Origin of the sequence: Halomonas sp., assembly GCF_034520545.1 — a bacterium.
Taxonomy (GTDB): Bacteria; Pseudomonadota; Gammaproteobacteria; order Pseudomonadales; family Halomonadaceae; genus Halomonas.
The window spans coordinates 511,681-568,229 of sequence record NZ_JAXHNN010000009.1; the positions used below are offsets into that span (position 1 = coordinate 511,681).

Genomic DNA, 56,549 nt, shown 5'->3' on the forward strand with positions numbered 1-56,549 from the left:
GGAAATACATCTCCAGGCGCAGGGTCAGTCCCCAGCGGGGGTCGCGGTCGGCGTCCCGGGGAAAGTGTAGCGAGGGGGCGACGTCCAGAAAGGTGAACCCCTTGTGGATATCGCGGCGGAAACGCAGCTGTAAATAGCTGTCCTCGATGGTGGTGTGGGAGAGGCTTTCACCGAGCACCACGGCAGAGTAGCGCAGTACACTGCGGTTGTTGATGCGCTGGTTGAGTTCGGCGGCTTGGCTGAACTCCAGGGTATCCTCCGTCTCGCGCCACTGCACGTTGGTGAGAAAGCGCAGGTGACGTTTCTCGTCCACGGGCCGGCCCAGATCCCAGCGGGTACGCGCCGAGTAGCCGTCTCCATTGAACCAGGAAAAACGATTGTCGCTGTGCAGCTGCCAGGGGCCGTCCTCCAGGGTCCAGAGCCGCTGACTGGTTACACGTGCGTAAGGTTCCGGCGGCAGGCGCAACTTGATACCGGCTCCCACCTGGGTGTTCCAGTGACGGCTCTTGTCCTTGTCACCGAGCCTGCTCAAGCCCACCAGCAGGTCGCTGAAGCTGCTGGCACCGTCATCGGTGAGCGCCGACTCCCGTTCTGACAGGGTGCCGCGGGTCTCGTCGGGCTCGCTTTCGATGATCAGTCGCAGGCGCTCCTCGGTGGTGGGCAGGTCGAGGCGGAAACGAGCGCTCAGATCATGATCGAACGGCCTGCCTTCGCGCCAGTCCCATTCCTGGCTGAGGCGGAGATAGGAATCGGTGTCCACGGACAGCGCATCGGTGGTACCGAAAAAGCCGTCGATGCGGCGGGAGGTACTCTCCACCCAGCGTGAAAGGCCGGTATGGAAGGGCCCGATCCGTTCCTCGGCCCATTCCGGCAGGTCACTGTCCTCGTCGATGTCCGGGGTGTCGGCATGGACTGCGAGACCGAGGGTGACCAGCGAAATGGCTACCAGTAGCCGCAATCCCTTCATATCCGTCTCCCTCACCCTCGCCTTCTTTCGGGGAAGTCTACCGGCTTTGCTATCCTTCACACCATCGTCATGCGCCATTCTTGTATGGACATCCCGCTAGGTGCATTCGGCAGGGCCACGTTGATCGATATCAATGCAGGTCGCCAGATAGCTGCCATTCTGGAGGAAGTGAGAAAGTTTCATTTGATATGCTGGCTCGTCTGTACGCTGTCGAGGTAGCCTCGTCGGGAGAACCTATATGAGCTGGAATGTCTTTATCATCGGTCACGACGCGCTGAGCGAGCAGATGCTACCGCATCTGCGCCATGTCGAGGACTATGCCTTCCACGAGCTGCTGTCGTTTGACGAGGTCGTGCATGCCGATGAGTACCCATTTGCTCGCCTCACCGCGACCGCCCTGGCACAGCTCGAGCGCTTCCCCGGCTCGGTGGATGCCATCGTCGGTTACTGGGATTTTCCCACCAGCGGGCTACTCCCTGTCCTTCGTCGGGAAAGGGGCCTGCCCGGCCCGTCACTGGAAGCCTTTCTAAAGTGTGAACACAAGTACTGGAGCCGTCTTGAGCAGGCGCGAGCCGTCCCGGAGTGCGTGCCGGCCTTTCAGGCCATTGACCCCTTCGATGACCAGGCCGTCGATTCCATAGAGATCAACTACCCATTCTGGATCAAGCCGATAAAGGCCCACTCCTCGCATCTCGGTTTTCTTGTCGAGAGTGCCGATCAGCTGCGCGAAGTGCTACCGGTTATCCGTGAAGGAATCGGACGTTTCGGCCGGCCCTTCGATGAGGTCATGGCGCTGGCCGAGCTCCCCGAGGAGGTGGCCGCAGTTACCGGGCATCACTGCATTGCCGAGGAGATCATCTCCGCCGGTCGCCAATGTACCCTTGAGGGGTACGTCCAGAACGGCGAGGTCCACAAGGTAGGGATCATCGACAGCCTGCGGGATGACACCCATTCCTCCGTGCTGCTGCGTTATGAGTATCCCTCTTCGCTACCCGACGAGGTAAAAGAGCAGCTAGTGTCGATTGCCCGCCGTTTCCTTACCCGGATTGGCTACGACGATGGACCGTTCAACATCGAGTATTTCCTGGACGAGGAGAGCGATCGTATCTGGCTGCTCGAGATCAATGCCCGGATCTCGCGCTCCCATGCGGCGATATTCCAGCTGGTTGACGGGGCGCCGCACATGCAGGTGATGGTGGATACCGCCCTGGGCATCCCGCCTCGCATGCCGCACCGCGAAGGCGACTACGCCATCGCTGCCAAGCAGATGCTGCGCGTCTTCGAGGATGGCTGGGTGCGCCGTGTGCCCTCCAAGGAGGAGATCCGCAAGGTCGAGGAGAGGTTTCCGGGCACGCTGGTGCATCTCAACGTGCAAGAGGGTATGCGCCTGTCGGACCTTCAGCATCAGGACTCCTTCTCCTTCGAGCTAGGCGTGCTATTTACCGGGGCCGAGACACGCGAGGCGCTGTCCGAGCAGATCGAGGAGTGCCGACGGATGCTGCCCTTCGAGATCGATCCCCTTTCATCGCAGGACTCTCGCTGAGTTATTGCTGTACCCAAGGAGGCATGTGTCATGCGCGAGGTGACCGACTTTCCCAACGCGGTCGAGTGCCGGGATCCCGTCTGGATTCCCATGGACGACGGTATCGAGCTGTGTGCCCGCCTCTGGTTGCCGGAAGGCGCCGAAAAGGCCCCGGTGCCGGCTATCCTTGAATATATTCCCTACCGCCTACGCGACGGCTCCGCGCGGCGTGATGCCATGCACCACCATTACTTTGCCGGGCATGGCTACGCCTCGCTGCGGGTGGACATTCGCGGCAGCGGGGACTCCGGTGGCGTGCTCACCGACGAATACCTAGAACAGGAGCTTCTCGATGGCGAGGAGATCCTGCGCTGGATTGCCGACCAGCCCTGGTCGGACGGCAATGTCGGCATGATCGGCATTTCCTGGGGTGGCTTCAACGGGCTTCAGCTGGCAGCGCGGCGCCCGCCACAGCTCAAGGCCGTGGTCAGCGTCTGTTCCACCGACGACCGTTATGCGGACGATGTGCATTACATGGGCGGTTGCCTTCTGGGCGACAACCTCTCCTGGGCCTCGACCATGTTCGCCTATAATTCGCTGCCACCGGACCCATCGATAGTCGGGGATCGCTGGCGCGAGATGTGGCTCCAGCGGCTCGAAGGAAGTGGCCTGTGGCTGAAGACCTGGCTCGAGCATCCCCATCGAGACTCCTATTGGCAGCACGGCTCCATCTGCGAGGACTTCTCGCGGGTAGAGGTGCCGATACTCGCCGCCAGCGGTTGGGCGGACGGCTACTCGAATGCGGTCAAGCGCCTGGTGGCCGAGCTCCCCGAACAGTGCAAGGGCTTGATCGGTCCCTGGAGCCACAAGTATCCCCACCTGGGCGAGCCGGGACCGGCCATCGGTTTCCTGCAGGAGTGCCTGCGCTTCTGGGGTCGCTGGTTGAAGGGAGAGCAGACGGGGGTGGAAGAGGACCCCGCCATCCGTGTTTGGTTACAGGACAGCATTCCCCCCACCACCAGTTACACCCATCGCCCAGGGCGCTGGGTGACCGAACCCTCCTGGCCCTCGCCCAACATTCACCATTGGCGCCTGCCGCTGGCTCCCGGTCGACTTATGCTGGACGCCGAGCGCTGTGCCGATGACGAGGAGACGCAGAGCATCCAGTCGCCCCTGACCTGTGGCCTCTTTGCCGGCAAGTGGTGCTCCTACGCTGCGGGGCCCGACCTGGCCCATGATCAGCGGGAGGAAGATGGCGGTGCCCTGGTCTACGAATCTCCTCGGCTCGACGAGGATGTCGCCCTCATGGGCGCCCCGGAGCTCGATCTGGAGGTCGTTTCCGATCGGCCCGTGGCGATGGTGGCGGTCCGCCTTTCCGACGTGGCGCCCGATGATAAGGCCACCCGCGTTACCTATGGCCTGCTCAACCTGACCCATCGCGAGAGTCATGAGGCGCCGTTGCCTCTGGAGCCCGGCCGCCGCTACCGGGTCAGGGTGAAGATGAACGACGTGGCCCAACTCTTCCCGAAGGGGCATCGGTTGCGTCTTTCCCTCTCCACTTCCTACTGGCCCCTGGCCTGGCCACCCCCCGAGCACGTGCGCTTGACCATCCATCCGCAAGGCAGTGCCCTGCGGCTGCCGATTCGCGCACCGCGCGAGGAGGACGCGCGGGTGAGGCCTTTCGATGAGCCGGAAGCCGCACCGAGCATTCCCGCGACACAGCTTCAGACGGGCCATCACAACTGGTACGTGCACCGCGATCTCGCTGCCGATGCCTCGGTCCTGGAAGTGGTCAATGACAATGGCATCCATCGCCTGGAAGACAGCGATCTCGAAGTGGGGAGCCGGGCAGTGGAGACCTATCGCTCGCGTGACGACGACTTCGAATCCATCGAGGGGGAAACGCTCTGGGAGCGATCCCTGACGCGAGGCGACTGGAACGTCAGCACCGTGACTCGAACGGTATTGAGTTCGAATGCCGAGGAGTTCCTGGTTCACGCCACCCTGGATGCCTACGAGGGAAATCACCGGGTCTTCTGTCGCTGCTGGAACGCCACCATCAAGCGCAAGCTGGTATAGCCGTCAGCGAGAGCGGCCCGGATTCGAGGTGCCTCGCCCAAAGGAGCGGGGTAGTCACCTTGCCAGGAACCAGCCCTTCATGACGTCGGTGATGCGTCGCATATCGGTCTCCTCGGTGACATAAGCCGGCATGGTGTAGAGCCAGCGGCCGATGGGGCGAAGCCAGACGCCCTGGTCGCGAGCCCAGTCGCCTATGCCGGCGAGGTCCGCTGTTTCGTGGGCCTCGATCACCGCGGTGGCGCCCAACACTCGCACGTCGGCCACCGCCGGGTGCGCTGCCAGCTCGGCGTCTTCAAGCAGCGTCTCGCGCAGCACCCGGTTCAGCCCGGCGATCTTGCCCAGGTAATCCTCTTCCTCGAAGATGGCGAGGCTCTCCAGCGCCACGCGGCAGGCCAGCGGGTTGCCCATGAAGGTGGGGCCATGCATGAAGGCGTGCATCTCGCTATCGCCGATGAAGGCGTCATGCACCCGATCCGTGGCAAGGGTCGCCGCATGGCCCAGATAGCCCCCGGTGAGTCCCTTGGAGAGCACCATGATGTCCGGTGTGACCCCGGCAAGGTCGGCGGCGAACATCGTTCCCGTGCGGCCGAAGCCGGTGGCCACCTCGTCGAACACCAGCAGCACGCCGAACTCCTCGCAGAGTTCACGGGCGCCCTTGAGGTAGTGCGGCGAGGTCATGTTGAGTCCGCCAGCCGCCTGCAGCAGTGGCTCCATCAGCAGCGCCGCGATCTCGTGATGGTGGTGCTCCAGCACCCCGCGCAGGGCGGTGAGATCGTGCTCGACCTCGGCCGGCGTGGCAGTGAAGGGTGCGGTGGGGGCCGGGGCGAAGTGGTGTCGGGGCAGGTAGCCGGCGAACAGCGAGTGCATGCCCTCCTCGGGGTCGCATACCGCCATGCAACCGGCGGTGTCGCCGTGGTAGGCCTTCATCAGTGAGAGCAGGCGGTGCTTGCCCGGTTTGCCGTGCAGATGGTGGTATTGCACGGCCATCTTCATGGCGACCTCCATGCCCACCGAGCCGCTGTCGGAGTAGAAGACGTGGTTGAGCCCCTCGGGTGTGATGCGCACCAGTTCCCTGGCCAGGCGGTCGGCGGGTTCGTGGGTGAGTCCGCCGAGCATCACGTGGCAAAGCTCGTCCGCCTGCTGCTGTATGGCCTGGACGAGGCGAGGATGCCGGTAGCCATGGATCATGCACCACCAGGAGCAGGTGGCGTCGAGCAGCGTCTCGCCGCCCTCCAGGGTGAAGGTCGGACCCTCGCCGCCGATCACCTTGGGGGCCGGGCGCTGGGTCTTGAGGTGGGCATAGGGGTGCCAGACAGGGGAGGGGGAGTAGGGCATCAGAGGGCTCCGTTGCAGCATGGAAGCGGCATGACAGGCACGCGAAGTTGCCGCGCATCTCGGAAAGATGACGGACGGGAGCGCGTCGAGAAAGGGCAGAGATGATGGTGCGGATGGGGAGACTCGAACTCCCAAGCCCGAAGGCACCAGGACCTAAACCTGGCGTGTCTACCAATTCCACCACATCCGCACGGGTAGGCAGGCGAGCATATTCTACGGACGCCCCCGCGCAAGTCAATCGCCATCGGGCAGCTCCAGATGATCGGCCGCGTATTCGGCCATGGTGCGCGCCTCACAGGTTCCCAGCCGCGGGATAATGCCCAGACAGGGCGTGGGCAGCTTGGCCTCGAGGGTGGCCAGGTTGTCGCGGTAAAGGGCGTCGTCACTGGCGAATACAGGGTCTACCAGGCTACCGGCCCAACCGGCCAGGGTCAGGCCGTCTGCCCGTATCGCCTCGGCGGTGAGTCGGGCGTGGCTGATGCAACCCAGACGCAGGCCCACCACCAGGATCACCGGCAGTCCGAGCCTGATGGCCAGGGCCGAGAGGTCTTCGGACTCGTTCAGGGGCACTCGCCAGCCGCCAGCGCTCTCGACCAGGGTCAGGTTGCGCCCTCGCTCGAGCAGGGACCGAGTCCGTTCGACCAGGTCGTCGAGGGTCAGCGTCATACCGGCCTGGCGGGCGGCCAGGTGCGGGGCGATGGCCGGAACGAAGGCGAAGGGATTGATCGTGTCGTAGTCCGCTGTGGGATGGCACTGGGCCTGCAGGGCCAGCGCATCGGCATTGCGCAGGCCCTCGGGGGTCGGCTCACAGCCGGAGGCCACGGGCTTGAGGCCCAGGGTGGTCAGCCCTCGTCGGCGCGCCAGGGCCAGCAGGCCGCTGGTGACCAGGGTCTTGCCGGCATCGGTGTCGGTACCGGTGACAAAAAAGGCGCTCATCTCAGGCGTGCAGCTCCAGGGTCAGCAGGCGATAGGTCACGGGCAGGCCCTCCGGCTCGCGCAGGGCCTCGTAACGCTGCGCCGCCCGGGCCAGGTCGGCGCGGGTGAGTTTGCCTCCGGGCCTTGCGGTCTGGGCGCCGACGCCCTTGATGGAGGCCATCACCGCGGTGAGGTCGGGGTAGTGGAAGCGCGCGGTCTGCTCTCGGCAGTCGAGGCGATGAAAGCCCGCCGCCAGAGCCGCTTGCCAGTGGCGGGTGGCGTCGCGGAAGCTCAGCAGGCCGTCAGGTTGGCCGGGGCGCGACCAGGCTTGGCCGACCTCGGCCAGGGTGCCGGGCCCCAGAGTATTGACCAGCGCTCGGCCGCCCGGGCGCAAGACGCGGCGAAGCTCGGCCATCACGGCGTCGAGGTCCGGGCACCACTGAATCGCCAGGTTGGAGATCACCAGGTCCTGGCTGACGTCTTCCAGCGGCAGGGCGGCGGCATCGCCGCACAGCCAGTTAGCCGCGTTGCCGTGTGTGCGGCGGGCTACCTCGAGCATGCCCGGGGCAAGGTCCAGGCCGATGACCGTGCAGCCGCTACCGAAGCGATCGGCCAGGTGCGCGGCCATCTCGCCTGGCCCGCAGCCCAGATCCAGCACTCGCTCGGCACGCTCGGGAAGGCGGGACAGCAGCGGCTCGGCCATGATCCGCTGGGCAACGGCGCGCTCGGTATATCTCGGGGCGGCGCGGGAGAAGGCGCGGGCAACACGGGCCTGCCAGTCATCTCTCCGGGTCGTGCTTCGGGAGTCGGGAGTGGCGAACGACAAGGTGGTCATGGTGCGGGCTCCACGGCGCTGGCGATGCCGGCGAGGCAGGCGGCCAGCCTGGCTGGCTGGCTGAGCATCGGGCAGTGGCCGGCCTCGTTCAGACGATAGTCGGCGCTTTCGCGCAGCGATGGCGAGAGTAGCGGGTCCTGTTTCCCCGCGACGCGACATACCTGGCAGGGCGAGCGGCTCAGGCGGTCAGCGTTATCGAGATCGGCGAGCTGGGCAAGCCCCGCGGCCAGTGTGTTTCGATCGGCGCCGCCGTTATCGACGAGCAGCTCACGCAGCTGCCGGTGGGCCGCACGCGGGTCGGGTTCGCCACGCAGTTGCCAGCGCAGGAAGTGGCGATGGGTCATGTCAGGGGCACGCGCGAAGGCCTGGCGGAAGGCGGCCAGTTCTGCCGTGGAGATGCCCTCTTCATGACAGAAGCTCTCACCCATGCCGAGCAGCACCAGGGCTCGGGGAGCGGGCAGGTGGTCGAGCAGGGCGGCGGCGAGTAGCCCGCCCAGGGACCAGCCCACCCAGACGGTGCCCGGTGTCAGATCGTCGCCCATGGCGCTGGCCAGCTGGGCCAGGCTGCAGGGGTCCTCCAGCGGTGGGCGGACCCCGTACCCGGGCCAGTCCGAAGCGTTGACCGCAAGCCCTTCGGGCCAGTGCCTGGCCAGTGGCTGCCAGAGGCGGGTATCGCAGCCCCAGCCAGAGAGCAACACCAGGGTCGTCATGGGCTGGCCTCTCTGCCCATCTCCTTATCCGTCTCCCTAACCGTCAGAGCGTCCCGGGCCTGGCAGTCGGCCAGCGCCTCGAGCAGGGCGTCGAGGTCGGCATCAGTGTGGGCGGCACTCAGGGTGATGCGCAGGCGTGCCTGGCCAGGGGGCACCGTGGGTTCGCGAATCGCACCGACTGCCAGGCCACGCTCGGCCAGCCAGGCGGCCCAGGCCATCACTCGCGGGCTGTTACCCAGCACCAGCGGTTGTATCGGGGTGCTTGAGGCGGCCAGCGGCAGCCCCAGGGTGGTAGCCTCGCCACGGAAGCAACGGATCAGGGCGCGCAGGCGGTCACGACGCTCGGGTTCGGCCTTGAGCAGTTCCAGGGCCTTCAGGGTGGCCGCGGCCACCCCCGGCGGCTGGGCGGTGGTATACACATAGGGACGGGCGAACTGGATCAGGTGCTCGATGAGCGTCTCGCTTCCTGCGACGAAGGCACCGGCTGAGCCCAGCGCCTTGCCGAGCGTGCCGACCAGCACGGGGACCCGCTCGATGCCGTGGGCGCGGCCTACGCGACCGTCGCCCTGTTCACCCAGCACGCCCAGGCCGTGGGCGTCATCGACCATCAACCAGGCCCCGTGGCGGGCGCTTGTCGCGGCCAGCCCCTCGATATCCGCTACATCGCCATCCATGCTGAATACCCCGTCGCTGACCACCAGCCGGCGCCCGTCATCCGGCGCGCGTGCCAGCAGCCGCTCGAGGTCTCTGAGGTCGCCGTGGTGGAAGCGCCGTGAGCGGGCGCCGGCAAGCCTGGCGCCATCGATCAGCGAGGCGTGGTTCAGACGGTCCTGGAACACCCGGGTGTCGGCGTCGCAGAGCGCCTGCAGGGTGCCGAGGTTGGCCATGTAGCCGGTGGAGAAGAGCAGGGACGCCGGTCGGCCGGTGAGCGCGGCCAGGCTTTGTTCCAGAGCTTCGTGCACCTCGAGGTGGCCGCTGACCAGGTGAGAGGCTCGGGCACCGGCGCCGTAGCGTCTGGCACCCTCGGCCTGGGCCTCGGCCAGGCGTGGGTCCCTGGCCAGGCCTAGGTAGTCGTTGCCGGCGAAATCGCGGATTCCGTCGCCGATGCGACGGGCGCTGCGATGGCGCCAGCGCCCACTGTGGCGCTGCATCGCGGCCCGCTCGGCGAGGTATGTGCTCCAGGCATCCTGCATGGCGGGTCAGGCCCTGGTGGCGTCCAGGATGGCATCCTGGGTCGCGTCATAGCCGAGTTCGCTGGCCCGCTTGTCGAACTCCGCCGCCGCCTGGCGTGCCGCCCTGGCTTCAAGAGCGGTTTCCAGGTCGACCTGCTGGCGTGCATCGTCGGCGCAGCGTTGCCGTGCGCTCTTTTCCACAACTTCCGGATGAAGCCCCAGCTTGGCGAACAGCGCCTTGTCCTGTTCTACCTGGGGATTGCCCGTGGTCAGCAGCTGGTCACCGTAGAAGATCGAGTTGGCTCCGGCCAGGAAGGCCAGCGCCTGAGTGGATTCGTCCATCTGCTCACGACCGGCGGAGAGGCGCACGTGGCTTTCCGGCATCAGGATGCGAGCCACGGCGATGGCGCGGATGAACTCGATGGGGTCGAGGTCCTCCACGTCCTCGAGCGGTGTGCCAGGTACCTTGACCAGCATGTTGATCGGCACCGACTCCGGTTGCGGCTCGAGGCGCGCCAGCTGCTGGAGCAGGGCGGCGCGGTCGCGCGGCGCCTCGCCCATGCCGAGTATTCCCCCGGCGCAGACCTTCATGCCGGCCTGACGCACGTTGCCCAGCGTTTCCAGGCGATCGGCGAAGGTGCGGGTGGTGATGATCTCGCTGTAGTATTCGGGCGAAGTGTCCAGGTTGTGGTTGTAGTAGTCGAGCCCGGCCTCGGCCAAACGGCCGGCCTGGTTGCCGTCGACCATGCCCAGGGTCATGCAGGTCTCGAGCCCCAGCGCCTTGACCTGCCGGACCATCTCCAGCACCACGTCGAGATCTCGCTCGCGTGGGCTCTTCCAGGCCGCGCCCATGCAGAAGCGGCTGGCACCGGCCTCGCGCGCGGCCCGGGCCTGCTCGACTACCTTTTCGACCTCCAGCAGCTTCTCTTTGCCCAGGCCGGTGTTGTAGTGCCCCGACTGGGGGCAGTACTTGCAGTCCTCGGGGCAAGCGCCGGTCTTGATCGAGAGCAGGGTCGAGACCTGCACGGCGTTGGGATCGAAGTGGGCGCGGTGGACCTGCTGAGCGTGAAACAGCAGCTCATTGAAGGGCAGGGCGAAAAGCGCCTCGATCTCCTCGACCGTCCAGTCGTGGCGGACCTTGCCTCGCGGGGCTAGGGTCAAGGAAGCGGCGTGGGATTCGTGGGGCGCAGGGGGCATGATGGGCTCGCTTATGGTCAACTTAACGTTCAAATCAAGGTTGACGAATAGCCTAAAGCCTGCGGTTGCCATGTCAACCGTATTGAGATCACAAGTTGACGGATGGCTGGGGCGTGCCTTGCCCGGTCGCTGCGTTTTCTGCCTGGCTCCCTTGTCGGGTGATCACCCCTGGTGCGAGGCCTGTTTCACGGAACTGCCCTGGAACCTGCCGGCCTGCCCCGTCTGCGCGGAACCCCAGCCGGGCGCTGCGGCGGGGCGTCGTTGTGGTCACTGCCTGCGCCGTCCACCTCGGTTCGAGCGGGCCCGGGTACCGCTGCGCTATGATGCCGAGGTGGCCGGCCTGGTGCAGCGCTTCAAGTTCGATGCTTCGCCGAGAGCCGGCCGGGTGTTACTGGAATTGCTGATGGCGGGACTGTCTTCGGCAGATCGACGCTGGCCCCAGGCGCTGGTGCCGGTACCTCTACATCCACGGCGGGCCCGTGAGCGGGGCTTCGATCAGTCTCGCTGGCTGGCTGTTCGCCTGAAAGGACAGCTGTGCTGCCCCCTGATATCGGCGCAACGCACTCGCGACACCCGTACCCAGCGGGGTCTGGACCGTGGCGAGCGGCGCAGCAACCTGCGCAGCGCCTTTCGCGTTCCGGAAGGCCTGCCACGGCGGGTGGTGCTGGTGGATGATGTCATGACCACCGGGGCGACGCTGGATGCACTGGCCAAGGCCTGCCGCCAGGCCGGCGCCGAGGAGGTGCAGGCCTGGGCGGTGGCTCGTACGCCGGCGGGCAGACACTGATAAGCGCTTCCCTGTTAGCATGGTGGTCTCGATGACCGGGAGCCCCCATGGAAACCACCCTACATCCCTTCGCTCAGCTTTCACCTGCCCGGGTGGTGGCGGCGGTGGAGTCGCTCGGCTTCTGGCTGCCCGGTGAGCCCTTTACGCTGAACAGCTACGAGAACCGGGTCTTTCTGGTGCACGACGAAGAGCGCCGACGGTGGGTGGTGAAGTTCTATCGCCCCGAGCGCTGGACGGACGGCCAGATCCGTGAGGAGCATGATTTCCTGGCTGAGCTCGCCGCGGCCGAGGTGGCCGTGGCGGCCCCCTGGCGGGACGAGGCGGGTGAGAGCCTGCATCGGGCCGAGGGCTTTCGCTTCACGCTCTTCCCCCACCTGCCCGGGCAGGCGCCGGAGCTGGAGAATCCGGCTCACCTGTTCGCCCTGGGCGAGTTGATTGGCGCGGTGCATGCGGTGGGCCAGAGAGGGCGCTTCGCACATCGTCGTTCGCTGGACCTGGATGGCATGGTGCTCGAGGCGCGTGACAAGGTTCTGGCGAGCCGCTGGCTGGACCGTCATCAGCGCCAGGCCTACGAGCGCATCACCGCGACCCTGCATCGCCAGTTGGCCACCCATGCCTGGACAGCGGAGCAGGCGATTCGCGTGCAGGGCGACTGCCATATCGGCAATATTCTCGGCCGTGACGAGCAATTTGCGCTGGTCGACTTCGATGATTGCCTGATGGCCCCGGCGATTCAGGACCTGTGGATGCTGTTCACCGCCCAGGAAGAAGGGGAGCGCCAGATGCAGCTCTCCGAGGTGGCCGAGGGTTATGAACAGCACCGCGACTTCGATCGTCGCGAGCTCACGCTGGTGGAGCCGCTACGCACCCTGCGTTTGCTTCGCCATAGCGCCTGGTTGGTGGATCGCTGGGAGGACCCCGCCTTTCCTCTGGCATTCCCCTGGTTGGCCGATGCCGGTTACTGGGACGGACACCTGCGCATGCTTGAACAACAGCGCCAGGTATTGGAAGCCAAGCCACGCTGGCTGGCCTGATACGCGCCCAAGGCTTGGATCGGGTGGTGACGTTCAGTCGTCGTCGGGGTCCGGTGTATCCGCGGGAGTCGGGTTGGCGACTCCTTCGCCCTCGGCCTGGCGGCGCTGCTCATTGATTCTGGCGGCAGGGTTGTCCTGTTGCTCGATGACAAGCTCGCTGGCCAGGCGCAGCTGAAAGGTCTGCTCCGGGGTCAGGCGGCAGATGCCGTTCTGGCAGGCGGCTATACCGAAGTCGCCGTCACTGTCGTAGGCGGCAGCGGATATCTCGCCACTGTAGATCTCGCTCTCGCTGCCGTCGGTTTCGATGCAGGTCAACGACTGGGTGGTCAGGCGGATGCGCTCACCGTCGATGCGGGCATCACCGATCAGCACACAGTATTCCGGCAGGGTATGGGAGGCATTCCCAACGGCCACCGGATGGATCAACAGATCGTCGTGTTCCGGTGTCTGCGCGGATAGTGTCACATCGTCGATGACCTGGACGTCGATGGTGGCATCGGTTGGCAGTTCGAGGGTATCGCTTATGGCCAGGGTCGGCATTGCCAGAACGGCGGCCATCAGTAGAGAGGCATAGTTCTTGATCATGTCGGGCTCTCGAGGGTGACTTGGGCACAGCATGAAACAGTTATTACTCTATCACAGGGTGGGCGGTCCGGCAGCCGGGCCGTGGCGGAGAAGATGCGACACCTTGTCACTATCGGGCGGCGCCTGTTGTCTGTGTTGCGGGGTGTCATGCGTTAGACTAACGATTCCCGAGACTATTTTATTGTACAAGATTAAAACTTTGTATATCTTTTGTGCATGATGTGATGGCCAGGCCATCAATGATGTAGTGGACACCGACATTGGCACGGGGCCAGATCATGACCGAAGAACTCTCCAACCACTATCGCCGGATCATTTACGAGTTGGGGGAGGATCCCGACCGGGAGGGTCTTCGCGACACCCCGAAGCGGGCCGCCAAGGCGATGCAATTTCTCAACCGCGGCTATACTCAGTCGCTGGAAGAGATCGTCAATGGTGCGGTATTCGAGTCCGAGACCGACGAGATGGTGCTGGTCAAGGACATCGAGCTCTACTCCATGTGCGAGCACCACCTGCTGCCCTTCATCGGCAAGTGCCATATCGCCTACCTTCCCAGCGGTAAGGTGCTCGGGCTTTCCAAGTTTGCACGTATCGTTGACATGTACGCCCGACGCATGCAGATCCAAGAGAACCTGACTCGTCAGATTGCCGAGGCGGTGCTGCAGGTAACCGAGGCTCGTGGGGTAGCGGTGGTGATCGAGGCGCGCCACCTGTGCATGATGATGCGCGGGGTGGAAAAGCAGAACTCCAGCATGACCTCATCGGTGATGCTCGGCGCCTTCCGCGAGAAGCAGAGCACGCGCCAGGAATTCCTCACCCTGGTCAACAGCCGCTGAATCCCACGCAAGGAGGCCCGCCATGTCGATGCATATCCTGGACGATCAGCACCTCGACCATGATCTCGCCACTATCCGCATCAAGAACCTGCGGCTGCGAACGCACATCGGCATCAAGGAGGACGAGATAAAGAATCGCCAGGACGTGGTGATCAATGCCGTGATTCGCTATCGCGCCGAGAAGGCGGTCGAGTTCAACCATATCGAGCAGGCGCTGAACTACCGCACCATCACCAAGGCAGTGATCGCCCTGGTGGAGGATCATCGCTTCCTGCTGCTCGAGCGCATTACCCGCGAGGTTTTGGACCTGATCATGAGTCATGAGCAGGTGCTGACCGCCCAGGTGGAGATCGACAAGCCCCATGCCCTGCGCTTCGCCGATTCCGTCTCCATTACGCTTTCCGACACCCGTGAGCCGCGTCGGCCCCGTTGAGCCTTGATCCCGGTTCGCAATATTGAACCCGGTCGGCGATAAAGGACCTCGGTGCTTGGTGCACCGGGGTCTTTCGCTTAGCATGGGGGTAAACCGACAAGAGGCCGCCCGTGCGGCAGGAGATGATCATGCAAGCCCTCAAGGAAACGCAGCTCTACTGTCCCTTCGCCTACATTGACGGCAGTTGGGTCGCCGCCGACAGCGGCGAACAGATCAACGTCCACAATCCGGCCACAGGGGAGCCCATGGGGGATGTGCCGCGCCTGGGGCGGGCCGAGACCGAGCGGGCCATCGCTGCGGCCGACGCTGCCCTGCCGGCATGGCGTGGGATGACCGCTCAGGAGCGCGCCGATATCCTGATGAAGTGGCACGACCTGATGCTCGAGAATCAGGACGACCTGGCCATGATCATGACCTTCGAGCAGGGCAAGCCGCTCAAGGAGTCAGCCGGCGAGATCGCTTATGCGGCGAGTTTCCTGCGCTGGTTTGCCGAGGAGGCGCGGCGTGTCTACGGTGAGACCGTTCCCGCTGCCAAGCCCAATCAGCGCATCGTGGTGACCAAGCAACCCATCGGTGTGGTGGGCGCCATCACCCCCTGGAACTTCCCCGCGGCGATGATTACCCGCAAGGCGGGCGCGGCCCTGGCGGCCGGCTGCACCATCGTCGTCAAGCCGGCCAGCCAGACCCCGTTCTCCGCCACTGCCCTGGCCAAGCTGGCCGAGCGGGCCGGGGTGCCACGCGGGGTGTTCAATGTGGTGCCGGGCCGCGCCTCCGAGATCGCCGCGGCGATGACCGAGTCGCCGCTGGTGCGCAAGATCACCTTCACCGGCTCCACCGAGGTGGGTCGTCAGCTGATGGCTCAGGCCTCACAGCATATCCAGAAGATCTCCCTGGAACTGGGCGGTAACGCCCCCTTCATCGTCTTCGAGGATGCCGACCTGGACGCCGCGGTGGAAGGGGCCATGGCCGCTAAGTTCCGCAATGCCGGCCAGACCTGTGTCTGCACCAATCGCTTCCTGGTCCAGTCCAGCGTGGTCAACGCCTTCTGCGAGAAACTGGCGGTCGCCATGAACAGCGAGCTGAAGGTGGGCGACGGCACCCAGGATGGGGTCAACATCGGCCCGCTGATCGACGACAAGGCAGTGGCCAAGGTCAGCGAGCATGTCCATGACGCCGTGGACCAGGGCGCCGAGCTGCTGCTGGGAGGGCATCCGCATCCGCTGGGTGGCAACTTCTTCTCGCCGACCCTGATCAGCTTCGCCAACTCTCAGATGAAGGTGGCCCATGAGGAGACCTTCGGTCCTCTGGCGGCTGTCTTCCCCTTCGATGATGAGGAAGACGCCGTCAGCATGGCCAACGACACCGAGTATGGCCTGGCGTCTTACTTCTATTCCCGGGACCTGGGGCGTGTCTGGCGCGTCGCCGACGCCCTGGAATACGGCATGGTGGGCATCAACACCGGGCTGATCTCCAACGCCGCTGCGCCCTTCGGCGGGGTCAAGGCGTCGGGCCTGGGCCGTGAGGGCGGCCACCAGGGCCTGGAGGAATTCCTGGAGACCAAGTACCTCTGTATCGATCTGGGCTGAGAGCTACAAGGCTCAAGGAGCAAGCGGCTTGTAGACGGGTCTTGATACCGCACACGAAAAACCCCACTCGGCCGAGAGGCCGGATGGGGTTTTTTATTCATGCCGGAGCCGGATGCGAGCTGGCGGGTACAGAGCGAAGGAGACAGCATTGGGCTCCTTGCTCCTTGCTCCTTGCTCCTTGCTCCTTGCTCCTTGCAGCTCGCCGCAGGCGTCAGTGGCGGAAGTGCCGCATGCCGGTGAACACCATGGCGATGCCGGCCTCGTTGGCGGCATCGATCACTTCCTGGTCGCGCATCGAGCCGCCGGGCTGGATCACCGCGGCGATCCCGGCGGCGGCGGCGGCATCGATGCCGTCACGGAACGGGAAGAAGGCATCACTGGCCATCACCGAGCCGGGGACCGAGAGACCTTCATCGGCGGCCTTGATGCCGGCGATCTTCGCCGAATAGACGCGGCTCATCTGGCCGGCACCAACGCCGATGGTCTGGCCGGCCTTGGCGTAGACGATGGCGTTAGACTTGACGTGCTTGGCCACCTTCCAGGCGAAGGCCAGGTCGCGCATTTCCTGTTCGCTGGGTACACGTTCGCTGACCACGGTCAGCTCGTCGCGGCCGACCATGCCCAGGTCGCGGTCCTGCACCAGCAGGCCGCCGGTGACGCGCTTGAAGTCGTGGGCGTGCTGGCGCTCGCCGGGCCACTTCGCGCCGACGTCGAGCAGCCGCACGTTCTTCTTCTCGGCGACGATGGCAAGCGCCTCCTCCTCGATTCCCGGGGCGATGATCACCTCGACGAACTGGCGGTCGATGATGGCGCGGGCGGTCTCGGCGGTCAGCGGCTCGTTGAAGGCGATGATGCCGCCGAATGCGCTGGTCGGGTCGGTGGCGAAGGCTTTCTCGTAGGCCTCCCTGGGGCTGGCGCCCACCGCCACGCCGCAGGGGTTGGCGTGCTTGACGATCACGCAGGCGGTGTCGGTGAAGGCCTTGACGCACTCGAAGGCGGCATCGGTATCGGCGACGTTATTGAAGGAGAGTGCCTTGCCCTGCAACTGGGTGGCGGTGGCCACGCCGGCCTCGTTGGCGTCGGCTTCCACGTAGAAGGCGGCACTCTGGTGAGGGTTTTCTCCATAGCGCATGACCTGCTTCTTCTCGAACTGCAGGTTGTAGGTGCGCGGGAAGCCATCCTCGCCGCCGGGGACTCGCTGGCCCAGGTAGTCGGCGATGGCGGCGTCATAGCCGGCGGTGTGCTCGAAGGCCTTTACCGCCAGGTCGAAGCGGGTGGCATTACTCACTGCACCGTCTCCGGCGGCGATCTCACCGAGTACCCGGGCGTAGTCGCCGGCGTCCACCACGATAGTGGTATGGGCATGGTTCTTGGCGCAGGCACGCACCATGGTCGGGCCACCGATGTCGATATTCTCGATGGCGTCCTCGAGGGTGCAGTCGGGTCGCGCCACAGTGGCCGAGAAGGGGTAGAGGTTGACCACCACCATGTCGATGGGCGCGATGCCGTGTTCCGCCATCACCGCATCGTCCTGGCCGCGGCGGCCCAGGATGCCGCCGTGGATCTTCGGGTGCAGTGTCTTGACCCGGCCGTCCATGATCTCGGGGAATCCGGTGTGCTCGGAGACCTCGGTCACGGCGATGTCGTTCTCCCGGAGCAGGCGGAAGGTGCCGCCGGTGGAGAGCAATGCGACGCCCTGCTCGACGAGGCCGCGGGCGAAGTCGACGATGCCGGTCTTGTCGGAAACGCTGATCAAGGCGCGGCGAACCGCGGCGGAGGGGGCTTGGGCCATGGGAATCACTCTTGTGTCGGTGGTGGTGAATGATGCGGCGGGAATGCGAAGGGGAGCGGTCAGATCAGGCCGTGGTGCTTGAGCTTCTTGCGCAGAGTACCGCGGTTGAGACCCAGCATCTCGGCGGCGCGGGTCTGATTGCCCTGGGTATGGTCGAGAACCGAGGCAAGCAGCGGAGCCTCGACCTCGGCCATGACCATGGCGTAGAGGTCGGTGACGCTGCTGCCATCGAGGTGATCGAAGTAGCGAGACAGCGAGGCTTCCACGGCCTCGCGCAGGGGCCGGTCCTCCTGCGGGCCCGGCCGGAGGACCAAGCCTTCGCCCAGTAGGGTGAGATCACGAGAGGCCCGGGCATCCAGCTCGGGCAGCGCGGCATTCGGGTCAAGGGGTTGGCTGCTGGTCATGCGGCACAGATTCCATCCGGTGCCACGGCCCGGGCAATGCGACCTGGTGTCGCGGCGGGGTCGTGACGAAAGAGTTCATCGATGAAACGACGCTGGGTATGGCGACTCTCCAGGCCGTTGAAGGAGGCCCGCAGGGCGCGTCGCCCGGCGTCGTCGAAACGTTCGTCTCCGGCCAGGTACCAGCCGAGATGCTTGCGGGCGATACGCACACCCTGATGCTCGCCGTAGAAGTCATGCAAGGCAGCAAGGTGGTCGTGAAGGGCGACGGCACGTTCTTCATCTCCCGGCGGGGCAAGCCGCTGGCCATGGCGCAGGTAGTGATCGATCTCGCGGAAAATCCAGGGGTTGCCCTGAGCCGCGCGGCCGACCATTACCGCATCTGCCCCAGTATAGTCGAGTATCCGGCGTGCCTTGGCGGGAGAGTCGATGTCGCCGTTGGCAAACACCGGGATGCCTACGCTGGCCTTGATGGCGGCGATGGTGTCGTACTCCGCCTCGCCAGCGAAGCGCTGCTGGCGATGGCGACCATGCACGGCCAGGGCCTGGATGCCGAGCTCCTCGGCGATGCGCGCTACCCGCACACCATTGTTGCTGTCGGCGCACCAGCCGGTGCGGATCTTCAGGGTCACCGGCACGTCTACCGCCGCGACCACTGCCTCGAGGATTTCCGCCACCAGGGTCTCGTCACGCAGCAGGGCGGAGCCGGCGGCCTTGTTGCAGACCTTCTTGGCCGGGCATCCCATGTTGATGTCGATGATCTCGGCGCCCATCGCGGCATTGAGGCGCGCGGCTTCGGCGAGCATCTCGGCGTCGCCGCCGGCAATCTGCACGCTGCGCGGGCCCGGCTCGCCACGATGGTCCATGCGCAGACGGGACTTGCGGGTATGCCACAGGCCGGGGTCCGAGGTTACCATCTCGCCCACCACCAGGCCGGCGCCGAAGCGTCGACACAGTGTCCGGAACGGGCGGTCGGTGATTCCCGCCATGGGCGCCAGTACCACTCGGTTGGGCAGTTGGTGATGGCCAATGCGGGGCAGGGGGCGAGAGTCGATCATGGTCGGGGCCGCTGGCGTCAGGGGCTGCATATCATACGCCCCCGACCGGCAGGGGTGAACCGCTACTCAAGGCGAATGCCTGTCAGGGGCGGCGCCCGACGGATCGCTGCCCGGAAAGTCGAACCCAGCTTTCGCGGATTTCCGGCTCGTCCATGACCAGCCCCCGTTCACGGTAGGCATCCAGTACCTCCTCGGCCTGGCTCTCGAGGATGCCCGAGAGGGCTAGGCGGCCCCCCGGTGCCACGCGGCCGGCGATCTCGTCGGCCAGCTCCAGCAGGGGGCCGGCGAGGATGTTGGCGACCACCAGCGGGAATTCGCCTGCCTCGAGCTGCTCGGGATAGCAGAGTCTGAAGTCGGCCTCGGCCACGCCGTTGCGTTCGGCGTTGTCGCGGCTGGCCTGTAGCGCCTGGGGGTCGATATCGGTGCCGGTGGCCTGCCGTGCACCGAGCTTGAGGGCAGCGATGGCCAGGATGCCCGAGCCGCAGCCCACGTCGAGCACGTCCAGTTCCTGCAGTTCGTTGGCTACCGCCAGGCCGTCGAGCCAGGCCAGGCAGAGTGCCGTGGTGGGGTGGGTGCCGGTGCCGAAGGCCAGCCCCGGGTCCAGGTGCAGGTTGACGGCGTCCGGCTCCGGTGGAGCGTGCCAACTGGGCACGATCCACAGCCGTTCGCCCATCCTCAGGGGATGGAAGTCGTCCATCCACTCGCGCTCCCAGTCGCGATCGGCGAGCAACTCGACCTCGATCTCGGGGCAGGGCTCCTCGGGGAACTCGGCGGCCCAGGCCTGGCGTACCCGGTCGAGCATCGCCTCGATGCCCTCCAGGTCGTCGTAGAGGCCGGTAAGCACCGTTGCGTCCCACAGGGGGGTGGTGCCGCGCTCCGGCTCGAAGACCGGATCATCGAAGGCATCCTGGAGGGTGATGGCGGTGGCGCCCTCGGCGAGCAGCAGCTCCTCGAGGGGCTCGGCGTGCTCGGGAGCGATGCGCGCCTTGAGTTGCATCCAGGGCATGGGATGTTCCGTGGTCGCTCGGGATCAAGCGCGTGGCCAGTTCAGTGGCGAGGGGCGCCGGGGACAGGCCGAAGAGGGGCGCCTATGCCAGGGATGGCATCGGTAGCGCCCACGGAAGGGTTCACAGCGCCTCCTCGAAGGCCTGTCGCGTATCAGCCCCGAGCCTATCGCGATATAGTCGAATAGCCCCAGCTTCTTCTCCAGATAATGGATATTGACGCCACCCTGCTGGAAGTAGCCGTCGCGCACCAGATCCTTGTGCAGGTCGATGTTGGTCTTGATGCCTTCCACCAGCAGCTCGTCCAGGGCGTTGCGCATGCGGATCAGCGCCGTCTCCCGGTCCACGCCCCAGGTGATCAGCTTGCCGATCAGGGAGTCGTAGTGGGGCGGCACGGTATAGCCCGTGTACACGTGGGAATCCATGCGCACGCCGAGCCCGCCGGGCGGGTGATAGAGGGTCACCTTGCCCGGGGAGGGCATGAAGGTCCGGGCATCCTCGGCATTGATGCGGCACTCGAAGGCGTGGCCGGCGATCTTGACGTCCTCCTGGCGAACCGAAAGCGGCTCGCCGGCGGCGATGCGCAGCTGCTCGCGGACGATGTCCACGCCGGTGACCATCTCGGTGACCGGGTGCTCCACCTGGACGCGGGTGTTCATCTCGATGAAGAAGAACTCGCCGTCCTCGTAGAGGAACTCGAAGGTGCCGGCGCCACGATAGCCGATCTCGACGCACGCCTCGGCGCAGCGCATCGCCGACCTGCGGCGCGTGCTGCCTCGGTCGATTCCCGGGGCGGGGGCCTCCTCGATCACCTTCTGGTGGCGGCGCTGCATGGAACAGTCGCGATCGCCCAGGTGGATGGCGTTGCCGTGGCCATCCGCCAGCACCTGTACCTCGACGTGGCGCGGGTTCTCGAGGAACTTCTCCATGTAGACGGTGCCATCGCCGAAGGACGAATAGGCTTCGGTGCGGGTGACGTTGACCGCCGACAGCAGGTGGGCTTCGGTATGCACCACACGCATGCCGCGTCCACCGCCGCCGCCGGCAGCCTTGATGATCACCGGGTAGCCGATGCGTCGAGCCACGGCGAGGGTGTCCCCCTCATCGTCACCCAAAGGGCCGTCGGAGCCGGGCACCGTCGGTACACCGGCCTTCTTCATCGACTCGATGGCACTGACCTTGTCGCCCATCAGGCGGATGGTCTCGGCGCGGGGGCCGATGAAGGTGAAGCCGGAACGTTCGACCTGCTCGGCGAAGTCGGCGTTCTCGGAGAGAAAGCCGTAGCCGGGGTGGATGGCGCTGGAGTCGGTGACTTCCGCGGCGCTGATCAGCGACGGTATGTTCAGATAGGAGTTCGCCGAGGAGGCCGGACCGATGCATACGGCCTCGTCAGCCAGGCGTACGTGCATCAGCTCGCGGTCGGCCGTGGAGTGGACCGCCACCGTCTTGATGCCTAGCTCCTTGCAGGCGCGCAGGATGCGCAGGGCAATCTCGCCGCGATTGGCGATGAGGACCTTGTCCAGCATAAGGAATCCGCCAGTTGGTGAATGATGAAGACAGGTGGGCGTCAGGCGATGACGAGCAGCGGCTGGTCGAACTCGACGGGTTCGCCATCGTCGACGAGAAAGGCCTCGATCACGCCGTCTTGTCGGCCTCGATCTGGTTCATCATCTTCATTGCTTCGACGATGCAGATGGTCTCACCTTTCTTGACGCTCGATCCGATTTCGACGAAAGACTTGGAGCCTGGCGCCGGAGAGCGGTAGAAAGTGCCGACCATCGGTGAGTTGACGGTTTGACCCTTGAAGGCCGGCGCGGCATCCGCGGCGGTCTCATCTGACGGAGACGGCGCCTGGGAGGGCGGCGCTGCCGGTGCCGCTTGGGGCTGATGCATCGGAGGCTGCCAGTTCGTGCCGTCGGGGTGGCGGCTGATACGCACCGACTCTTCCCCTTCCTGGATCTCGATCTCGCTGATATTGGACTCTTCGAGCAGCTCGATCAGCTTCTTGACCTTGCGGATATCCATGACGTTGTCTCGACCAGTGGGGTTGGGGACGATCCGGGGTGCTGTCAACCCCGGCCAACTCGCGATAGATCGCAGCAAGATGGCGTGTCTTGAAGTATCTATCGCCCATTAAAGAGCAATTAGGCAGGAGTTTGCCGAAAATCGCCAAGAATGTCCAGCCATGCAGGAACACTGTTCGAGGCATGTTGTCGGTGCCGCCGAGTCAGCCTTGCCGGCTTTCCAGCCAGCCCAGCACACCCTCCAGGTGGCTTGCCAACTGGGGGGCATTCACCTCGCCTTGCACGCGGGCGTCGCGAAGTTCCTCGCTGCCATCGAAGAACAGCAGGCTGGGCGGGCCGAACAGCTGGAAGTGGTCCAGCACCTCGCGGCTGGTGGCGCCGCTATCGGTAACGTCGACATTGATGCGCCGGAAGTTGGCCAATTGGCCCGCCACTTCGGGGGCCGGATAGACCTCGCGCTCCATTACCTTGCAGGAGATGCACCAGTCGGCAGTAAAGTTGACGAAGGCGGGTGCGTCGCTCTTGGCCAGCGATGCCTGCAGGGCGTCGAGGTCATCCACGGTGGTGATCTCCTGGCTGACGCTGTCCGTCCCCCCGGGCGAGGTGCCGGCCAATGGATTGGTGGGAGCCAGAGGGCGCAGCGGGTCGTCCCCGCCGCGAGAAGCGCCGATTACTAGGGCGATACCCCAGACCAGTAGCATCAGGCCTGCCGCCTGACGCACTCGCGGCCAGCCCTGGGCCTGATTGACGTTCAGTGCTCCTAGAGCCAGCGCGCTGCCGATGGCCAAGCCGGCCCAGAGCAGCAGTGAGATGCTGTCCGGCAGCAGTCGCTCCACCAGCCAGATGGCGACCCCCAGCAGCAGGATCCCGAAGGCTGCCTTGACGCCGTTCATCCAGGCACCCGAGCGAGGCAGCAGGGTGGTGCCGAAGGTACCCACCAGCAGCAGCGGCACGCCCATGCCCAGGGCCAGGGCGAACAGTGCCGCCCCGCCCATCAGCGCATCGCCGGTGGTGGAGATGAACACCAGGGCGCCGGCCAGCGGCGCCGAGACACAGGGCGAGACCACCAGCACCGACAGCGCTCCGGCCAGGGCCAGGCCGACGGGGCCGCTGCGCTGGGCGCGGGCCTGCCAGCCGTCGATGCGGCCGGCCAGGGTGGGCGAGAGACGCAGGTTGAAGGCGCCGAACATGGCCAGGGCGAAGAGGGTGAATAGCGCAGCGAAGGTGATCAATACCGGGGCGGACTGCAGGCGGGCCTGAAGGTTGAGGCCGGCACCGAACAATCCCATCAGTATCCCCACGGCGGCATAGGTGAGTGCCATTCCGCCCACGTAGCTGGCCGAGAGAACGAAGGCCCGGGGTCGGGTCGGGTGCTGGCCGACGATGATCGAGGAGAGGATAGGCACCATGGGCAGCACGCAGGGCGTGAAGGTCAGCCCCAGTCCGGCGAGAAAGAAGAGCCCGAGCACCAGTGGCAGGCTGGCGTTGGCCATCAGCGTGCGGAAGCGGCCATCCTCGCTCTGAGGAGGGCCGCCCATGGCATCGCCGCTGGTCGCGGCAATATCGCCTCCGGAGGCTTCGTTGGCGCCAGACGCTGTGTTACCTGACTGGGTCCAGCCGGCGAAGTCGGCTGGGGCTTCGCCCTCGCGGGCGGTCAGCTCGACCCGCTCCGGTGGATAGCAGAGGCCGGCGTCGGCGCAGCCTTGGAAGATCAGTGTGACGTCTAGCGGACCATCGTAGCCCGGCTCGAGAGGTACCTCGAAGACGACGCTGTCATAGAAGACATTGACGTCGCCCAGAAACTCGTCGCTCTTGGCAAGCCCCGGGGGGAGTTCGGGCTCACCCAACTCCAGGCCGTCGACGGCGGTCTCGACCGCGAACTGGTGTCGGTACAGGTAGTAGCCTTCGGCGTTCTCGATGCCTACGTAGAGGATCTCGCCATCGTGCCAGGCACTGGGCTGGAAGGCCTCCAGCACCGGCAGAAACGCCTCGTCGTCATTCTGGGAGAACCATTGACCCTGGGCCCCCAGCGGCAGCAGCAGCGTTATCAGCAGAGCGAGTCGCAGGACGATAGGCACGGCACTTCCTTTAATTGCGGTGAAATGGCGGTGAACAATGGCGCGGTTTCGACCCCTTTTCTCGAGGCCGGGTTCCCGTCCATCGGCGTCGAGGCCAAGGTCCTGCTAGGATATCGCAGTAGCAGGGGGCTGTAGATGGCACCCCGTCCGGGAGGCTGCGCCGTATTGTCGCGTTGCCGGTAGCTTTTCATCACCTCTTTTCATCACCAAGGAAACCTGATCATGGCGTTGACGCAAAAGGGTGCCGCCAGGCGCCGCAGCCGGACCGAGGTACTCGAGCGTCCGGAGTATGGCTGGATCTGGAAGCCGCTGCTGGCATTGCTGGCGATCTACCTGGTGGTTTGCCTGGGGCTGGGAATCTGGTGGAGCCAAGCGCCGAGAAGCTTCGACGTGGAGCAGGCCGTCGCCGAGCAGCGTGGTGCCGAGTCGGGCAGCACGGCGGCCCGTGGAGCCGTGACCACTGCCGCCCTCATGACCCTGATCGAGACCCTGCTCGAAAAGCCGGGCGGTTATCTGCGCAACGATGTCGCCCCACCCGGACTCTGGCTCGATAACATGCCTGCCTGGGAGCTGGGCGTGCTCATGCAGGCCCGTCGGCTCTCGCGGTCGCTGCCGGCCATGGAGCAGTCGTCGGTACCGGCGCTGGAGGGCGTGCAGGAGCGCCTGATGGCTGACAGCCGCGACTGGCTCTATCCCGGCACCGAGAGGCGGCTGGAGCAGGCCCTGGAGGAGCTGGGAGGCTACCTCGATTCGCTCGGCGAGGGCGGTGATGCCGCCTTCGGTGATCAAGGGCAGGGCCTCGCCGCCTGGCTCGAGGCGATTACCGGCTCGCTGGACGAGTTGGGCCTGCGGCTCTCGGCGAGCATCGGCAGCCGCGATGAGCTGCGCGACTTGGACATCGACACCGAGGCCCTCCCGGAGCGAACGCCCTGGTATCGTGTCGACAACGTCTTCTTCGAGGCTCGCGGCCAGGCCTGGGCCCTGATGCACCTACTTAAGGCGGTACGGCGTGATCAGGCCGATGTGCTGGCCTCGGCCGGCGTTACTCAGCGCTGGGAGCTTTTAGTGGCCGAACTCGAGCGCAGCCAGCGTCGGCTGTGGAGCCCGCTGGTGCTCAACGGTTCGGGCTTCGGGATCTTCGCCAACCATTCGCTGGTGCTGGCCAACCACGTGGTGCGAGCCCGTGACCTGGTGCGGGACATCACCGAACGCCTCGCCGAGGTTACGCCTACCCCTGCCCCCACGGCCAGCGAGCCTCCGGTGGTGGAGGTGGAGCGCAGCGAGGATGCCGTCGAAAAAACCGTCACCGATGAAGGTGCTGTCGATGAAGGTGCTGCCGATGAAGGTGTTGCCGATGAAGGTGCTGTCGATGAAGGTGCTGCCGGTGAAAGCGCTGCCGATGTAGCCGAGGCTGACATGCCTGTTTCCAGCGGTGAGGAAGCCGTCGAAGCGCCTGCCAACGACGACGGCGAACAGGCGCCCTCTGTATCGAGCAGCGAAGGCGTTACTGAAGAGCAGCCCGTTCAAGAAGGCGCGATCGATTCCGAGGAGGGCGAGATGTCTTCCCCGAGCGGCGACGATATGGCCGCCGAGCCGTCAGCCGAGGAGCCGTCAACGTCAGTTGATGATGAAAATGACGACGAGGCATCCAGCGCGGCTGACGCGGAAGAGCAGCCGAACAATTGAAGGCCTGAGGGTACTCAGAAACGACAACGAGCCGCCTACCAGGCGGCTCGTTGTCGTAGCGGGTGGTGCTGGCGATGATCGCCTTCGAGAATCAGGCCTTGTCGTGGGCCGCCACGGCCTTCTCGATGGCCTTGCGAGCGGCCTCGACGCCTTCCCAGGACTCTACCTTGACCCATTTGCCTTTCTCGAGATCCTTGTAGTTCTCGAAGAAGTGAGCGATCTGCTGGCGCAGCAGCTCGGGCAGGTCGGTGACCTCATGGACATCGTCATAGAGGCTGGAGAGCTTGGGATGAGGGACACACACCAGCTTGGCGTCCTCGCCGGCCTCGTCGGTCATGTTGAGAATCCCCACCGGACGGGCACGGATGACGGCACCGGCCTGGACCGGGTAGGGCGTTACCACCAGGGCGTCCAGGGCGTCGCCGTCATCGGCCAGGGTGTGCGGGATGAAGCCGTAGTTGGCCGGATAGAACATCGGGGTGGCCATGAAACGGTCGACCAGCAGGGCTCCCATGTCCTTGTCGATCTCGTACTTGATCGGCACATGGTTGGCCGGAATCTCGATCGCCACGTAGATATCGTTGGGGAGATCCTTGCCGACGGGGATATTGTCTAAGTTCATGGTCGCTTCCTTGGTTGGCAATTAAAGGCTTGGTGGATCGGCCAGGTGTAAAATCCGTCGAATTATACGAAGCCGCGGCGGGGATTACCAATGGGCCTTAGGTGGCATGCGGGCCTTTGGTCGATGGGCCTGCTGGTGGAGCAGGGTGTATCATGGGGCACCGATGGAAGGTGCCGGTCAACGGCCGGCGGATCCCGCCGATTGCGAGGAGAGTGCCTTGACACCCGTGCAACTGTCACTGAGCCACGGACAGGCCTTCGTGGCACCCGAGCGACGGCGGCATCGCAGCTCGATGTCGGTGCGGTTTCCCGAGCCTCCCCTGCTTGAGGCGAAGGGCGCCTGCGCCCTGATCAGTGACTCCACGCTGCGCAACAATCTGGCCAAGCAGGCCGGGGATCTCAGTGTGAAGGGATTTCTGGCCGATTATTTCTCCACTCCCGACCACTGGGACGTCAAGACGTCGGCGACTCGCGTGCTGAGAGCGCTTAACGCCTGGTGCTTCAGCCAGAATCGTCAGATGTCGGACGGCAGCTATGTCTCCTCGCTCTCCGCCATGGTGTACCGCGGGCGCGAGGCCCATCTCTTCCATATGGGCGATACCCTGGTGTTCCGCCTGCGCGGCGCCGAGTTCGAGCAGCTCTCCCGGGACCATGTCACCGATCTGGGCGGCTATCGCTACCCTTCCCGGGCCATGGGCATGGATAGCGGCCTTGAGATCGATTACGCCAGCATGCCGCTCAAGCAGGGGGACCTTTTCCTGTTCACCACCCAGGCGGTGCAGGGCACCCTGATGCCCTCGGATTATGTCCGGCTGATCCGCGAGGACGCCAGTGACCTGGATGCCGCCTGTGAGAGGCTGGCCGAGGCGGCCAGTGAACGGGCTCAAGAGCGTGGGTATGGCGGCGATCAGTTCTGTTTCCAGCTGGTGCGCATCGATGCCTTGCCCGACGCATCGGAGGATAAACCTGGCCGGGTCTACGGTGACCTGCCGATTCCCCCCGAACTCTCGTCCGGCGAGCGCCTGGACGGCCTCGAGGTGCTGTCGGTGCTCTCGCGCACGGCCCAGTCGCGGGTCTACCGCGTGCGCGACCTGCACAGCGGCCGCGAGATGGTTATGAAGGCACCGAGCCCCGAGCTTTCCAGCCGCAATGCCTATCTCGAGCACTTCCTGCTGCAGCAGTGGGTGGTCGAACGCGTCAAGTCGCCCTTCGTGGTGCGCATCATGGAGCCCTCGCGGCCGCGGCGCTATCTCTACTATCTCATGGCCTACGTCAAGGGCGAGAAGCTGGCCGAATGGGTCCGGCGCCATCCCCAGGCTTGCCTCAAGCAGCGCCTCGACATTGCCAATCAGCTGGGCAAGGCGGTGCAGGCGTTACACCATCGCGACCTGCTGCACCAGCGAATCCATCCCGATAATGTGCTGATCGATGCGCATGGCCAGGTGGTGCTGGCCGATTTCAGCGCCTGCCATCTGCGTGACGTGGATGGTCACCGTCGCTCCAGGGAGGTGGTTCGCCAGCTGGGGCTGACCGAGCACAGTGCGCCGGAGTATGCACTGGAGGATGATGTCGGCCGTCGCAGCGATCAGTACTCCCTGGCCTCGACCATCTACTGGCTGCTTACCGGCGAGCTGCCCTATGCGTTGCCGCCGAACCGGCTGCGCAGCCATACCGACCTGGAGCAGCTGGCCTATCGTAGTGCCCGCACCCTCAATCCGGAAGTGTCCGTGGCTCTTGACGATGCCTTGCGCCGGGCGCTGGACCCCCAGCGGGCGCTGCGCTTCCGGCGCATGTCGGAGTTTCGTCGCGCGCTGCGCCCGCCGCGGGATCCGGCCCAAGACTCGGCGGAAGGCCGTTCGCAAAGGCCACGTGAGTCAATTCGCTTCTGGCAGGGTGTGGCGGGCATCCTGTTGCTGCTGCTGGTGCTCTCCTGGCTGTTGAGTGCCAGGCCCATTGAGTCAGCGCCTTGCGTCGACCCTGACGTTGGCCGATGCCTGGTGGAGAGTCTGACCGCTCGCAGCGTGCAGCTTGCAGCTTAAATCGTGAATTCCGGCAGCTTGCGCTCGACGCGAGCCTGCTTGAGGTGAGCCACCTTTGGCAGGCCATTCTCGAAGGGCGGGAAGTCTTCGCCCTGGATCAGCGGCGACAGGTACTGGCGGCAGGCCTCGGTGATGCCGAAGCCGTCCTCGCGGATGAATTCCCGTGGCATGAGCTTCTCGCGGTTGGCGACCTCGGCCAGCGGGGCTGCCTCGATGCGCCACTGGTAGGGTGTTTCGCTGACGCGCTTGATGGCCGGCATCATGGAGTTCTTGCCGGCGATCGCCAGTTCCACGGCCTTTTCGCCCACTGCGTAGGCCTGATCGACGTCGGTCTTCGAGGCCAGGTGTCGGGCGGCACGCTGCAGGTAGTCTGCCACGGCCCAGTGGTACTTGTAGCCCAGGTCCTGCTTGACCATGCCGGCCAGGGTCGGCGCCACGCCGCCCAACTGGCGGTGGCCGAAGGCATCGGTGTTGCCGGAGTCGGCGAGGAAAGTCCCGTCCTCGTAGCGCGCGCCCTCGGAGACCACGATCACGCAGTAGCCGTACTGCTTGACCGACTCCTCCACTCGGGCCATCACCCTGGCGCGGTCGAAGTGCACCTCGGGGAAGATCACCAGGTGGGGCGGCTCGCCCTCGCCCTTTCCGGCCAGCGCCCCGGCGGCGGCGATCCAGCCGGCATGGCGGCCCATCACCTCGAGCACGAACACCTTGGTGGAGGTGGCGCACATCGAGGCGATATCCAGCGATGCCTCCAGAGTAGAAGTGGCGATGTACTTGGCTACGCTGCCGAAACCCGGAGAGTTGTCGGTGATCGGCAGATCGTTGTCCACCGTCTTGGGCACATGGATGGCCGTCAGCGGATAGCCGAGCTTTTCGGAGAGCTGCGAGACCTTGAGGCAGGTATCGGCGCTGTCGCCGCCGCCGTTGTAGAAGAAGTAGCGGATGTCGTGGGCCTTGAAGACCTCGATCAGCCGCTCGTACTGGGCGCGGTGGGACTCGATGTCCTTGAGCTTGTAGCGGCAGGAGCCGAAGGCGCCGCCGGGCGTATGGCGCAGGGCGGCGATGGTCTCGTCCGACTCCTGGCTGACGTCGATCAGGTCCTCGGTGAGGGCGCCGATGATGCCGTTGTGGCCGGCATAGACCTTGCCGATCCGGTCCGGATGGCGGCGGCAGGCTTCGATCACGCCGCAGGCGCTGGCGTTGATCACGGCGGTGACGCCGCCGGACTGGGCGTAGAAGGCGTTATGCTGGGCCATGGGGCTTACCTGTTGCTGGTCACATCAAGGATTGCGAAAGCGCAATAGTCTAGCCGAAAGCGGCATTGGCTGCATTTCCATGCACGTCAGGCTCAGGGTTATCGCGGTTACGTTCAGCGAGAGGCGCCGGAATAGCCTCGAGCGCCCCTCACAAAGATAGTCTGCGATAGCCATGGCAGGTGGCCGCTGGAGCGTGCCGAGGGCGCCATGCTAGTCTCGCGCAGACCGCGCCGCGGCCAGCGGCGGAACGAATCCCCGGAGCGCGCATGCACCTTCATATCCTCGGTATCTGCGGTACCTTCATGGGCAGCCTGGCACTGCTCGCTCGCGAGCTGGGCCACACGGTCAGTGGCTCGGATGCCAATGTCTATCCGCCCATGAGTACCCAACTCGAGGAGGCCGGCATCATCCTGTGCGAGGGGTACTCGGCGGACAATCTCTCACCGCGCCCGGACCGGGTGATGATCGGCAATGCCCTTTCCCGCGGCAATCCCGAGGTCGAGGCGGTCCTGAACCAGGGGCTGCCCTATGTTTCCGGCCCCCAGTGGCTGGCCGAGGAAGTGCTGCCGGGGCGGCGGGTGATCGCCGTGGCCGGTACCCACGGCAAGACCACCGTGGCCAGCATGACGGCCTGGTTGCTGGAGTCGGCCGGGCTTGCACCGGGCTTTCTGATCGGCGGGGTACCGCGCAATTTCGGCATTTCGGCAAGGCTCGGCGCCCACGACGCCCCCTTCGTGGTGGAGGCCGACGAGTACGACACGGCCTTTTTCGACAAGCGCTCGAAGTTCATTCACTACCGCCCCGATATCGCCATTCTGGGCAATCTGGAGTTCGATCACGCCGATATCTTCGACGATCTGCATGCCATCGAGCGGCAGTTTCATCACCTGGTGCGAACCGTCCCCGGACGGGGCCGCCTGCTGGTAGCCGATGGCGAGCCGGCCTTGGACCGGGTACTCGAGATGGGCTGCTGGACCCCGGTGGAGCGCTTCGGTATCCAGGCATCAAGCCCCTGGCGACTGGCACTCGAGCGCGAGGACGCCTCACGCTTCCGGGTGATCCATGAACGCCACGATGGCGACATCGAGGTGAACGAGGATGCAGTAATCGACTGGGCGCTGACCGGTGCTTACAACGCCCGCAATGCCCTGGCCGCCCTGGCGGCAGCGAGCGCCTGCGGGGTCGATCTGCCGCGTGCCGCCGCGGCGCTGTCGCGCTTCGCGACGCCGCGGCGGCGCCAGGAGCTGCGCGGCGAGGTGGCGGGTATCGAAGTCATCGACGATTTCGCCCACCACCCCACGGCGATCTCCGCCACCCTGGAGGGGCTAAGGGCCGCGACGCCGCGTGGGCGACTGCTGGCAGTGATCGAGCCGCGCTCCAATACCATGCGGCTGGGCACCCTGCGCGACCGGCTGGCGGCAAGCGTCGCCGCCGCCGACGCCGCCTTCTGGTTCCAGCCCCCAGGCCTGGATTGGTCATTGTCGCCGGTGCTCGAGGCGAGCCCGGTACCGGCTCGGATGCTCGATGACCTCGATGCCCTGGTGAGGGCTCTGGTCGCCGAGGCTAGGCCGCTGGACCGAATCGTGGTGATGTCCAACGGCGGCTTCGGCGGCATCCACGAGAAGCTGCTGGCCGCGCTGGAGGTGGCCCATGCCGACTGAGCTGCGTGATCCGGTCACGGTGGCCCTGACCGGTGCCTCCGGGGCTCAATACGGCCTGCGACTGATCGATGCGCTGGTGGGGGCCGATCACCAGGTATGGGTGATGATCTCCAAGGCTGCGCATCTGGTGATCGCCACCGAGACCAGCAGCGAGTTGCCGGCGAATCCTGCGCGGCTGGCGAAGGCACTCAGCGAGCGCAGTGGGGCGGCACCCGGCCAGATTCGCTGCTTTGGCCGCGAGGACTGGATGGCGCCGGTCGCCTCGGGCTCCGGTGCCCCTTCGGCCATGGTGATCTGCCCCTGCAGCACCGGCACCCTCTCGGCGGTGGCCACCGGGGCCAGCAACAATCTGATCGAGCGCGCCGCCGACGTGGCGCTGAAGGAGCGGCGCAAGCTGATCCTGGTGCCTCGCGAAACCCCCTTCGCGGCGATCCATCTCGAGCACATGCTGGCCCTGACCCGCATGGGGGCGGTGATACTGCCCGCCGCGCCGGGGTTCTATCATCAGCCGGCGTCGGTAGACGACCTGGTCGACTTCATCGTGGCGCGCATCCTCAACCAGTTGGGTGTCGCGCATCGGCTGATGCCCCGCTGGGGCGAGACATGATCAGCCTGTCGCTGCTCTCGGTGTTCGTGCCGACCTTCCTGCTAGTCTCACTTACCCCCGGCATGTGCATGACCCTTGCCATGGTGCTGGGCATGACCCAGGGCGTGAAGCGCACCCTGTGGATGATGGCCGGCGAGCTGGTGGGCGTGGGCCTGGTGGCCTTCGCCGCCGGTGCGGGTGTGGCGGCCCTGATGCTTCGACAGCCCGAACTCTTCGCGCTGTTCAAGTGGCTGGGCGGCGCCTATCTCGGATACTTGGGCGTGATGATGTGGCGCTCCCGTGGACGCATGGCCATACCCCTGGAGTTGCAAGCGGGGCCGCCCGCCGCTCGCGGTCAACTGGCCCTGCAGGGGTTGGTTACCGCGGTGGCCAATCCCAAGGGCTGGGCCTTCTTCATGGCCCTATTACCGCCTTTTCTGGATGCCTCCCGCCCGTTGGTCATTCAACTGGTGGCGCTGATCGCGGTGATCCTCTCCATCGAATTCCTATGCCTGCTGCTCTATGCCACCGGCGGACGTACCCTGCGCCGCCTGCTCGGCGAGAGCGGTAACGTGCGGCTGCTCAATCGCGTTGCCGGAACCCTGATGGTCGGTGTGGGGCTGTGGTTGGCGCTGGGTTAACCCGGGCTACGCCCGGGAGCCTCAAGCGACAAGCCGCAAGTGGCAAGGAAACCCCGGCCGCCTGCAGTGTGTGAACCACCATCCTGCCTTGCAGCTTGCAGCTTGCAGCTTGCAGCTTGCAGCTTGCAGCTTGCAGCTTGCAGCTTGCAGCTTGCAGCTTGCAGCTTGCAGCTTGCAGCTTGCAGCTTACACCGGCGGCAACCAGGCGATTCGCGCCGCGACCAGCACCAGCGAGGCGACACCCAGCAGGTGCCAGGGGCAAGGGCCGAGGGGCGAGCGAGGTTGTCGCTGCCAGGCCAGTTGCACCAGGGCGCAGACCATCAGGCCGAGCAGGGCGCCTCCGATCAGGTCGCTGAGCCAGTGCACGCCGATGAGTAGCCGCGACAGGGCCATCGGCAGGATCACGGCAATGGCGGCCCAGTAGGCCATGAAGCGCTGGCCGTGGGGCAGTTCCCGGCTGGCGAAGGCCGCCGCCATGCCGAACAGCACCACGGCGGTCGAGGTGTGGGCGCTGGGGTAGGAGAAAGAGTCGGCAAGGTAGGCCGGGGTGTCTGGCCGTACCCGCCCGATGGCCGTCTTGAGCAGGGTGTTGAGCAGTGCAATGCAGACGAGTCCACCGGCGATGTACCAGAAGGCCGACAGATGACGTCGCCAAAGCAGCCAGGCCGCCCAGGGCAGGGCGAGGGCGAGCACCCCGAGTAGATCGCCGGCCCTGGCCATCACCTCTCCGAAGAGGGTCATGCCCGGCAGTCTGAGGGTCTCCAGCAGCCCTGCGAGACGCAGATCCATGGCCAATGGCCCCGCGTGATGGATCACCACCAGGGTCCAGGCCGACAGTGCCGCCAGAGAGAGAATCAGCAGCAGCCAGGAGGCCAGAGGCGGTTCCTCTTCATGCGCTGGGGCCAGGAATCGCCAGACGCGCCGGCCCAGGGGCGTTCGCCGCGACAGCCAGGCGAATCCGCGATACGCGAGACCATTGCGAGTCACCAGATGGCGGCACCAGGAGAATGCCACGGCGAGAATGACCACCAGCGCGCCCAGGGTAACCAGCCACGGCCTGAGTCCTTCGGGCAGGTCCAGCAGCTGCTGCCAGGTCCGTCCCAGCAGATAGCCCGGCAGCACATAGGCGGGAGCCCAGAGGAGTGCCGAGCTCAGGTTGGCCCAGGTGAAGGCGCGGGGGGACATCTTCAGCATGCCGGCGATCAGCGGCACCACCGGTCTCACCGGGCCCACGAAGCGGGCCAGGAAGACCGACAGCGAGCCGTGGCGCTGGAAGAAGCGGGCGCTGCGCGCCAGCCACTCAGGATGTCGCGATAGCGGCCACATGGCAGTCACTCGTTCGCGCTGGGTATAGCCGAGCAGGAAGCTCAGGCCGTCGCCCGCCACCGCGCCGACAAAGGCAGCGACGAGCACCGGTCCTATGGCCTGGCCATGGTGTCCTGCCAGGGAGGTGGCGGCAGTCATCAGCACCACCCCCGGGACCAGCAGTCCGACCAGCGCCAGGGATTCCACCAGGGCGATGGCGGCGATGATCAGCAGCAGCAGGCCCGGAGAGGGCGCCAGCTGGAAGAGGGTATCGTTGATGCTCACGGGTTGCTCCGTTGCCGTGCGTTCGCGGACTCGCGGATCAGCCATCGGCCAGCGACTGGCTGGCCACCTGCAGTCGCTGCTCGAATCGTTGCCGGGACTCTCCCAGGCGTGGCTGGCAGAGACGCAGTCGCGCCTCCAACTGGCCGGTCTCCATCAGATTGGCTTGCTCAAGGACCTGTTCGATTCGCTGCCGTACCAACAGGGCGCCGCTTTCGGTGGTGTCCGGCAGTATCAGCCAGAAATCCGCGGGGCCCTCGCGCCCCAGGGTGTCGTAGTCACGGCATTGGCTGGCGACGGCTTGGCAGAGGCTGTCCAGCAAGGCCTGTCGCGCCCGGGACCCGAATTGCTCGTCCGCCATTTCCAGTTGAGGTAGATGAATCAGAATGACGGCCAGCGGCTGTCCGAGCAGAGCGGCGCGTTCGGTCTCGTTGGCCAGTCGCTCACGCAGGGTCTCGCGTCCCACCGCCGCGCATTCGGGATCGAGCGGGTCGGTGGCCCTCAGCAAGGCATGCTGGCGAACCTGCTCCCAAGGCACCAGGGCCGCCAAGACCACCAGTGTCAGGTAGCCCAGCAGCATGTCCCGGTCGAGCTGGCCATTGCTGAGCAGTGCCAGCCAGATGGGCGTCAGTGCCACGTTGAGCAACATGGCCGGACCCAGCGGCAGCAGCAGCAGGGTGAGGATTGGCGGTAACCCCACCCAGAGTGACGGTAGCCCCGATTGTCGAGGCAACTCGACGGCGATCAGCAGATAACCGCAGATCAGCACCAGGTAGGCGGCCAGCCGCGAATGATCCTCACGAGTCACGCTCAGCAGGGTGGCCACCAGCATCAACAGGGAAAGGGTCGCGGGTAGGGGAATGCGCGCATACTCGCCCATCAAGTAGAGCCACAGGGCAATGCCCAACAGTAGAAGCGTGCCGCTGGCGTACCATGCCGCGAAAAGATGCAAGAAACGGTTTCGACGCTCAGGCACCGGTCGGTTCCCCGATGACCTGGAGGCCTGTCGCCTGCCGCGCCAGGGCCTGCCGTTCGTCCTCCAGTGATGTCAAGCCGGGGAGGGCGATCGCCCGTGCCGGGCCCGTGGCCTCGAGGTTATGCAATACCATGTCACGGCGCGCCCTGGCCTCACGATGGTGGCGGCTGATGAGGATCGTGGCCAGGGTCTGCGGGTCGAGGCGGTAGCAGGGTTCGAAGCGGTGGGTCAGACGACAGAGCCGCTGGGCCAATGACCAGCAGCGATGACGTGAGGTGTGAATCAGCAGGAGCTCGGCATGCGCCCCCTCGTGATTACTCCGGTTTCGCTCGAGAGCGAGGTCATGGGCCAGGCAGTCGCCGGGCCAGAGTGACAGGCCGGGAACCAGGCGAGCCCGGTGCAGGGTGCGCTGGCGCAGCGAGCGCAGGTCGAGGGCCCTGGATAGCCCCAGCAGCATCAGGGCGGCGAGCAGCAGGCCGGTCAGGACCCACTGCTCGAACCCCAGCAGTTCCCGCAGTGGCCACCAGGTGGCCAGCGCCAGCAAGGCTTCGAGCAGCAGGATCCAGCGGGGCTGGGGAAGCATCAACAGCACGGCCCAGGCCCACAGCCAGGTGACGTGGCGCTCGGGGTCAACCCACAGCAGGGAGGCCAGCAGCAGGCCCGGCAGAAGCTGCCAGGGCACCGTGGCGGGACGGCGATGGTTGAAGGCGAGCAGCAGTGCGGTAACGGCCAGCCAGGTCGCTGCCAGCCACAGCAGCATGGCCTCGGTCAGGTGGGTCGTGGCGATGGCCAAGAACACCAGCAGCATTGCCGCGACCAGCAGGTTGACGCGCAGGAGTCCGACTTTGTACTTGGTCTGCATGGTGGCTTAGTATGAACCCCTTCCCGTTTCACGGCACAGTATAACGCCGGCACCGCTCTTGTCGCGGCGCCGCCGGCCCCAGGAGACACGTAACGGCATGACAGCTCAAGCCTCCCGTTCAGACCATGACCCCGCGACCCCCGAAATTGGCGATGTCGACGCCTACATGCAGCGCCTGGGGCAGGCCGCCCGCGAGGCGGCCACCCTGATGCGCCGCGCCGATACCGCGGCCAAGAATGCCGCCCTGCTGGCCATGGCCGAGCATCTCGATCGGGCTCGGAGTGAGGTGCTGGCCGCCAACGCCCGCGACCTTGCCCGGGCCCGGGAGAACGGCCTGGAAGCGGCTCTTCTGGACCGTTTGGCGCTGGATGACACGCGTCTCGATGCCATGGTCGACGGGCTGGCCCAGGTCGCCGCCCTGCCGGACCCGGTGGGCGAGATCGACGGCCTGCGCTCGCGGCCCAGCGGTATTCAGGTGGGCCAGATGCGCGTGCCTCTCGGGGTGGTCGGTATCATCTACGAGTCGCGCCCCAACGTCACCCTTGAGGCGGCGAGTCTGTGCCTGAAATCCGGCAACGCGGCGATCCTGCGGGGCGGGTCCGAGGCGCGCGATTCCAATGCCGCCATCGCTGCTTGCATTCGCGCCGGGTTGGCTCGAGCCGGCCTGCCCGAAAGTGTCGTCCAGGTAGTGGCAACCACCGATCGCGCCGCCGTGGGCCACCTGATCAGCATGCCGGAGTACGTCGACGTGATCATCCCGCGTGGCGGGAAGTCGCTGATCGAGCGCATCACCCGGGAGGCACGGGTGCCGGTGATCAAGCATCTCGACGGCGTCTGCCATGTCTACATCGATGCCAGCGCCGACCTCGACAAGGCTTTGGCCATCGCGGTCAATGCCAAGACGCACCGCTATGGTACCTGCAATACCATGGAGACCCTGCTGATCGATGCGCCGCTGGCCGATACCCTGTTGCCGACCCTGGCCCATGCCTACGGTGAGCATGGCGTCGAGCTGCGCGGCTGCGAGCGGACCCGGGCGATACTGGGCGACATCGCCGTGGCCAGCGAAGCCGACTGGGAGGCGGAGTACCTTGCGCCGGTGCTGGCCATCCGTGTGGTCGACGGTATCGACGCCGCCATGGCGCATATCGAGCGCTACGGCTCGCGGCACACCGATGCCATCGTTACCGAACACTACGGTCTGGCGCGTCGCTTCCTCGCAGAGGTCGACTCGAGTTCGGTGATGGTCAACGCGTCGACGCGCTTCGCCGACGGCTTCGAGTACGGGCTGGGCGCCGAGATTGGCATCTCCACCGATCGCCTGCATGCCCGGGGTCCCGTGGGACTGGAGGGGCTGACCACTCGCAAGTATGTGGTGCTCGGCGACGGTCAGGTGCGCCGATGAGTCAGCCGGGCCTGCCCGTCAGGGCCGACCGAGAACCGTCTTCTCCGCCCCGACTCGCCATGCTCGGTGGCACCTTCGATCCGGTACATCTGGGGCACCTGCGCAGTGCCGTGGAACTGCGCGAGGCACTGGTCCTGGACCACGTGCACCTGGTACCCGCAGCCATGCCGCCGCTGCGCGGCGAGCCCCGGGTCTCGCCCTCCGAGCGTCTGGCCCTGTTGCGTCTGGGGATCGGTGATACGCCGGGTCTGGTCGCCGACCCCCGGGAGCTCGAGCGTGACGGGCCTTCCTACAGTGCCGATACCCTCGCCTCGTTGCGCCATGAACTGGGCAGCGAGGCGCGGCTGGTGATGGCGCTTGGTCACGATGCCTTTTTGCGCCTGGCCGACTGGCACGAGCCAGAGCGGCTATTCGAGCTGGCCCATGTGGTGGTGATCGATCGTCCGGATCACCAGGCTGCACTGCCCGATTCGCTAGTCGAGCTGCTGGCTGGACGCGAGGTCGAAGAAGGCGAAGCGCTGATGGCCCGGCCCGCCGGGCGTCTGCTGCGCCTCAGGCTGCCCTCGCGCATGGCGATCTCGGCCACCGAGGTTCGTCAGCGCCTGGCGACAGGCCGAAGCGTGCGCTACCTGCTCCCGGAGGCGGTAGAGGATAATATCCTGTCGCGTGGTCTCTACCGGCATCGCTGAGTGCTGCCCACGCGAGCGTCAAGTCGGTACAATGGTTTCGAGGATTTCCCGCTGATGAAGGGCTGACACGAAGGGCTATGCATATCGACGCACTCAAGACTCTGGTGATCGACGCACTGGAGGACATCAAGGCCCAGGACATCGCCGTTCTGGATGTCTCACGATTGACCAGCGTCACCGACCTGATGGTGGTGGCCAGCGGTACCTCCAGCCGTCATGTGGCAGCGCTGGCGGATAACGTGGTCCAGGCCGCCAAGGACCAGGGCATTCCGCCATTGGGTGTCGAGGGTGAGAACGGCGCTGATTGGGTGCTGGTCGACCTGGGCAACCTGGTGGTGCACATGATGCTGCCCGAGACCCGACAGCTCTACGACCTGGAGCGTCTCTGGGCTGATCTGCCCAGCGATACGGAACCCCGGCTCGAGGAAGGAACGCACTCTACATGAGGATCCGCCTGCTGGCGGTGGGCACGCGCATGCCCGACTGGGTGTCGCGAGGCGTCGAGGAGTATCGCAAGCGCCTGCCCAGGGACTTCGCCCTGGAGGTGGAGGAGATCGTCCCGGGACAGCGCGGCAAGAATGCCGATGTGACCCGGGCCATGGCGCTGGAAGCCGAGCGTATCCGGAGCCGCCTCAAGGGGGGAGAACATCTCGTCGCCCTGGAGGTGGAGGGCAAGGCCTGGAGTACCGAGCAACTGGCTCGGGAAGCCGATGCCTGGCGCCTCGAGGGGCGCGACGTGGTGCTGCTGGTGGGTGGCCCGGATGGCCTGGCGCCGGCGCTGTCGGCGAGTGCCGACCAGCGCTGGTCGTTGTCGCCGTTGACATTGCCCCATCCGCTGGTGCGCATTCTCCTCGCCGAGCAGTTGTACCGCGCCTGGACCCTGCTTGTCGGCCACCCCTACCACCGCTGAAGGCCATCTTCTGTTGATTACCGCTGAAGGCACTTCTGCTCACCGATCCCGAGGTCATTACCGAGCATGCGTCGGCGCCGCCAACCCCTGAAGAACCCGGAACAGGAGCTGCGTGCCTTCCGCATGCGCTCTCTGCTGGCCGTAATGGTTGTGGTGTGTCTGACAGGTTTGCTGGGCGGGCGTCTGTTCTATCTGCAGGTGGTGCAGCACGAGGTCTACAGCACGCGCTCCGAGAAGAACCGCGTGCGGGTGGAGCCACTGCCGCCCACTCGCGGGTTGATCTACGATCGCCACGGAGTGCTGCTGGCCGAGAATCGTCCCACCTACAATCTCACCCTGGTGCGAGAACGGGTCGAAGACCTCGATGCCACCCTCTCGCGGCTGGTCGACCTGCTGGAGATACCCGAGGAGGAGGCCGAGGCCTTCCGGGTACGCTCACGCCAGCGCCAGCGCCCCTTCCAGCCGGCATTGTTGATGAGCGATCTCGACGAGGACCAGATCGCCCGGCTAGCGGTCAATCGCCATCGCCTGCCCGGCGTCGAGGTGGAGGCCCAGCTGTTGCGCTACTACCCAGACGCCAAGACCATGGTGCATGCGCTGGGCTATGTAGGGCGAATCAACGCCGAGGAACTCGCCAGCCTGGATGCAGGCAACTATGCGGGTACCCATTTCATCGGCAAGACGGGGGTGGAGCGCTTCTACGAGGACGAGCTGCATGGTCAGGCGGGGCTGCGCAAGGTAGAGACCAATGCCCGCGGCCGGGTACTGCGCGAGCTCGGCCACACCGACCCGGTACCGGGCAAGGATCTGACCCTGACGCTGGACAGCGATCTGCAGGCGCTCGCCGTGGAGCTGCTCGATGGCCGCCGTGGCTCCATCGTGGCGATCGCCCCGGGGAGCGGCGAGATCCTCGCCCTGGCCTCGGTGCCGGGGTTCGACAGCAACCAGTTCGTCACCGGCATCGACGTCGCCTCTTACCGAGCGCTCCAGGAGGACCTGGATCTGCCGCTCTACAACCGAGCCATCCGCGGTCATTATCCGCCGGGCTCCACCATCAAGCCCTTTCTGGCGCTGGCAGGGCTGGCCGAGGGCAAGATCACCCCCAACAGCACCATCAACGACCCCGGTTACTACCAGCTGCCCAACGACTCCCGGCGCTATCGTAACTGGTTGCGCTGGGGGCATGGCCGGGTCGACCTGGAGCGTGCCATCGCTGTCTCCAACAACACCTATTTCTATACGTTGGCTCATGACCTGGGTATCGATCGTATCCACGAGAACATGTCGGCTTTCGGCTTCGGTGAACGAGTCGCTCACGATGTCCAGGGCGAGAGTGATGCCCTGATGCCCTCCCGGGACTGGAAGCGTGGGCGCTTCAACCAGCCCTGGTACCCCGGCGAGACGCTCTCGGTGGGCATCGGCCAGGGCTACTGGCAGCTCACCCCGCTGCAGCTGGCCACCGCCACGGCGGTGCTGGCCAACCGCGGCGAATGGGTCAAGCCTCGCCTGGCCCAGCGAATCGGCGAGGAGGAGGTGCCCGTCGATCTGCCGGATACCCCGTCCGACATCGTGCTCGAGAATGAGGGATGGTGGGATCGGATCTTCTCCGGCATGGAGAAGGTGATTTCGGGCCATGAGGGCACTGCCAGGCGTATCGGTAAGGACCTGGAGTATCGGCTGGCGGGCAAGTCCGGCACCGCCCAGGTGTTCTCCCTGGGCAAGGACCAGAAGTACAACGCCGACGAGATCCAGGAACGACTGCGCGACCATGCCCTGTTCATGGCCTTTGCGCCGGTGGAGGATCCCCAGATCGCCGTGGCGGTGATCGTCGAGAATGCCGGCGGCGGCAGTACTCACGCCGCCCATCTGGCCAAGGCGATGACCGACGCCTGGCTGCTCGAGGACGAGGCCCCGGATACCGATGAGGTGCGCGAGGTTCTCCACCGAGAGGATGGCCGGGTGGCGGGGAACTGACGATGATCTGGAGCGAGCTGTCCCGTGGCCTGCGGGCCCACCCCGTCAAGCCCTCCCTGAGTGGCATCGCCCGGAGACGCAGCCTGTGGGAGCGAATCCATCTGGATCCCTGGCTGCTCGGCATGCTGCTGGTGTTGATGCTGGCGGGGCTGGTGGTGCTCTATAGCGCCAGCGGCCAGCGCCTGTCGGTGGTGACCGCCCAGGCCATCCGCTTCGGCGTGGCCCTGGTGGTGATGGCAGGCCTTGCCCAGCTGTCACCGACGACGCTGCTGCGCTGGACGCCACCGGTCTATGTGGCCGGGTTGCTGATGCTGATCGCCGTTGAACTGTTCGGCGATATGGGCATGGGCGCTCAGCGCTGGCTGGAGATTCCCGGGGTGATCCGCTTCCAGCCCTCGGAGCTGATGAAGCTGGCGATGCCGATGATGGTCGCCGCCTGGCTGAGCCGCCAGCCGCTTCCACCGCGCTGGCGCGATCTGCTGGTCTGTGCGGTGATCATCGGCCTGCCGGTGGTGCTGATCGCCAAACAGCCCGATCTGGGAACCTCGTTGCTGGTTACCGCAGCGGGGGTGTTCGTGATCCTGCTGGCGGGCCTCTCCTGGCGCTTTATCCTGTTCTGCGGCGTCCTGGCAGCGGCCGCATTGCCGCTGTTGTGGATGAACCTGCACAACTACCAGCGCCAGCGGATTCTGACCTTCCTCGACCCCGAGAGCGATCCCCTGGGGGCGGGCTGGAACATCATCCAGTCGACGACTGCCATCGGCAGTGGAGGCTTCTGGGGCAAGGGCTGGCTGCAGGGCACCCAGTCGCAACTGGAATTTCTGCCCGAGCGCCATACCGACTTCATCGTCGCGGTGCTCGGCGAGGAGTTCGGGCTGGTGGGCATGCTGGCCTTTCTGCTGCTCTATCTGCTGATCGTGGGGCGCGGTCTATGGCTCGCCGGTGCCGCCCAGGAAACCTTCGGACGCCTGGTGGCGGGCAGCATCATCCTGACCTTCTTCATCTATGTCTTCGTCAATGTGGGCATGGTCAGCGGCATCCTGCCGGTGGTCGGCGTACCGCTGCCGCTGGTCAGTTACGGGGGGACCTCCAGCGTGACCTTGTTGGCGGGTTTCGGTATTCTCATGGCCATTCATGCCCACCGCCGCCTGCTGCCGCGCTAGCGCCGGCGGGTCGCATTTCCAGGGAGAGGCAACAGCATGACGGTGACCCGTTTCCATGGATCGACACCGCTGGCGCTGATCGCCGGCGTTAGCCTGTCGCTGCTGACGTTGCCGGCCGCCGCGGCGGATTTCGACCCGCGTCAGCATGAGGGGGCCCGTTCCCTGGTCGACGAACTGGTTGACCAGGGAATCGAGCGCGAGTGGCTGGAAGGCGCCATGGCTGAAGCCGTCTATCGGCAGAGCGTGCTGGATGCCATGGCCGGCGCCGCCGAACGGCGCCTCACCTGGCACGAGTATCGCGCCATCTTCCTGGATGCCCCGCGCATCGCCAACGGAGTGGCCTTCATCGAGGCCAACCGGGCAGCTTTCGCCCGGGCCGAGGCCGAGTACGGCGTGCCGCCAGAAGTCGTCGCCGCCATCATCGGTGTCGAGACCCGCTATGGGGGCGTCACCGGCCACCACCGCGTGCTCGACTCCCTGGCAACCCTGGCCTTCCATCACCCCCGCCGGGGGCGCTTCTTCCACGGTGAGCTGGCGGCTTTCCTGGAGATCGCCCATGAGCAGGAGCGGGCTCCCGGTAGCTTGACCGGCTCCTACGCCGGCGCCATGGGCTATCCGCAGTTCATCCCCACCAGCTACCGGGCCTATGCGGTGGATTTCGACGGCGACGGCCTACGCGATCTCTGGACCAACCCGGTGGATGCCATCGGCAGCGTGGCCAACTACTTCGCCGAGCACGGCTGGCGCGCCTTCGAACCCATCTATCATGAGGTCGAAGGCCCCGCTACGCCTCCCGACGGCATCGACTTCAACCGCGCTGCACGGCCACCCGCGGTGACGGCGGCTGAACTCGCCGCGGCGGGCCTTGATGTCCCGGACTCGCTGGCCGACGATCATCGCCTGCTGCCGGTGTCTCTGGAACTGGAGAATGGTGAAGACACTTGGCGCTACGTGCTTGGCGAGCATAATTTTTACGTGATCACCCGCTACAATCACAGCCACCTGTACGCCATGGCGGTGATCGAACTGGCCGAGGCGATTGCCGAGGCGCGGGGCCTCGAGGCCCATTGGCTCGATGCTACCGACACCACCCCGGAGGAGGCCCCATGAGACGCGCCTTTGTCGCCTTGAGCGCGCTGCTGCTACTGGCCGGCTGTGCCGGAGGCGGTGGCGGGCCCTCTTCTTCCTCCGGTGAGGCATCCAGCAAGGTACCTGCCGCCTCGGAGAGTGGTGGGCGCTATGCCCTGTCCGGTGACGCCTATCCAGAAGACCCGCCCGATGTCGCCAAGGTCCCCGACGCGGTGCCACGTCGCGAGGCGCGTTCCCGGGGAGGCAACAAGTCGCCCTATGAGGTATGGGGCAAGCGCTACGAGGTCTTGGCCGATGCACGTGGCTACAGCCGCCAGGGCAGGGCCTCCTGGTATGGCGAGAAGTTTCATGGCTACGCAACCTCCAACGGTGAGATCTATGACATGTACAAGATGAGCGCCGCCCACCGTTCCTTGCCTCTGCCCAGCTTCGTCCGCGTCACCAGCCTGGAAAACGGCCGCTCGGCGATCGTGAGGGTCAACGACCGCGGTCCCTTCCACAGCGACCGCGAGATCGACCTCTCCTATGCGGCGGCGGCTCGCCTGGGCATCCTCGAGCAGGGGACCGGCGGCGTAAAGGTCGAGGTCATCGATGTGGAGCGCTGGAACGCCGAAAACGGCGATGCGTCTCGCCAGTCGGTTGACTCGACGCCCCGGGAGGCGGCGGCACCGGCCACCGCGGACGTTCCTGACGACGTGAGCGATGCGCCGGGGGCCCGCAGCGGCGTCTTCCTGCAAGTGGCGGCCCTGGGCTCCGCAGACGGAGCCCGGGAGCTGAAATCGCGTCTGGAGGGTGAGATCGATCGTCCTGTGCGCGTCGCCAGTGCCACCGGCCTCTATCGGGTCCAGGTCGGCCCCCTGGACCATGCCGGCCAGGTGGCTCCCATCCGCGAGCAACTGCGCCGGGCAGGCTTTGCCCAAACCTTCGTCGTCAACGATGCCGACTGAGTCGACCCCCTTTTTCGAACCACCCTGCGATGCCCCTGATGAGAACCCTTGCCATGAGATTCACGCTTTTCTTCCGCCTCCTGTTGTTGCCGCTGCTGGTCAGCTTGCTGCTGGTCACATCACAGGCCACGGCCCAGGTCATTCCCACGCCACAGACCATGATTCCCTCGCCCCCCCAACTGGCTGCGACTTCCTGGATCCTGATGGATGCCGACAGCGGACGGATTCTGGTCGAGCACAATGCCGACGAGCGCCTGCCGCCGGCCAGTCTGACCAAGTTGATGACGGCCTACCTCGTGGAGCGCGAGCTCGACCAGGGCAATATCTCTCCTGAGGACCAGGTGCCCATCAGCGAGAAGGCCTGGCGCACCGGGGGCTCCAAGATGTTCATCGAGGTCGATACCCGGGTGTCCATCGACGAGCTACTCCAGGGCATCATCATCGTCTCGGGCAACGATGCCAGCGTGGCCGTGGCCGAGTATCTGGCCGGTGGCGAGCGTCCCTTCGCCGACCTGATGAATCAGCACGCCACCCGGCTGGGCATGCACAACACCAATTTCGTCAATTCCACCGGCCTGCCCGACGAGAATCACTATTCGTCGGCTCGCGATCTGGCGCTGCTCTCCCAGCACATCATCAACGATTATCCGGAGCATTACGCGACCTATGCTCGCAAGGAGTTCAGTTATGGCGGCATCGATCAGCCCAACCGCAACCGCCTGCTGTGGCGCGACAGCAGCGTCGACGGCCTGAAGACCGGCTGGACCGATGCCGCGGGCTACTGCCTGGTGGCCTCGGCCAAGCGCGACGGCATGCGCCTGATCTCGGTGGTCATGGGGACAGCGTCCGAGGAGGCACGCGCCCAGGAAACCCAGAAACTGCTCAGCTACGGTTTCCGCTATTACGAGACCCTCAAGCTCTATGACGCCGGTGCCGTGCTCAATACCCCGCGCGTCTGGGGCGGCGACAAGAACGAGCTGCGCGTCGGCGTCGATCGCAACGTGGTCATGACCGTACCGCGCGCCCGTAGCGAGGAATTGACCGCCAAGCTCGACATCCAGGCCGATCTCACCGCGCCCATTACAGCCGGCGACCGGGTGGGTACCATGGAGGTGCGCCAGGGTGAGGAGTTGGTCGGTGAGCGCCCACTGGTCGCCCTCGAGGGCATCGAAGAGGGAGGTCTGTTCAAGCGTTTCTTTGACCAGGTGCGGCGCTTCTTCAGCAACCTGATCGGCGGCTGGTTCGACTAGGGCCTCCTTGCCTCTTTACTGCTTACCGCCTGGCGTTGGTCTCCCGGCGCCGGGTTGCGTAACATTAGGGAATATCCACGATCGCCGGAAGGCTCCATGAACGACGACTCCCTGCGTGACCTTCGCAAGCCCCGTCGACAGGCGGGTGACAAGCCGCCGAAGATCACCTTTCCCTGCGATTACTCCATCAAGGTGGTCGGCGATGCCGCCGACGATTTCGCCGCTACGGTGTGTCAGATCGTCATCCGGCATGATCCGGGCTTCGATGCAGCCGCCATTCAGGTGGTTCCCAGCCGCCAGGGACGTTTCCAGTCGGTGCGCCTGACGATTCGCGCCACCGGCGAGACGCAGCTCAAGGCGCTCTTCGACGAGCTCAAGGCCACTGGCCGCGTGCACATGGTCGTCTGATGGCAAGCGAGGGTGAGCTTTCACCGATCCAGCTGCATCGCCTGGGCCATCGTCCTTATACCCCCGTCTGGCAGGCCATGCGCGACCTCACCGATGGGCGTGATGCGGCAACCCCCGACCAGTTCTGGCTGGTTGAGCACGACCCGGTGTTCACCCAAGGGCAGGCCGGCAAGCCCGAACACCTGTTGATGCCCGGCGATATACCGGTCGTGGCGACCGACCGCGGTGGGCAGGTGACGTACCACGGCCCTGGCCAGGTGGTGCTTTACCCGCTGATCGACGTGCGCCGCTCACGGCTAGGTGTGCGTGATCTGGTCACCGCTCTGGAGAACGCGGTGATTGCGGTGTTGGCCGAGCATGGGGTAATGGCCCATGCCCGTGCCGATGCCCCCGGCGTCTATGTGGGGGAGGCCAAGATTGCGTCCCTGGGGCTGAGGATCCGTCGGGGCGCTAGCTTTCATGGGGTGGCCCTCAACGTGAACGGCGACCTCTCGCCTTTCGTGCGGATCAACCCCTGTGGCTATGCCGGCCTGGCCATGACGCGCCTGGCGGATCTTTGCGATGACTGCCCTGACGTCGAAGTGGTGGGGAAGCGCCTGGCCGAGTGCCTGGCGCAAGAACTGAGAAGGGAACTGGCCTCCTGCGAGTTACAAGGGGCCAGGAAGGGAAGAATCAAGGTATTCCCTTTGTAGCTTGCGGTTCAGACACATACTGCCTTGCAGCTTGCAGCTTGCAGCTTGCAGCTTGCAGCTTGCAGCTACCCTACGTTGACCGCATCGATACGATTCGGATCGTCCTCCTGGCCGGGTACCGCGGCGGGGGCGGCCAGGCCGAGGTTATTCTTCTCGAACACCCGGTCGGCCCGGTAGCTGGAGCGCACCAGTGGGCCGGAGGGCACTTCCATGAAGCCCTTTTCCAGGCCTAGTTCGCGATAGCGCTCGAACTCCTCCGGAGTGACCCAGCGTTCCACCGGCAGGTGGTTGCGCGTGGGGCGCAGGTACTGGCCCAGGGTCACGATGTCGACGCCGATGGCCCGCAGGTCGTCGAAGGTCGCGAGTACCTCCTCTTCGGTCTCGCCGAGACCCAGCATCAGGCTGGTCTTGGTAATCACCTTGGGTTGGTGGCGCTTGGCGTGGGCCAGCACGTCCAGGGTCTTGCGGTAGCCGGCCCGGGGGTCGCGAACCCGCCCGGTTAGCCGTTCGACGGTCTCGACATTCTGGGCGAAGACCTCGAGCCCTGAATCGACAACCCGCTCGATCGCGGCGGGCTCGGCATCGAAGTCCGGGGTCAGCGCCTCGACGACGACCTCGGGCGTGCGAGCCTTGATGGCACGGATGCAGTCGGCGTAGTGGGTAGCGCCGCCATCCGGCAGGTCGTCACGGTCCACGGAGGTCAGCACGATATAGCGCAGGCCCATCAGTTCGACGGAGCGAGCGGTATTCTCCGGCTCTTCCGAGTCCAGCCAGCCCTTGGGGTTGCCGGTATCCACCGCGCAGAAGCGACAGGCGCGTGTGCATACCGAGCCCATCAGCATGATGGTCGCGGTGCCGTTGCTCCAGCACTCGCCCTGGTTGGGACAGTGCGACTCGGCACAGACGGTGCTGAGACGGTGGGTGGCCACGTTCTTCTTGACCGCCTCGAAGCGTTCGCCGCCGGGAATCTGGGCGCGTAGCCACTTCGGCTTGCGGCCGTCGGCACCGCCATCCTCGACCTGGCGGCGTACCTTCATGCCATCCTTGATGGCGGCCGTGCCATGATCGTTACGGTACTTCTCGCCGCTGGAGATGCGTGTGGAGGGGGTGTCGCTCATAGCTGTGAGCCTCTCTGCTCGCCGGCTGTCGACGCCATGAAGGCGTTGCCGCGGGGGCTTCCGGGATCTCCGGAGTATGCCGGTCGGCGGTTTCTAGCAGCCTGGTACATCGAATGATTACGCGATTGCGCGGGTCGCAAGATGATAAAATACCACAAGATTTGCGTTCCTTGACAGCCGGGATGGTAGTAGAGACCTCCTTAAGACAGCTTAGAATGCGGGCATCCGATGCTCGCAGTGCTTCTGTTGATGCGCTATATTGCACTGCAACAAAGCCCGATTTCATGCATCGGCAAGGGGGCGCCCCCTGCACCGAGCAACCCTGGAGCTATAGATGAATTCCCTGATACCGACTCCTCCAGCTAGTGTGCTGCCCTTCGTGGATCCGTTCGGTTTCGGACGAGCGGCCTGTAACTACTGGCGCGATACCCTGGAGCGCAGCGTGCTCTTCATGGATGTCATGCGTCAGCGCGGTAACCAGTATCTCGAGCACATCGAGAAGACCAAGCCCAATGTGCTGGGTTTCGATACCGAAGTACTGATGGACGGTCGCAAGCTGTCTCGCCCGGTCAACTACGAGCTGCTGCGCATCCAGCCCCCCGAGGGCGTGGAGACCGATCTGCAGATGCGGCCCTTCGTGGTGGTGGACCCGCGTGCCGGCCACGGTCCTGGCATCGGCGGTTTCAAACCCGACAGCGAGCTCGGGGTGGCTCTGAGGGCGGGGCATCCCTGCTATTTCATCGGTTTTCTGCCCTATCCGGTCGCGGGGCAGACCGTGGAGGACGTGGTCGAGGCCGAGGTCGCCTTCCTGCGTCACGTCATCGAGCGTCATCCGGAAACCTCCGAGAAGCCTATCGTGGTCGGCAACTGCCAGGCCGGCTGGCAGATCATGATGGCCGCCGCCCTCGAACCCGAGCTTTTCGGTCCGATTCTCATTGCCGGCTCTCCGCTCTCCTACTGGGCCGGTGAGCGCGGCAAGGCGCCGATGCGCTATACCGGTGGCCTGAGTGGCGGCAGCTGGATGACATCGCTGTTGAGTGACATGGGCGCCGGGCTCTTCGATGGTGCCTGGCTGGTGCAGAACTTCGAGCGCCTGAACCCGGCCAATACCTGGTGGAGCAAGCAGTATCGGCTCTACGCCCAGGTCGACACCGAGGCGGAACGCTACCTGGAGTTCGAACGCTGGTGGGGCGGTCACGTGGTGCTGGGAGGCGACGAGATCCAGTACATCGTCGACAACCTCTTCATCGGCAACCGCCTCTCCACCGCCCAGTTGGTGACATCCGACGGGCGTCGCATCGACCTGCGCAACGTGCGCTCACCGGTGGTGGTGTTCTGTTCCAAGGGCGACGATATCACGCCGCCCCCCCAGGCTCTGGGCTGGGTGCGCGACCTCTACGAGGGGGTTGAGGACGTGATCGCCAACGAGCAGACCATCGTCTACTGCGTGCACGACACCACTGGCCACCTGGGCATCTTCGTGTCCGGCAGCGTTTCCCGCAAGGAGCATGCCGAGTTCACTGCCAACATGGACTACATCGACGTCCTGCCGCCGGGGCTCTATGAGACAACGGTCTCCAGTGCCGCCGAGCGCGAGGATGCCGAACTGATCGAGCGCGACTATCTGCTGGAGTTCTCGCCACGCACCATCGAAGAACTCGACCAGGAGGTCCAGCATCGACCCGAGGACGACACCCGCTTCGCCGCGGTGGCGCGGATCTCCGAGATCAACCTGGGCTTCTACCGCTACTTCATGCAGCCCTGGGTCCAGGCGATGGCCACCCCCGAGTCGGCCAAGTGGATGCGGCGCATGCACCCTAACCGCATGGGCTACCGCCTGCTGTCCGATCGCAACCCGCTGATGACCGCGATACCGGTGCTGGCCGAGAAGGTGCGTGCCGACCGCCACCCGGTGCACGAGGACAACGTCTTCCGCGCGGTGGAGGGCATCTTCTCCGATCAGGTGACCCGCAGCCTGAATGCCTGGCGTGACCTTCGCGACAGCAGCAGCGAGCGTTTCTTCCTCGACGTCTACGGTCAGCCGATGCTGCAGGCCATGGTCGGTCTGGGCGGCGACGCCCACGTGCATCGTCGTCGTCCGGGGGCCGAGCCCGAACATCGCCGCTTCGTCGAGCGCCGTCGTGACGAGGTGCATCGCGCGATCACCGAGGGTGGCAGCCATGAGGCGGTCATGCGCTCGGTGATCCATGTGCTGGGTGGGGCCCCGGCCACCGACGAGCGCAACTTCAAGCGGCTGCGCGCCTCGCGGGCCGAGCTCGAGCCGGGTATCCAGCTGGCCGACTTCAAGCACCTGGTGCGTGAGCAGTTCTTCACCCTCCAGCAGGATCACGAGGCGGCACTGGAAGCGATCCCGACCCTGCTTAAGGGCCAGACGGCTGATCAGATCGATGCCCATCTGGCACATATCGAGCATGTGCTGGCGGCCAGCGGTGACCTGAGCGAGCACGCGGCGGAACGCTTCGAACGCATCGAGGGGCTGTTTCATCAGGCCATCCGTCATGCCCCCCATGAGGAGCAGGACGCTCGTCGAGATGCCCAGGAGAAGGTGGCCAGCCAGGCGCAGGCCGGGCAGCTCGCGCGCAGTGAGGTGGAAAACCTGATGGAATCGCTGCCCGTCGCCGCGCCAGTGCCGGCTGCGGCCTCGGAGCAAGCCGCATCGGATCAGGCGGTCAGCGAGGCAGCGCCTGAGCTTCCGGCGCAAGAGGCTGTCTCTGAAGTTCCGAAGACCTCAGCAGAGCCTGCCGGTGAGCCCGCCCCCGATGGACCTGCACAAGAGCCAGCCAGTCAGGCCGGTTCTGATTCGCCGGCCGGTCAGAACACCACGTCTGGCACCAAGTCGCCGGCCAAGCGCAAGCCCGCCAGTCGCGGCACGCCGCGCAAGCGGACACCCCGCAAGCCTGGCAATAGCTGATCTCTCAGCGTTATGTTACCCGCGCCCCCGCCCTGTCTGGTGGGGGCGTTGTCGTTGAGGATGGTGTTTATCCCGGCTTGGCGTGATGGTGCCAAGGGGGCTAGGTTCAAGAGGCCGCCGGATTAGCCGTGAGCGATGGTTATCGCAGTTGTCTCAGGTGAGGAGCGCCGGGGGTAGGCCGAAGAGGAGGTCCTACGCCAGGGATGGCGTCGGTAGCGTACATGGAGGTATTCACAGCGCCTCCTCGTAGGCCTGCCAACGGAACAGCTCCGAGCAGTTTGCTATCTGCGATTGCCCTAGGGGCTGCTGGCGGTAGCTGGCGTGAAGGCGACCGCTGGGGTAGGGTAATCGCATTTTTCACCCGCCGGAAAGGGCGGGCCGAAACCGTCTGACGCACGCTTTGTAGCGTGCGTCATCAGCACAGTGGAGCACTATGGGCAAGTCACTGGTCATCGTCGAGTCGCCCGCCAAGGCCAAGACGATCAACAAGTATCTCGGCAACGACTTCATCGTGAAGTCGAGCGTGGGGCACATCCGTGATCTGCCGACCAGCGGCGCCGGCAAGGCAGCCTCGGACCCCAAGGAGCGTGCCCGTCAGGCCGCGGTGACCCGCAAGATGTCGCCCGAGGAGAAGGCCGAACACCGCAAACACAAGGCCCATGATCAGCTGATTCGGCGCATGGGCATCGACCCTGAGCATGGCTGGAAGGCGCATTACGAGATCCTGCCGGGCAAGGAGAAGGTGGTTGCCGAGCTCAAGAAGCTCGCCGAGAAGGCCGATACGGTCTATCTGGCCACCGACCTTGACCGTGAGGGTGAAGCCATCGCCTGGCACCTGCGTGAGACGATCGGTGGCGATGACGATCGCTACCGGCGGGTCGTGTTCAACGAGATCACCAAGAACGCCATTCAGGAGGCCTTCAAGGAACCCGGCAGCCTGAACATCCCGCGCGTCGAGGCGCAGCAGGCGCGTCGCTTCCTCGATCGAGTAGTGGGCTTCATGCTCTCGCCGCTGCTGTGGGCCAAGATTGCCCGTGGCCTCTCCGCCGGCCGGGTGCAGTCGGTGGCCACTCGCCTGATCGTCGAGCGCGAGCGCGAGATCCACGCCTTCATCCCTGAGGAGTTCTGGGATGTTCATGCCGACCTGCGGCCTGCCGGTGAAGACCAGACGGCGGTTCGCTTCGAGCTGGTTCGCCAGGATGGCAAGCCGTTCCGGCCCACATCCAAGGCCGAGACGCTGGAGCGCATCGCCGCATTGCGCAAGGCGAGCCTGGCGATCACCGCTCGGGAAGACAAGCCGACCAGCTCGAAGCCCAATGCCCCTTTCATCACCTCGACGCTACAGCAGGCGGCCAGTGGGCGGCTGGGTTTCTCGGTGAAGAAGACCATGACCTTGGCCCAGCGCCTCTACGAGGCCGGCTACATCACCTATATGCGCACCGATTCCACCAACCTCTCGAAGGAGGCGGTGGAGAACGTGCGCGAGTTCATTGGTGAGGAGTTCGGCACGCGCTACCTGCCCGAGGCGCCCAATCGCTACTCCAGCAAGGAGGGTGCCCAGGAAGCCCACGAGGCCATCCGCCCCTCCGATGTGGGGCGCCGGGCCACCGATCTGGCCGGCATGGAGCGCGACACTGAGCGTCTCTACGAGTTGATCTGGCGCCAGTTCGTAGCCTGCCAGATGACGCCCGCCGAGTACCTCTCCAGCACCCTGACCGTCGAGGTCGACGGCTATGAGCTGCGAGCCAAGGGGCGGGTGCTGAAGTTCGACGGCTACACCCGGGTAATGAAACCGATGGGGCGCAAGGAGGAGGACCAGTCGTTGCCCGATCTCGCCGAGGGCACGCCCATGACGCTGGAGCAACTCGATCCCCAGCAGCACTTCACCAAGCCCCCGGCTCGCTATACCGAGGCGAGCCTGGTCAAGGAGCTGGAAAAGCGCGGTATCGGCCGTCCCTCTACCTATGCCGCGATCATCTCCACCATCCAGGATCGTGGCTACGTCAAGCTGGAGAGTCGGCGCTTCTATGCCGAAAAGCTCGGCGACATCGTCACCGAGCGGCTCAAGGAGTCCTTCCCCGACCTGATGGACTTCTCCTTCACCGCGCGCATGGAGGATAGTCTCGACGAGGTAGCCGAAGGTGAACGCAACTGGCGGGCGCTGCTCGATGCCTTCTACGCCGAGTTCAAGAAGGAACTCGAGGAGGCCGAGAGCGAGGAGGGCATGCGCCCCAACCAGCCGGTGCCCACCGACATCGATTGCCCGACCTGCGGACGCAAGATGCAGATCCGTACCGCCTCCACCGGGGTCTTCCTGGGCTGCTCCGGCTATAACTTGCCCCCCAAGGAGCGCTGCAAGACCACCATCGACCTGCTGCCCGGCGACGAGGCGGTGGCCGCCGATGCCGGCGAGGAGGCCGAGACCGATGCACTGCGCGCCAAGCATCGCTGTCCCAAGTGCGGCACCGCCATGGATAGCTACCTCATCGACGAGACCCGCAAGCTGCACATCTGCGGTAACAGCCCGGACTGCGACGGCTACGAGATCGAGAAGGGCAAGTTTCGCATCAAGGGCTACGAAGGCCCGACCATCGAGTGCGACAAGTGCGGCAGCGAGATGCAGCTCAAGACCGGGCGTTTCGGCAAGTACTTCGGCTGCACCAACAGCGAGTGCAAGAACACGCGCAAGCTGCTGCGCAGCGGTGAGGTGGCGCCCCCTAAGATGGACCCCATCCCCATGCCAGAACTCGCCTGCCAGAAGGTCGAGGACCACTACGTGCTGCGCGACGGTGCCAGCGGCCTCTTCCTGGCGGCCAGCAAGTTCCCCAAGAACCGCGAGACGCGCCCGCCGCTGGTCAAGGAGCTCAAGGCTCATGCCGAGGAGCTGCCCGACAAGTATCGCTTCCTGCTCGACGCTCCCAGCGAGGATCCGGATGGCCGTCCGGCGCAGATCCGCTTCTCGCGCAAGACCAAGGAGCAGTTCGTGATGACCGATGAGGGCGGCAAGGCCACCGGCTGGAAGGCGACCTTCGACGGCAGCAAGTGGCAGGTGGAGGACAAGCGCAAGTGACCCCGAGATCGCGCACCAACCAGTTGCTCTATCAGGCGGATCTGCTGCTCGCGTTGCCGGCCGGCGATGACGAGCATGCCGCTGCAAGGCGCATGGCCGCGGAGGAGGGCAGCCTGGCACTGGTCGAGCTGGCGCTGGAGTCGATGCTGCGTGAGGTCACCGAGCTCGCCAACCTGGAGCGTCACGATTGGCGCGAGTTGCTCGGCCCCGAGGGTGCCGGCATCGCTGAACTGCACCGGCTGCGCGAACTGGCCGCGCGTCCCGACAGCTGGCTTTGCTGGTTGATCGGAAAGCTCGAGGCGTTGCATGGCAGCGACGGGGTGGCGCGTCGCACCAGCGGCGCGGCTAGTGGGTTGATCGCCGTGGGCAGCACAGCGTCGCTGGGCGACGAACTGCGCTGGTGCCTCGCCGAGGCCAAGGCCGAGATCGCCGCCCTGCGCGAGACCAGCGAGGAGTGGTAGTGCCTAACCATTCCTTGGGGTCAGACCCTAAAGAAAAATTAGCCATCTTCGTCGACGTCCAGAACGTCTACTACACCACCCGCGAGGCCTTCGGTCGCCACTTCGACTACAACGCTTTCTGGAGGCGCTTCGCGGCCGGACGCGAGGTGGTGGTGGCCAACTCCTATGCGGTGGCGCGCGGCGACCCCCGCCAGCAACAGTTCCAGGCCATCCTGCGCGGCATCGGCTTCACCGTGAAGCTCAAGCCATTCATCCAGCGTCGCGACGGCTCAGCCAAGGGCGACTGGGACGTGGGCATCGCCCTTGACGCCATGGAGGCCGCACCGCTGGTAGACCGGGTGGTGCTGGTCTCGGGCGACGGCGACTTCGATCTGCTGGTCGAGCGGCTGCGTGAGCGCCATGGGACCGTAGTGGAGGTGGTCGGTGTGGAACGGCTGACTGCCGATTCGCTGATCCGCGCGGCCAGCCACTTCGTGCCCATCGAAGGGGAGTTGTTGCTCTAGACAGCGCCGGGTGTGATCGGCGACCAGAACCGGTACAATCGCGCCCCCGTTTCATGCACTGACTGGACCCTTCATTGATCTCCACCGCCAATATCACCATGCAGTTCGGCGCCAAGCCGCTGTTCGAAAACGTCTCCGTCAAATTCGGCAACGGCAACCGTTACGGCCTGATCGGTGCCAACGGCTGCGGCAAGTCCACCTTCATGAAGATTCTCGGCGGTGACCTGGAGCCCTCCTCAGGGCAGGTGATGGTCGAGTCCGGTACCCGGCTCGGCAAGCTGCGCCAGGACCAGTTTGCCTTCGAGGAAGAGCGGGTCATCGACACCGTGATCATGGGCAACGAAGAGCTCTGGCAGGTGGCGGCCGAACGCGAACGCATCTACTCGCTGCCCGAGATGAGCGAAGAAGACGGCATGGCCGTGGCCGACCTCGAGGTGCGCTTCGCCGAGCTCGACGGCTACACTGCCGAGCCCCGGGCCGCGGAGCTTCTGCTGGGGCTCGGCATCCCGCTGCACCAGCACACCGGCCCCATGAGCGAGATCGCGCCGGGCTGGAAGCTGCGCGTGCTGTTGGCCCAGGCGCTGTTTGCCGACCCCGATGTGCTGCTGCTCGACGAGCCCACCAACCACCTGGACATCAACACCATCCGTTGGCTGGAAGGCATGCTCACCGCACGCAACAGCACCATGATCATCATTTCCCACGACCGCCACTTCTTGAATAGCGTCTGCACGCACATGGCAGACCTGGATTATGGCGAGATCACGCTGTTTCCCGGCAACTACGACGACTACATGACCGCCGCGACCGCCGTGCGTGAACGTCAGCACGCCGACAACGCCAAGAAGAAGGCGCAGATCGCCGAACTGCAGCAGTTCGTCAGCCGCTTTTCGGCCAATGCCTCCAAGGCCAAGCAGGCGACCTCCCGGGCACGGCAGATCGACAAGATCAAGCTCGAGGATATCAAGCCCTCCAGCCGGGTCAGTCCCTTCATCCGCTTCGATCAGGCCAGGAAGATCCACCGTAACGCGGTCAACGTCGAGGCCCTTACCAAGGGTTTCGCCGAGGAGGCTCCGCTCTTCGAGCGCTTCTCGATGACCGTGGAAGCCGGCGAGCGCATTGCCATCATCGGTCCCAACGGCATCGGCAAGACGACGCTGTTGCGCACTCTGGCCGGCGAGCTGCATCCTGATGCCGGAGCCGTGCGCTGGACCGATAGCGCCGAACTCGGCATCTACGCCCAGGACCATGCCGACGATTTCGCCAATCAAGCCACCCTATTCGAATGGATGGCCCAGTGGACCCAGGGCGGCGAGCAGGAAGTGCGCGGCGCCCTGGGCCGAATGCTGTTCTCCAGCGACGACATCGGCAAGTCGGTCAAGGTGATCTCCGGAGGCGAGCAGGGCCGCATGCTGTTCGGCAAGCTGGCCCTCACCCGGCCTAACGTGCTGCTCATGGACGAGCCCACCAACCACCTGGACATGGAATCCATCGAGGCGCTCAACCTGGCCCTGGAAAACTACCCTGGCACGCTGATATTTGTCAGCCATGATCGCGAGTTCGTCTCTTCCCTGGCGACCCGCATTCTGGACATGAGCGAGCAGGGCATCACTGACTTCAGCGGCAGCTACGACGACTACCTGCGCAGCCAGGGGCTGTTCGGCTGACGTTCT

At 65.4% G+C, this 56,549-nt stretch carries 48 protein-coding genes, 1 tRNA gene and 1 pseudogene (1 of these 50 running past the window's edge); 28 read left to right on the forward strand and 22 right to left on the reverse strand.

The window, feature by feature from the left end; translation table 11 throughout:
• On the reverse strand, positions 1 to 967 hold the 5' portion of the coding sequence (locus U5L98_RS07435) for a hypothetical protein (protein WP_322557680.1). It extends 29 nt beyond the left edge of the window; 967 of the gene's 996 nt are visible here — the first part of the coding sequence; it begins with the start codon at positions 965 to 967; its stop codon lies beyond the left edge, outside the window.
• Between the two features lie 238 nt (positions 968 to 1,205).
• Here U5L98_RS07435 and U5L98_RS07440 point away from each other — a divergent pair, with 238 nt between their 5' ends.
• A complete protein-coding gene (locus U5L98_RS07440; RefSeq protein ID WP_322557681.1) occupies positions 1,206 to 2,510 on the forward strand; it encodes an ATP-grasp domain-containing protein in 1,305 nt (434 codons plus the stop codon).
• 30 nt (positions 2,511 to 2,540) lie between these two features.
• Entirely contained in the window at positions 2,541 to 4,568 is a 2,028-nt protein-coding gene (locus tag U5L98_RS07445) for a CocE/NonD family hydrolase (protein ID WP_322557682.1), read from the forward strand.
• Between the two features lie 54 nt (positions 4,569 to 4,622).
• Here U5L98_RS07445 and bioA read toward each other — a convergent pair whose 3' ends face one another.
• The 7 genes from bioA to bioB all read right to left on the reverse strand — a co-directional run bounded on the left by bioA (position 4,623) and on the right by bioB (position 10,732).
• Positions 4,623 to 5,903, reverse strand: coding sequence for an adenosylmethionine--8-amino-7-oxononanoate transaminase (gene bioA, locus U5L98_RS07450; protein WP_322557683.1), 1,281 nt, complete (start codon positions 5,901 to 5,903; stop codon positions 4,623 to 4,625).
• Positions 5,904 to 6,008: 105 nt separating this feature from the next.
• A tRNA-Leu gene (locus U5L98_RS07455) sits at positions 6,009 to 6,093 on the reverse strand.
• Between the two features lie 44 nt (positions 6,094 to 6,137).
• Complete coding sequence (gene bioD / locus U5L98_RS07460; RefSeq protein WP_322557684.1) at positions 6,138 to 6,839, reverse strand: dethiobiotin synthase; 702 nt, start codon at positions 6,837 to 6,839, stop codon at positions 6,138 to 6,140.
• A 1-nt stretch (position 6,840) separates the two neighbouring features.
• Entirely contained in the window at positions 6,841 to 7,653 is an 813-nt protein-coding gene (bioC, locus tag U5L98_RS07465; protein ID WP_322557685.1) for a malonyl-ACP O-methyltransferase BioC, read from the reverse strand.
• On the reverse strand, positions 7,650 to 8,363 hold the full coding sequence (locus U5L98_RS07470; RefSeq protein WP_322557686.1) for an alpha/beta fold hydrolase: 714 nt from the start codon (positions 8,361 to 8,363) through the stop codon (positions 7,650 to 7,652). The genes bioC and U5L98_RS07470 overlap by 4 nt, the downstream gene beginning before the upstream one ends.
• Positions 8,360 to 9,556, reverse strand: coding sequence for an 8-amino-7-oxononanoate synthase (gene bioF, locus U5L98_RS07475; RefSeq protein WP_322557687.1), 1,197 nt, complete (start codon positions 9,554 to 9,556; stop codon positions 8,360 to 8,362). The genes U5L98_RS07470 and bioF overlap by 4 nt, the downstream gene beginning before the upstream one ends.
• 6 nt (positions 9,557 to 9,562) lie before the next feature.
• The gene (bioB, locus tag U5L98_RS07480; protein WP_322557688.1) at positions 9,563 to 10,732 is read right to left on the reverse strand and encodes a biotin synthase BioB; all 1,170 of its coding nucleotides are present in this window, start codon (positions 10,730 to 10,732) and stop codon (positions 9,563 to 9,565) included.
• A gap of 118 nt (positions 10,733 to 10,850) precedes the next feature.
• Here bioB and U5L98_RS07485 point away from each other — a divergent pair, with 118 nt between their 5' ends.
• Both U5L98_RS07485 and U5L98_RS07490 read left to right on the forward strand, forming a co-directional pair.
• Positions 10,851 to 11,519, forward strand: a complete 669-nt coding sequence (locus U5L98_RS07485; RefSeq protein WP_322557689.1) for a ComF family protein — start codon at positions 10,851 to 10,853, stop codon at positions 11,517 to 11,519.
• Positions 11,520 to 11,566: 47 nt separating this feature from the next.
• On the forward strand, positions 11,567 to 12,553 hold the full coding sequence (locus tag U5L98_RS07490; protein WP_322557690.1) for a serine/threonine protein kinase: 987 nt from the start codon (positions 11,567 to 11,569) through the stop codon (positions 12,551 to 12,553).
• Between the two features lie 33 nt (positions 12,554 to 12,586).
• On the opposite strand, the gene U5L98_RS07495 is transcribed toward U5L98_RS07490, so the two are convergent.
• Positions 12,587 to 13,138, reverse strand: a complete 552-nt coding sequence (locus U5L98_RS07495; RefSeq protein WP_322557691.1) for a hypothetical protein — start codon at positions 13,136 to 13,138, stop codon at positions 12,587 to 12,589.
• A gap of 278 nt (positions 13,139 to 13,416) precedes the next feature.
• Between U5L98_RS07495 and folE the strand changes: the two genes are divergently transcribed.
• The 3 genes from folE (at position 13,417) to U5L98_RS07510 (ending at position 15,993) form a co-directional block, all read left to right on the forward strand.
• Positions 13,417 to 13,974 carry a GTP cyclohydrolase I FolE gene (gene folE / locus U5L98_RS07500; protein ID WP_322557692.1) on the forward strand — a complete coding sequence of 186 codons (558 nt, stop codon included), beginning with the start codon at positions 13,417 to 13,419 and terminating at the stop codon, positions 13,972 to 13,974.
• Between the two features lie 22 nt (positions 13,975 to 13,996).
• Positions 13,997 to 14,407, forward strand: coding sequence for a dihydroneopterin triphosphate 2'-epimerase (folX, locus tag U5L98_RS07505; RefSeq protein WP_322557693.1), 411 nt, complete (start codon positions 13,997 to 13,999; stop codon positions 14,405 to 14,407).
• 128 nt (positions 14,408 to 14,535) lie between these two features.
• A complete protein-coding gene (locus U5L98_RS07510; RefSeq protein ID WP_322557694.1) occupies positions 14,536 to 15,993 on the forward strand; it encodes an NAD-dependent succinate-semialdehyde dehydrogenase in 1,458 nt (485 codons plus the stop codon).
• A gap of 211 nt (positions 15,994 to 16,204) precedes the next feature.
• On the opposite strand, the gene purH is transcribed toward U5L98_RS07510, so the two are convergent.
• The 7 genes and pseudogenes from purH to dsbD all read right to left on the reverse strand — a co-directional run bounded on the left by purH (position 16,205) and on the right by dsbD (position 24,350).
• Positions 16,205 to 17,785, reverse strand: coding sequence for a bifunctional phosphoribosylaminoimidazolecarboxamide formyltransferase/IMP cyclohydrolase (gene purH / locus U5L98_RS07515; RefSeq protein ID WP_322557695.1), 1,581 nt, complete (start codon positions 17,783 to 17,785; stop codon positions 16,205 to 16,207).
• Positions 17,786 to 17,844: 59 nt separating this feature from the next.
• Complete coding sequence (gene fis, locus U5L98_RS07520; RefSeq protein ID WP_322557696.1) at positions 17,845 to 18,189, reverse strand: DNA-binding transcriptional regulator Fis; 345 nt, start codon at positions 18,187 to 18,189, stop codon at positions 17,845 to 17,847.
• A complete protein-coding gene (gene dusB, locus U5L98_RS07525) occupies positions 18,186 to 19,244 on the reverse strand; it encodes a tRNA dihydrouridine synthase DusB (RefSeq protein WP_322557888.1) in 1,059 nt (352 codons plus the stop codon). The genes fis and dusB overlap by 4 nt, the downstream gene beginning before the upstream one ends.
• Before the next feature lie 82 nt (positions 19,245 to 19,326).
• Positions 19,327 to 20,250 carry a 50S ribosomal protein L11 methyltransferase gene (gene prmA / locus U5L98_RS07530; protein ID WP_322557697.1) on the reverse strand — a complete coding sequence of 308 codons (924 nt, stop codon included), beginning with the start codon at positions 20,248 to 20,250 and terminating at the stop codon, positions 19,327 to 19,329.
• A 24-nt stretch (positions 20,251 to 20,274) separates the two neighbouring features.
• Positions 20,275 to 21,774, reverse strand: a complete 1,500-nt coding sequence (gene accC / locus U5L98_RS07535) for an acetyl-CoA carboxylase biotin carboxylase subunit (RefSeq protein ID WP_322557698.1) — start codon at positions 21,772 to 21,774, stop codon at positions 20,275 to 20,277.
• Between the two features lie 41 nt (positions 21,775 to 21,815).
• Positions 21,816 to 22,273: pseudogene (gene accB, locus U5L98_RS07540) on the reverse strand (acetyl-CoA carboxylase biotin carboxyl carrier protein).
• A gap of 202 nt (positions 22,274 to 22,475) precedes the next feature.
• The gene (dsbD, locus tag U5L98_RS07545; RefSeq protein ID WP_322557699.1) at positions 22,476 to 24,350 is read right to left on the reverse strand and encodes a protein-disulfide reductase DsbD; all 1,875 of its coding nucleotides are present in this window, start codon (positions 24,348 to 24,350) and stop codon (positions 22,476 to 22,478) included.
• Between the two features lie 222 nt (positions 24,351 to 24,572).
• Between dsbD and U5L98_RS07550 the strand changes: the two genes are divergently transcribed.
• Positions 24,573 to 26,036 carry a DUF2333 family protein gene (locus tag U5L98_RS07550; protein WP_322557700.1) on the forward strand — a complete coding sequence of 488 codons (1,464 nt, stop codon included), beginning with the start codon at positions 24,573 to 24,575 and terminating at the stop codon, positions 26,034 to 26,036.
• Between the two features lie 91 nt (positions 26,037 to 26,127).
• Here the strand turns inward: U5L98_RS07550 and ppa are convergent, their stop codons facing one another.
• Positions 26,128 to 26,658, reverse strand: a complete 531-nt coding sequence (gene ppa / locus U5L98_RS07555) for an inorganic diphosphatase (RefSeq protein WP_322557701.1) — start codon at positions 26,656 to 26,658, stop codon at positions 26,128 to 26,130.
• A 292-nt stretch (positions 26,659 to 26,950) separates the two neighbouring features.
• Here ppa and U5L98_RS07560 point away from each other — a divergent pair, with 292 nt between their 5' ends.
• Positions 26,951 to 28,696, forward strand: coding sequence for a protein kinase domain-containing protein (locus U5L98_RS07560; RefSeq protein WP_416208215.1), 1,746 nt, complete (start codon positions 26,951 to 26,953; stop codon positions 28,694 to 28,696).
• Here the strand turns inward: U5L98_RS07560 and U5L98_RS07565 are convergent.
• Positions 28,693 to 29,952 carry a 6-phosphofructokinase gene (locus U5L98_RS07565; protein WP_322557703.1) on the reverse strand — a complete coding sequence of 420 codons (1,260 nt, stop codon included), beginning with the start codon at positions 29,950 to 29,952 and terminating at the stop codon, positions 28,693 to 28,695. The two genes, U5L98_RS07560 and U5L98_RS07565, sit on opposite strands and share 4 nt — an antisense overlap.
• Before the next feature lie 266 nt (positions 29,953 to 30,218).
• Here U5L98_RS07565 and mpl point away from each other — a divergent pair, with 266 nt between their 5' ends.
• The 3 genes from mpl to U5L98_RS07580 are packed head-to-tail and all read left to right on the forward strand — an operon-like array spanning position 30,219 to position 32,840.
• A complete protein-coding gene (gene mpl, locus U5L98_RS07570) occupies positions 30,219 to 31,613 on the forward strand; it encodes a UDP-N-acetylmuramate:L-alanyl-gamma-D-glutamyl-meso-diaminopimelate ligase (protein ID WP_322557704.1) in 1,395 nt (464 codons plus the stop codon).
• Positions 31,603 to 32,220, forward strand: coding sequence for a flavin prenyltransferase UbiX (locus U5L98_RS07575; protein ID WP_322557705.1), 618 nt, complete (start codon positions 31,603 to 31,605; stop codon positions 32,218 to 32,220). The genes mpl and U5L98_RS07575 overlap by 11 nt, the downstream gene beginning before the upstream one ends.
• Positions 32,217 to 32,840 carry a LysE family translocator gene (locus tag U5L98_RS07580; RefSeq protein WP_322557706.1) on the forward strand — a complete coding sequence of 208 codons (624 nt, stop codon included), beginning with the start codon at positions 32,217 to 32,219 and terminating at the stop codon, positions 32,838 to 32,840. Before U5L98_RS07575 ends, U5L98_RS07580 begins: the two co-directional genes overlap by 4 nt.
• 186 nt (positions 32,841 to 33,026) lie before the next feature.
• Here U5L98_RS07580 and U5L98_RS07585 read toward each other — a convergent pair whose 3' ends face one another.
• From U5L98_RS07585 to U5L98_RS07595, 3 genes are read right to left on the reverse strand one after another with little or no spacing between them, the layout of a single operon-like run.
• Positions 33,027 to 34,430, reverse strand: a complete 1,404-nt coding sequence (locus tag U5L98_RS07585; protein WP_322557707.1) for a bifunctional DedA family/phosphatase PAP2 family protein — start codon at positions 34,428 to 34,430, stop codon at positions 33,027 to 33,029.
• A 37-nt stretch (positions 34,431 to 34,467) separates the two neighbouring features.
• Positions 34,468 to 35,403, reverse strand: coding sequence for a diguanylate cyclase domain-containing protein (locus U5L98_RS07590; RefSeq protein WP_322557708.1), 936 nt, complete (start codon positions 35,401 to 35,403; stop codon positions 34,468 to 34,470).
• Positions 35,396 to 36,265: a hypothetical protein gene (locus U5L98_RS07595; RefSeq protein ID WP_322557709.1), complete on the reverse strand. Its 870-nt coding sequence runs from the start codon at positions 36,263 to 36,265 to the stop codon at positions 35,396 to 35,398. The genes U5L98_RS07590 and U5L98_RS07595 overlap by 8 nt, the downstream gene beginning before the upstream one ends.
• A 97-nt stretch (positions 36,266 to 36,362) precedes the next feature.
• Here U5L98_RS07595 and U5L98_RS07600 point away from each other — a divergent pair, with 97 nt between their 5' ends.
• The 11 genes from U5L98_RS07600 (at position 36,363) to lipB (ending at position 46,792) form a co-directional block, all read left to right on the forward strand.
• Positions 36,363 to 37,670, forward strand: coding sequence for a glutamate-5-semialdehyde dehydrogenase (locus tag U5L98_RS07600; protein ID WP_322557710.1), 1,308 nt, complete (start codon positions 36,363 to 36,365; stop codon positions 37,668 to 37,670).
• Positions 37,667 to 38,359, forward strand: a complete 693-nt coding sequence (gene nadD, locus U5L98_RS07605; RefSeq protein WP_322557711.1) for a nicotinate-nucleotide adenylyltransferase — start codon at positions 37,667 to 37,669, stop codon at positions 38,357 to 38,359. The genes U5L98_RS07600 and nadD overlap by 4 nt, the downstream gene beginning before the upstream one ends.
• A gap of 77 nt (positions 38,360 to 38,436) precedes the next feature.
• The gene (rsfS, locus tag U5L98_RS07610; protein ID WP_322557712.1) at positions 38,437 to 38,805 is read left to right on the forward strand and encodes a ribosome silencing factor; all 369 of its coding nucleotides are present in this window, start codon (positions 38,437 to 38,439) and stop codon (positions 38,803 to 38,805) included.
• Complete coding sequence (rlmH, locus tag U5L98_RS07615; protein WP_322557713.1) at positions 38,802 to 39,269, forward strand: 23S rRNA (pseudouridine(1915)-N(3))-methyltransferase RlmH; 468 nt, start codon at positions 38,802 to 38,804, stop codon at positions 39,267 to 39,269. The genes rsfS and rlmH overlap by 4 nt, the downstream gene beginning before the upstream one ends.
• Positions 39,270 to 39,335: 66 nt before the next feature.
• Positions 39,336 to 41,243: a penicillin-binding protein 2 gene (gene mrdA / locus U5L98_RS07620; RefSeq protein WP_322557714.1), complete on the forward strand. Its 1,908-nt coding sequence runs from the start codon at positions 39,336 to 39,338 to the stop codon at positions 41,241 to 41,243.
• A gap of 2 nt (positions 41,244 to 41,245) precedes the next feature.
• Complete coding sequence (rodA, locus tag U5L98_RS07625; RefSeq protein WP_322557715.1) at positions 41,246 to 42,406, forward strand: rod shape-determining protein RodA; 1,161 nt, start codon at positions 41,246 to 41,248, stop codon at positions 42,404 to 42,406.
• Positions 42,407 to 42,442: 36 nt separating this feature from the next.
• Positions 42,443 to 43,516: a lytic murein transglycosylase B gene (mltB, locus tag U5L98_RS07630; RefSeq protein WP_322557716.1), complete on the forward strand. Its 1,074-nt coding sequence runs from the start codon at positions 42,443 to 42,445 to the stop codon at positions 43,514 to 43,516.
• On the forward strand, positions 43,513 to 44,442 hold the full coding sequence (locus tag U5L98_RS07635; RefSeq protein WP_322557717.1) for a septal ring lytic transglycosylase RlpA family protein: 930 nt from the start codon (positions 43,513 to 43,515) through the stop codon (positions 44,440 to 44,442). Before mltB ends, U5L98_RS07635 begins: the two co-directional genes overlap by 4 nt.
• 53 nt (positions 44,443 to 44,495) lie before the next feature.
• Positions 44,496 to 45,692, forward strand: coding sequence for a D-alanyl-D-alanine carboxypeptidase family protein (locus tag U5L98_RS07640; RefSeq protein ID WP_322557718.1), 1,197 nt, complete (start codon positions 44,496 to 44,498; stop codon positions 45,690 to 45,692).
• Between the two features lie 96 nt (positions 45,693 to 45,788).
• Positions 45,789 to 46,100: a DUF493 domain-containing protein gene (locus U5L98_RS07645; RefSeq protein WP_322557719.1), complete on the forward strand. Its 312-nt coding sequence runs from the start codon at positions 45,789 to 45,791 to the stop codon at positions 46,098 to 46,100.
• Positions 46,100 to 46,792: a lipoyl(octanoyl) transferase LipB gene (lipB, locus tag U5L98_RS07650; RefSeq protein WP_322557720.1), complete on the forward strand. Its 693-nt coding sequence runs from the start codon at positions 46,100 to 46,102 to the stop codon at positions 46,790 to 46,792. Before U5L98_RS07645 ends, lipB begins: the two co-directional genes overlap by 1 nt.
• A gap of 65 nt (positions 46,793 to 46,857) precedes the next feature.
• Here the strand turns inward: lipB and lipA are convergent, their stop codons facing one another.
• Positions 46,858 to 47,910, reverse strand: a complete 1,053-nt coding sequence (gene lipA, locus U5L98_RS07655; protein ID WP_322557721.1) for a lipoyl synthase — start codon at positions 47,908 to 47,910, stop codon at positions 46,858 to 46,860.
• 334 nt (positions 47,911 to 48,244) lie between these two features.
• Here lipA and U5L98_RS07660 point away from each other — a divergent pair, with 334 nt between their 5' ends.
• The 5 genes from U5L98_RS07660 to U5L98_RS07680 all read left to right on the forward strand — a co-directional run bounded on the left by U5L98_RS07660 (position 48,245) and on the right by U5L98_RS07680 (position 56,543).
• The gene (locus tag U5L98_RS07660) at positions 48,245 to 50,842 is read left to right on the forward strand and encodes a DUF3141 domain-containing protein (protein WP_322557722.1); all 2,598 of its coding nucleotides are present in this window, start codon (positions 48,245 to 48,247) and stop codon (positions 50,840 to 50,842) included.
• Between the two features lie 433 nt (positions 50,843 to 51,275).
• Entirely contained in the window at positions 51,276 to 53,912 is a 2,637-nt protein-coding gene (gene topA, locus U5L98_RS07665) for a type I DNA topoisomerase (protein WP_322557723.1), read from the forward strand.
• Complete coding sequence (locus U5L98_RS07670) at positions 53,909 to 54,373, forward strand: DUF6586 family protein (protein WP_322557724.1); 465 nt, start codon at positions 53,909 to 53,911, stop codon at positions 54,371 to 54,373. The genes topA and U5L98_RS07670 overlap by 4 nt, the downstream gene beginning before the upstream one ends.
• The gene (locus tag U5L98_RS07675; protein WP_322557725.1) at positions 54,373 to 54,876 is read left to right on the forward strand and encodes an NYN domain-containing protein; all 504 of its coding nucleotides are present in this window, start codon (positions 54,373 to 54,375) and stop codon (positions 54,874 to 54,876) included. Before U5L98_RS07670 ends, U5L98_RS07675 begins: the two co-directional genes overlap by 1 nt.
• Before the next feature lie 74 nt (positions 54,877 to 54,950).
• Entirely contained in the window at positions 54,951 to 56,543 is a 1,593-nt protein-coding gene (locus U5L98_RS07680; protein WP_322557726.1) for an ABC-F family ATPase, read from the forward strand.
• The last annotated feature ends 6 nt before the right edge of the window (positions 56,544 to 56,549 follow it).

Bases quoted from the DNA above. Each gene is read 5' to 3' on its own strand.
- U5L98_RS07440 (WP_322557681.1), top strand. From the start codon at position 1,206: ATGAGCTGGAATGTCTTTATCATCGGTCACGACGCGCTGAGCGAGCAG.
- U5L98_RS07445 (WP_322557682.1), top strand. From the start codon at position 2,541: ATGCGCGAGGTGACCGACTTTCCCAACGCGGTCGAGTGCCGGGATCCC.
- bioA (WP_322557683.1), bottom strand. From the start codon at position 5,903: ATGCCCTACTCCCCCTCCCCTGTCTGGCACCCCTATGCCCACCTCAAG.
- bioD (WP_322557684.1), bottom strand. From the start codon at position 6,839: ATGAGCGCCTTTTTTGTCACCGGTACCGACACCGATGCCGGCAAGACC.
- bioC (WP_322557685.1), bottom strand. From the start codon at position 7,653: ATGACCACCTTGTCGTTCGCCACTCCCGACTCCCGAAGCACGACCCGG.
- U5L98_RS07470 (WP_322557686.1), bottom strand. From the start codon at position 8,363: ATGACGACCCTGGTGTTGCTCTCTGGCTGGGGCTGCGATACCCGCCTC.
- bioF (WP_322557687.1), bottom strand. From the start codon at position 9,556: ATGCAGGATGCCTGGAGCACATACCTCGCCGAGCGGGCCGCGATGCAG.
- bioB (WP_322557688.1), bottom strand. From the start codon at position 10,732: ATGCCCCCTGCGCCCCACGAATCCCACGCCGCTTCCTTGACCCTAGCC.
- U5L98_RS07490 (WP_322557690.1), top strand. From the start codon at position 11,567: ATGGAAACCACCCTACATCCCTTCGCTCAGCTTTCACCTGCCCGGGTG.
- U5L98_RS07495 (WP_322557691.1), bottom strand. From the start codon at position 13,138: ATGATCAAGAACTATGCCTCTCTACTGATGGCCGCCGTTCTGGCAATG.
- folE (WP_322557692.1), top strand. From the start codon at position 13,417: ATGACCGAAGAACTCTCCAACCACTATCGCCGGATCATTTACGAGTTG.
- folX (WP_322557693.1), top strand. From the start codon at position 13,997: ATGTCGATGCATATCCTGGACGATCAGCACCTCGACCATGATCTCGCC.
- U5L98_RS07510 (WP_322557694.1), top strand. From the start codon at position 14,536: ATGCAAGCCCTCAAGGAAACGCAGCTCTACTGTCCCTTCGCCTACATT.
- purH (WP_322557695.1), bottom strand. From the start codon at position 17,785: ATGGCCCAAGCCCCCTCCGCCGCGGTTCGCCGCGCCTTGATCAGCGTT.
- fis (WP_322557696.1), bottom strand. From the start codon at position 18,189: ATGACCAGCAGCCAACCCCTTGACCCGAATGCCGCGCTGCCCGAGCTG.
- dusB (WP_322557888.1), bottom strand. From the start codon at position 19,244: ATGATCGACTCTCGCCCCCTGCCCCGCATTGGCCATCACCAACTGCCC.
- prmA (WP_322557697.1), bottom strand. From the start codon at position 20,250: ATGCCCTGGATGCAACTCAAGGCGCGCATCGCTCCCGAGCACGCCGAG.
- accC (WP_322557698.1), bottom strand. From the start codon at position 21,774: ATGCTGGACAAGGTCCTCATCGCCAATCGCGGCGAGATTGCCCTGCGC.
- U5L98_RS07550 (WP_322557700.1), top strand. From the start codon at position 24,573: ATGGCGTTGACGCAAAAGGGTGCCGCCAGGCGCCGCAGCCGGACCGAG.
- ppa (WP_322557701.1), bottom strand. From the start codon at position 26,658: ATGAACTTAGACAATATCCCCGTCGGCAAGGATCTCCCCAACGATATC.
- U5L98_RS07560 (WP_416208215.1), top strand. From the start codon at position 26,951: ATGTCGGTGCGGTTTCCCGAGCCTCCCCTGCTTGAGGCGAAGGGCGCC.
- U5L98_RS07565 (WP_322557703.1), bottom strand. From the start codon at position 29,952: ATGGCCCAGCATAACGCCTTCTACGCCCAGTCCGGCGGCGTCACCGCC.
- mpl (WP_322557704.1), top strand. From the start codon at position 30,219: ATGCACCTTCATATCCTCGGTATCTGCGGTACCTTCATGGGCAGCCTG.
- U5L98_RS07575 (WP_322557705.1), top strand. From the start codon at position 31,603: ATGCCGACTGAGCTGCGTGATCCGGTCACGGTGGCCCTGACCGGTGCC.
- U5L98_RS07580 (WP_322557706.1), top strand. From the start codon at position 32,217: ATGATCAGCCTGTCGCTGCTCTCGGTGTTCGTGCCGACCTTCCTGCTA.
- U5L98_RS07595 (WP_322557709.1), bottom strand. From the start codon at position 36,265: ATGCAGACCAAGTACAAAGTCGGACTCCTGCGCGTCAACCTGCTGGTC.
- U5L98_RS07600 (WP_322557710.1), top strand. From the start codon at position 36,363: ATGACAGCTCAAGCCTCCCGTTCAGACCATGACCCCGCGACCCCCGAA.
- nadD (WP_322557711.1), top strand. From the start codon at position 37,667: ATGAGTCAGCCGGGCCTGCCCGTCAGGGCCGACCGAGAACCGTCTTCT.
- rsfS (WP_322557712.1), top strand. From the start codon at position 38,437: ATGCATATCGACGCACTCAAGACTCTGGTGATCGACGCACTGGAGGAC.
- rlmH (WP_322557713.1), top strand. From the start codon at position 38,802: ATGAGGATCCGCCTGCTGGCGGTGGGCACGCGCATGCCCGACTGGGTG.
- mrdA (WP_322557714.1), top strand. From the start codon at position 39,336: ATGCGTCGGCGCCGCCAACCCCTGAAGAACCCGGAACAGGAGCTGCGT.
- rodA (WP_322557715.1), top strand. From the start codon at position 41,246: ATGATCTGGAGCGAGCTGTCCCGTGGCCTGCGGGCCCACCCCGTCAAG.
- mltB (WP_322557716.1), top strand. From the start codon at position 42,443: ATGACGGTGACCCGTTTCCATGGATCGACACCGCTGGCGCTGATCGCC.
- U5L98_RS07635 (WP_322557717.1), top strand. From the start codon at position 43,513: ATGAGACGCGCCTTTGTCGCCTTGAGCGCGCTGCTGCTACTGGCCGGC.
- U5L98_RS07640 (WP_322557718.1), top strand. From the start codon at position 44,496: ATGAGATTCACGCTTTTCTTCCGCCTCCTGTTGTTGCCGCTGCTGGTC.
- U5L98_RS07645 (WP_322557719.1), top strand. From the start codon at position 45,789: ATGAACGACGACTCCCTGCGTGACCTTCGCAAGCCCCGTCGACAGGCG.
- lipB (WP_322557720.1), top strand. From the start codon at position 46,100: ATGGCAAGCGAGGGTGAGCTTTCACCGATCCAGCTGCATCGCCTGGGC.
- lipA (WP_322557721.1), bottom strand. From the start codon at position 47,910: ATGAGCGACACCCCCTCCACACGCATCTCCAGCGGCGAGAAGTACCGT.
- U5L98_RS07660 (WP_322557722.1), top strand. From the start codon at position 48,245: ATGAATTCCCTGATACCGACTCCTCCAGCTAGTGTGCTGCCCTTCGTG.
- topA (WP_322557723.1), top strand. From the start codon at position 51,276: ATGGGCAAGTCACTGGTCATCGTCGAGTCGCCCGCCAAGGCCAAGACG.